Here is a 53,078-nt window from a genome sequence, read left to right on the forward strand (position 1 = left end):
CGAGCTGGTCGAGATCCACCGCCAGCACGAGTCCGACTTCAAATACATGCTCAACGCGGTGCGCCACGGGCAGGTCACCAAGGAGATCGCCGACCGCCTCAACGAGATGGGCGCGCGGCCCGCTCCGGATGACGGGACGATCACGCTCGCCACGCGCAACGACACCGTCAACCGCATCAACGCGCAGGCGCTCAGCCGTCTCCCGGGCCGTGCCCTCACCGCGAAGGCGGAGGTCAGCGGAGACTTCGGAGGCCGCGCCTACCCCGCCGACGAGACCCTCGAACTCAAGGTCGGAGCGCAGGTGATGTTCCTGCGCAACGACGTCGGCCAGGGCGGCGACGGCCCGCGCTGGGTCAACGGCACGATCGGCACAGTGACCCGTATCGACTCCAACGTCTACGTGGAGGTCGACGGCGAGATCCACGAAGTCGAGCCGGCCATCTGGGAGAAGTTCAAGTACTCCTACTCCCCCGCCACCAAGAAGCTCACCAAAGACGTCGTCGCCGAGTTCACGCAGTTTCCGCTGCGCCTGGCCTGGGCGGTCACCATCCACAAATCGCAGGGCAAGACGTACGACTCGGCGATCGTCGACCTCGGCTACCGCGCGTTCAGCCCGGGTCAGACCTATGTGGCGCTCAGCCGGCTGACCTCGCTCGACGGCCTGTACCTCTCGCGCCCGCTGCGCCCGAGCGACATCATGGTGGATGCGGACGTCGAGCGGTTCATGCGCACCCGGCCCCGCACACCCAGCCTGACCTGAGCCCTGCTCGCCTCGGCTGAACCCGGGACGACACGACCCACGACGCACGCGACGAAACCGAATGGAGAAGCAGATGGCGGTCACCTTCATCCTCGACTTCAGCGACGGCCAGCACTTCGAGACCTCCGGCAACGGCGTGATCGGGCGCAACCCGGTCGTGCACACGCCCGGGACCGAACTGGACGACCCCGCTCACGTGCAGCTCATCGAGATCGAGGACGACACCAAGTCGGTGTCGCGGGCTCACCTCGCCTTCGGTCAGTACGAGGGCGTGTTCTGGGTGCTCGACCTCGGTTCGGCGAACGGGACGACGATCGTCTACCCGGGTGACGGCACGTACGCCTGCGACCCGAACACCCGGCACGAGGTCGATCCGGGCTCCGTGGTGAAGTTCGGCACGGCGTCGTTCGCGCTGAGCCGGCGCTAGGCGGCACTGCGGGTGAATTCGCGCGTGATGTGCGCCCCGCCAGCGGCTCTGGGCTCCGTTTCAGCGACGAGGCTCAGGATCCCGAGCGCTCTCGATCCCGACTACGCGACCGCCTTGGCCGCGGCGAGAGCCTCGAACAGCTCCGTATTGAGGCGCGAGGCGAGGTTGACCTCGTCGATCACGCGCCCGCGCTCCGCGTCGTCCCAGTCCACGGCGTCGAGCTGCGCCCGGTAGACGTCCTTGAACTCCTTCGGCTTGGCGATCTCGGCGAAGAGGTAGAAGCCGACGCCGTTCGTCTCGAAGCCGAACTGGCGCTGCATCAGCATTCGGATGATCTGGCAGCCCGACAGGTCGCCGAGGTAGCGCGTGTAGTGGTGGGCGATGAAGCCGCCGGGCCAGGACGTGCCGACCGCCCGGATGCGCGCGACGTAGCGCTCCGTGGTGGGCAATGGCGTGATGAGGCCACGCCAGCCGGGTCCGAGCAGGAACTCGAGGTCGGACTCGATCGCCGGCAGGCGGGTGAGCTTGGGAGTGATGAAGGCCGCAGCCTGCGGCTCGCGGCGCATCACCGCCTCAGCCTGCTCCAGCGCCTCGTAGATGAAGTAGTGCTGGGCGAGGAGCGAGACGTAGTCGTCTCTCGTCCCCTTGCCGGTCATCAGGTCCTGCATGAAGACCGCCCCGGCGCTCGCCCCGTGGTCGGTGCGTGTGCGCTCGCGGAGTGCCTGCGAGAAGGGGATGAGGTCGGCCACGGTGCTCCAGAGGTCGAATACGTCGGACCCGATTGAGGGTTGCCTGAGTTTAGAGGAGCCACGCCGAAATGCGAACCTCAGTCAGAACCCTCAGTGCTGGTGACCGCCGTGCTGCAGGTGCACGTCGACCGCGGCGACCCCCGCATCCGTGACCGCCAGAGCCGGGACCGTCACGGCCGACACTGCGGCAGAACTCAGCAGGAGCGCGAGCACGAATCGCACGGCACCCGTGTCGTGAGCGGATGCCCGGCGGCGCAGCACGACGGCTATGACCACAGCGATCGTCAGGTCGAGGCCGGAAGCCACCGCGAGGGGGAGCGGAGGAAGAGCGATGACGGTGCCGGCCGCAGTGGTGGCGCCGACGGTGGCGACCGCAGCCCAGCATCCGATGGGCGCGAGAGCCAGGTAGAGCGACGCCCGTAGCAGTGGCGGGCGGTCGCGGATGAGGGTGGCTGCGGCCCACCCCAGCTCCGCGGCCCCGATCGCCGTCAGGACGATCAGGGCCGGGAGGGGTGCGCTCGCCGCGAGCGCTGCGTGAACCAGCCCCGCGCCGAGCGCAACCACGGCGAGCCAGGCCCGGGTCGCCGGGGCGACGGTCATCGTCGTCGGAAGCGACTTCGGCCGATCAGCCCCCGTTCCGTTGCCGGTCACTGTCTCGGACATCCCCACAGAAGTCCCCATCAGTGCGCTCGCCGTGGTCGTCGTCAGGCGACGGCCGAGTTGGCGCGCACGGTGCGCTCGGCGCCGAGGCCGACACCGAGGAGCACGATCGCGCTCACGAGGTGGAGGACGTGGTCGGGCGTGTTCAGCGCGAGGATGTTGGCTCCCGTGCCGACGAGGAAGAAGCCGACGATGCCGAGCAGCAGGTAGACGGCGCCGACGGTCGTGTTGACGGCCTTGGCCGCAGCGACCCGGGTGAGCCCGGCGATGAGCAGCGCGGCGCCGATCAGCAGGTGCGCGATGTTGTGGAGCGGGTTGACCTCGAAGATGCCGAGGATCAGACCGCCCTGGGTCGCGACGAAACCGACTCCGCCCGTGTATGCGAAGCCGAGCAGGCCGACGACGATGTAGACCGCGCCGAAGATCGTGGCGACCAGGCGATTCGGTGATGTGCGCATGTTCGTTCCCTCCTTGTGGAAGAGCACAGCGTCTGCCGTGTTCCTCCTGTGTTCGGAGGGCTGCGCGGAACGGATTGGTACTGCGGTTAGAATCCTTGGACAAGCACCACAACCATCGGGGGATGGCACATGCGTCGACGAGCGAACGGGGCTCGGCGGGTCACCGTCATCGGTTTGGCGAGCGCACTCGCACTCCTCCTCGTCGGATGCACAGCGAACGCGAGCGGGTCGGCCGGCGTGCCGGGGCAGGTCCCGGGAGGCTTCTCCTCCGAGGTGAGCGGCAAGCTCGACACGGCGGTGAAAGACGCCGTGAAGCAGTCCGGCGCATCCGGTGCCGTGGTCGGGGTCTGGGCGCCCTGGGCCGGCAGCTGGACGGCCGGAATCGGCACCACCGCGCTCAAGGGCACCAAGCCGGTCACCCCGAACATGGGCTTCCGCATCGCCGGCAACACGATGGCGATGACGTGCAGCGTGCTCCTCGGACTCGTCGACGACGGCAAGGTCCGGCTCGACGACCCCGTGACCAAGTACGTGCCCGGATTCGTGGGCGTCGACGGGGTCACGCTGCGGGAGCTGTGCCAGAACACGTCGGGCCTCGGCGACTACGTGCCGCAGCTCCGCTCGATCTTCGTCAACAATCCCACCCGGATGTGGCCGGCGCTCGAACTGGTGAGCGACGGGATCGCCACGCAGCGGTTCGGGAACCCGGGCGAGAAGTACGGGCAGTCGTGGGCCGGGTTCGTGCTGCTCGGCATGGCGCTGCAGAACGCGACCGGCAAGAGCTGGCAGGACCTGTACTCGCACTACGTCTTCAGTCGGCTGGACATGAAGTCGAGCTCGCTTCCGGGATCCGACCAGCTCACGATCCCGGGAGCGCATCCGGCCGGCTATGTCAGCACGATCAACGCGGCAGGACAATCGGTGTGCACGGCGGTCGCGGATGTGAGCAAACTGTCGCCCTCGATGGGCTGGACCGCCGGTGGTGTCGTCTCGAACGTGCCCGACCTCAAGAGCTATGTGCAGGCGCTCGCCTCCGGTTCGCTGGTGTCCGACAAGAGCGCGACGGAGCAGGCGAAGAGCGTCTCGATCGGCGCCGAGTGGCAGAAGTACGGTCTCGGGATGCTGACGCTCGGTCCGCTGCGGGGCAACGTCGGCGCGATGCCCGGCTATCTCTCGGCGATGTTCAGCGACCCGAGCTCGGGGCTGACCGTCGTGGTCGCGCTGAACAACTCGACTCCGGGACCCGCGTACATCCAGGCGCTCGCGCAGCGTCTCGCGTCGATCGTCGCCAAGGTTCCCGCGAAGCGGGCCGGCGCCAAGACGGTCGCGACGCTCCCGTGGTCGGAGCAGCAGCAGGTCGACCTGCTCGCGAAGAGCGCGCCCTGCGCCCCGAAGGCCGCCAAGAAGTAGGCCCGCGTCAGAGCGGGGACCTCCGGACGGCTAGGAGTGTGCGAGCGCGGCGAGCTCGGCGCGCACCGGGAAGGAGTCGTCCTCGAGCACGAGCTGCAGCGCCCGACCGGTCGCGCGGTTGACCAGCACGGGGGCGAGCAGGTTGACCGTGCTCCCCTCCGGCGACGGATTCACGACCACCAGGGCGAGCACCTCGTCGGCGTGCGAGACGCCGAGTTCGGCGGCGTGGTCATCCGGGAGCTCGGGGGAGTAGCCGGGGAGGTGCAGGCCGGCGTCGATCGCGAAGATCCGGATCTCCGGCCGCTCGACCGCTTGGATCGTGTAGAGACCGGCGGCGCCGTCGACCGCGGTGAGCTCGAACTCGCGCAGCGGCTCGAGGCCGGGAGGCGGGGCGATGAAGGTGAGTGCGGTCATCGGAGGAAGTCCATGAGGGTCGGCTGCAGCACACGGGCGGTGACAGCGATGGCCGACTGGTAGTTGACGTCCTGCGTCTTGAGGTCGAGCAGCACCTTGCTGAGGTCGACGTCTTCGAGGCTGGACCGCTGCGCCTCCAGCGAGTTGGCGCTGACGGCGAGGGTGTCCTTGGCCTTGTCCAGACGGGTCTGGCGGCCGCCGATCTCCGCGTGCTCTCCCACGATTGCCTTCATCCGATCGTCGATCTCTGTGAGCCTCGGCCCTACGTTCACTCCGGTGCGGAGGTCGTTGACGGTGTTGTCGATGAGGGCGAAGACCGAGGTCGCGCCGGTTCCGAAGACCGCCGCACCATCGGCATCCACCCTGACCGTGGTGTCGGACCCGACCTTGCGATCGACTGTACTCCCGGCGACGCCGGTGTAGCTGTAGTCGGGCTGGAAGGCGACGCCGGCGCTGGAATTGCCCGCGAAGACCGTGCGGCCCAGGTAGGTGGTGTTCGACAGCGACAGGAGGCTCTTCTTGAGGCCGTCGAGCTCGGTCGCGATCGCCTCCTTGGCCTGGGGCGAATTGGATCCGTCGTTCGCTCCCTGGACGGTGAGGTCGCGCACACGGGCCATGATGCTCTCGACCGAGCTGAGGGTGGAGTCGGCGGTGGTGAGCCAGGCGTCGCCGTTGTCGGCGTTGCGGGAGTACTGCGCCGTCGCGGCGGCATCCGCCCGGACGCCGAGGGCGCTCGCAGTGGCCGTCGGGTCGTCCGAGGGCTTCGTGATCTGCCGGCGGCTCGTGGCCTGGTCGTACAGCACGGCCTGCCGTTGCAGGTTCGCCTGCAGGTTGTGCTGCGCGTTGAGCGTCTGCGTAGCGTTGGTGATGCGGGTGAACACGGGCTACCTCCCGACCAATCCGGTGTGGTTGATGAGTGTGTCGAGGGCTTCGTCGACGGCGGTCATGACGCGGGCGGCGCCCTGGTAGGCGTGCTGGAAGGCCAGCATGTTCATGTTCTCCTCGTCGAGGTCGACCGAGGAGTTCGACAGCTGCGCGTTGACCGCGGAGTTGGAGGCCAGGTCGGCGAGGTCGGACTGCTGGTTCTCGGTCTTGCTCGCGACGCCGATGCGCACGACGAAGCCGGCCCACTGCTTGTCGACGGCGTTGGGGCCGGTTCCCAGCGCAGCGATCGCTGCCGCGATGCTGCCGTCGCTTCCGCCCGCGCCGGGGGTGCCGGTGGCGATCTGCGCAACAGAGGTCGGGACGACGGAGAGGCCGAGGGCGGCCGGCTGGGTGGGGTCGATGGCGAAGAAGTCGAGGCCGGTGACACCGGTCGGCGTCGAGCCGGTGCTGTGAACGGCGTTGACCGCCTGGGCGATCGTCACCGCGAAAGCGTTGTAGCTGGCGGCGGCCTCGGCGAGCACTCCGCCGGTTCCGGATGCGTCGGCCGGCGCGAGCGTGGACAGAGCGCCCGAGATGGCGCCGCCTTCCATCGCGATGGCCGCTCCGGGCCGGTGCGCCCATTCGAGCCGCGCCGGATCGGTGGTGGCGTCGGTGAGGCGCCGGGCTCCGGCCGCCTGCACGGCGTTCGCCGTGGTGCCGGAGACGAGGGCGTTGCCGCCGACCAGGACGTCGACGGTCCCGTCGTCGAGCGGCCGCACCACACCGCCGGCGAGGTTGGCGATCTGTGTGGTCAGAATGTCGCGCCGGTCCATCAGCTCGTTCGCGGAACCGCCGGCGGCGAGGGTCGAGCGGATACGGCCGTTCAGGTCGGCCACCTCGGTCGCGGCCGCGTTGAGATCGGTAACCATCCCGTCGACGTTCGTGCGAAGTGCGCTCCACTGGTCGTCGACGGCGCGGTAGCCCTGGGAGATCTGGCTGACGAGCGAGCCGGCCTGGCCGAGCAGCACCCCCGCCGGGGCCTGCTCACCCGCCTGGTTGGACACGTCGTGCCACGCCGACCAGAACTTCTGCAGCTGGGTCGAGAGCCCGTTGGTCCCCGGTTCGTTGAGGGACGCCTCGAGGGTGGACAGTGCGGAGGCCCGCGCGCCCGAGTACCCCGAGAGAGCCGTCGTCGACCGCACCCGGGCATCCAGGGTGGCGTCGTCGAGACGCTGGACGCCGTCGACGTTCACTCCCTGACCGGGACGTACGCCGCCGCTGAACAACCCCGCGTTGTGGAGCGGAGGGACACTCGAGGTGCTCACCCGCTGCCGGGTGTAGCCGGCGGTTCCGGCGTTGGCGATGTTCTGGCCGACGATGTCGAGGCCGGCTTTCGCCGCGACGAGGCCGGTGTAGGCGGTGTTCAGTCCGCTGAAGGTGCTCATTCGGGCATCCCTTACGCTTCCGTGTCGAAGAGCGAGGCTCCGGATGAACCGGGCCGGCTCTCCCCGCTCGCTCCGTAGACGCCGGGGTCGCCCGCGCCGCCGGCAAGGCCGCTCAGCGTCTCCTGGGTCGACCGCGCCGCTTCGCGCAGGAGCCGTTCGTTGGTGTCGCGCACGTCGGCGATCTGCGCGGTGAGCTCGGTCATGGCCACCAGGTGCGAGCTGAAGATGTCGGACCAGATCCCGTCGGGAGCGGAGGCGGCGAGTTCGCGGAGCGAGGAGTCGGGGCTGATCCCCCACTCCTCGGCGAGGGAGGCGACTTCGACGGTGCGGGCGAGGCCGACGGCGCGCATCCGCTCCATCACCTGCTCGACCTCGCGGGTGGCGTGCGAGATCCAGCGCGACTTGCCGGCGGTCAGCAGGAGCTGCTCCTCCTCGAGTTTGAACAGCAGCAACTCGAGCAGTTCGCGTTCTCTCCAGAGTTGCGCGGACAGATCGCTCGCGGCCATGTCGCTACCAACTTCCTCGTGAGTCGAAGTGCGCACCTGGTCCCCTCGGGTTCTCGGCGGCGATCCGCTCGCCGTCAGTGGAGACAATCGGCACGGTTGTGGTCGATGTTAGGGGCGGGCAGCCATGAAATCGCTGAACTCCCTATCGCTTTTCACAGCCTGAGCCGTAATCCCCGTACTGGGGGTAGGGGCAGCCCCGTAGTGGGGGCAACCAATGCAAGTAATCCAGAGCGGCTGATTGTTACCGTGAACAACGAGAAGGACCCCTAGCGCCTGTTCGGTACCCGACCCTGACCGAACATCCACACTGCATCACCTGAGCACAGCCGTACAAACCCCGGAAGACCCATCCGAGGGATTGCACGGCCGCTCGACTGACCAAGACAGGGGTCGAAACGCGTGAACCGGAACGAACGCAACACGCTCGTCGTGGAGAATCTGCCGCTCGTCGGCTATCTCGTCTCCGACTTGTGCGCCCGCGCGACACACCTCTCCCGCGACGATCTCGCCTCGGCAGGGGCGCTCGCCCTCGTGACGGCGGCGACGGCGTACGACCCCACTCTGGGCATCCCGTTCGGCGCCTACGCCCGCACGCGCATCGTCGGCGCCTTCGCCGACGAGATGCGCGCCAGCGACTGGGCGACGAGGTCGGCACGCAAGCGGATCAAAGAGACGATGGTGGTGCAGGAGACCCTCACCGCCGGCCTCGGCCGCACGCCGTCCGTCGACGAGATCGCGAACGCGCTCGGCGTCGACCGCGAGACGGCCACCGCGGCCCTCTCCGATGCCGCCCGCACGGTCACGACCCTCGACGAGACGACCGAGTCCTTCCTGGTGTCGGAGGCGGTCTCCCCGGAGGAGTCGCTGCTGGTCGGCGAGCAGACCGCCTACATCCGCGCCGCCGTCGAGGCACTGCCCGAGCGGATGCGCTACGTGGTGCAGGCGATCTATTTCGACGACCGCACGGTCACCGAGGTCGCCGAAGAGCTGGGGATCACCCACTCGGCCGTGTCGCAGCAGCGCTCGGAGGCGATCCGCCTGATGCGCGAAGGGATGGCCACGCACTATGCGGACGAGGGCGACCCCGAGGTCATCGAGGCGAAGACGTCGCAGGCGCGCCGCAGCGCCTACCTCGCCCGGCTCGCGCAGCACGCCGTCTCCAACGTCGCCCGCCTCTCGCCCCAGCCCACGTCGTCCGCCCGCAACGCATCCTGACGAGCGGCGCGCTCCCGGGCATCCGGGTCGCCTGGACGAACCGGGAGCGAATAGCTAACGGGATGCGCACAACAGCCGATAGATCCAGATGTCGCCCACGGATGGGCGGCTGAAGAGCCCAATCATGGAGGAAAAGCAATCATGGGTATGCAGATCAACACCAACGTCGCGGCCAACAACGCCTACCGCAACCTGAACAACACGCAGAACGACCTCTCGAAGTCGCTCGAAAAGCTGTCCAGCGGCCTCCGCATCAACCGTGCGGCGGACGACGCGGCCGGTCTGGCCATCTCGCAGGGCCTGAAGTCGCAGGTCGGTGGCCTCACCGTCGCCGCCCGCAACGCTCAGGACGGCATCAGCGTCGTGCAGACCGCTGAAGGTTCGCTCACCGAGGTCCACTCGATCCTCCAGCGCGTTCGCGACCTGGCGGTTCAGGCCGGCAACGACTCGAACAACGCAGCATCGCGCACCGACATCCAGACCGAGGTCACGCAGCTGACAGATGAGCTCACGCGCATCTCCGGCAGCGCGAACTTCAACGGCATCAACCTGCTCGACGGCTCGAACGCCACCCTGACGTTCCAGGTCGGCGCCGGTGGCGTCGCTGCGAACGACCAGATCGCGGTCAGCCTGGCCGGTGCCAACGTCTCCACGGTCGCCACCGCGGTCGGCGCTCTCACGTTCGACACCGCCGCCAACGCTCTGACCTCGATCAACGCGATCGACACGCAGATCCAGAACGTGTCGACCGCTCGTGCGAGCCTCGGTGCCGTTCAGAACCGCTTCGAGTCGGCTGTCCGCAGCCTGAACGTCTCGAAGGAGAACCTGTCGGCTGCGTCGTCGCGCATCACCGACACCGACATGGCGGAGGAGATGGTGAAGTTCACCCGCTCCAACATCCTGTCGCAGGCGGGCACCGCAATGCTCGCCCAGGCCAACCAGACCGGCCAGGGCGTCCTGCAGCTGCTCCGCTAGCAGGCAGGCGGCCGGGATGCGCGCCCCAAACGTGTCCCGGCCGCCCACCAACCACATGCACCACCGCAGCATCGAGGGAGGGACCTCCGCATGGGAATGGCCGTCGACGGGCTCATCAGCGGGCTCGACACAACGTCGCTGATCAACAGCCTGATGCAGGCGGAAGCGATTCCGCAGACACTGCTCAAGAGCAAGGTCACCGACTCCACCACCTACATCACGGCGATGCAGGCCCTCAACACCAAAGTGGCGGCGCTCGCCGACCTGGCGACGAAGACCTCGAAGCCGGCCGGAGTCGACCTCCACACCGCGACCAGCAGCTCGGCCGGTGTGACTGCCACCGCCGGTCCGGGCGCGACCGACGGAAACCTCGACTTCACGGTCGACCGCCTCGCTCAGGCGCAGGTCACCGTGACGGGTCCGCTCACCCAGTGGCCCGACCAGCCGCCGGTTCTGACCTTCGTGGCGGCCGACGGCACCATGAAGCAGATCACGGCCGCCAGCTCGTCGATCGCCGATGTCGCCGCCGCGATCAACACGGCCGGCGTCGGCGTCAGCGCCACCCGGGTCTCGGCCGGCCTCGACCCGTCGACCGGCCAGCCGCTCTACCGCCTGCAGCTCAGCTCGACGAAGACGGGCGCCGCCGGAGCGTTCACCATGTACCGCGGAACCCCTGCCGACGTCACCGCCGGCACGGCCGCCAACCTGCTCAGCGACCCGGGCGCCGCCCAGGTGCGAGCCGCTCAGGATGCCCAGGTCACGCTCTGGGCGGGAACGGGTGCCGCGCAGACGGTCACCTCGTCGACGAACACGTTCTCCGACGTGCTGCCGGGCGTCTCGATGACCGTGACCGCGGCATCCGCCACCCCCGTCACTCTGACAGTGGCCAGGAACGACAGCGCCATCTCGGATGTGGCGAACTCGCTCGTCAGCAGCCTGAACGACATCTTCACGTTCATCAACCAGAAGAACGCGGTCGCGACCGGAACCGACTCGGCCGGTGGCACGACGGTCACCGGCGGGGCCTTCACCGGCGACTCGACGGCGCGCGATGTGACCTCGAAGCTCGCGAGTGCCGTCTCGACGCCGATCAACGGGATCTCTCCGTCGACCTACGGCATCAGCATGACGAGCACGGGCGAGATCACCTTCGACAAGGACAAGTTCGCAGCGGCGATCGCGGCGGACCCCGATGCGGCCAAGGCGGCGCTCCAGACCGTCGCCGGACGCGTCGCCGACGCCTCGAACGTGCTGAGCGACAAGTTCAGCGGCATCATCACCTCGAAGATCAACGGCGAGCAGTCGATGGTCAAAGGCCTCAACGATCAGATCCTCGAATGGGACTCGCGCCTGGCCGACCGGCGCACCACCCTGGAGCACACCTACTCCAACCTCGAAGTGCAGCTGCAGCAATTGCAGTCGCAGTCCTCGTGGCTGACCGGTCAGCTCTCCGGCCTCTCCTCCGGTTCCGCATGAGCCTCATGAACGGCGCTGCCGCCAAGATCGACGCCTACAACCGCGACGCTGTGCTCTCGGCTTCGCCGGTCCGCCTGCTCACGATGCTCTACGACCGGCTCGTGCTCGACCTCACCCGCGGCGAGGCCGCACTCGACGCGCAGAACTGGCCCAGCGCGTGGGAGAACCTGCGTCACGCCGACCAGATCGTGGCGGAGCTCGCCTCGACGTTGAAGGTGGACGCGTGGGACGGCGCGGACGGCCTGCTCCAGCTCTACACGTACGTGACCGACCTCATCGTCACGTCCAACATCGACCGCGACGCCGCGGGGGTGCGTGAGGCGATCTCGCTCATCGAACCGTTGCGCGACACGTGGCACGAGGCGGCGGCGATGCTGCCGGCCGACGGCGCCGAGGCGACGCGACTCACCGCAGGATCCACGCCGCGTGCGTCGCGCTGGGACCCGTCGGCAGCCTCGATCGGAGAGGGCCGTGATCTTGGGGTCGCCTGAGGCTCACCTGGAGTTCTCCGGTGGGCCGGAACTCGTGCGCGACTGGCATCACGCTCTCACCCGCGTCGAGGAGGATCTGCAGCGCGCCGTCGCCCAGATCGATCCCGTGCCCTGGCGCCCGCCGATCGCGCTCGGCCCGATCCCGCCCGAACTGGTCGAGCGTGCGGCGCGCCTCCTGGAAGCCCAGCTGCACACCATCCGCTATCTCGAGGATGTCCGCCAGACGACGGCCAAGCACCTCGCGGCCGTGCGTTCCGTTCCGCCCGCGGAGCCGAGCGCGCATCCGGTGTACTTCGATCTGATCGGTTAGTCCGCAATCCGAGGGGCGAGGTCGCCCCGTTCGCGGTGCCCTGGAATCCTCCGTCGCGATGTCGGATCGCGCCCGTTTCTCACACGATGCGTACAGCCTGTGGATAACGTTGGGGAGAACTGGTGGATGACGCCCTCGGACGTGTGGAGGACACGCGCGGGATACAGGACTGCATCCGGGAGTGTCGCGATGGAAATATGGTGTGACCGGGGGTTTCCTTCGGAAGAATGGCTATTCGAAGCTTTGTTCGAAATTACCGCCGTGTAATTCCACCGGTGTGGAGTGCTGTGGATGACTCTGTGGGCAAACCGGGGTCACGGGCCCGGGGGAGGGCGCCTGGAGAGGCAGTTTTCGGCATCTCCCTAACGTCTGCTCGCCGGCTGCCGATAGCAGTCAATGAGCACGGATCGCTCAATGACCTGGCCATGGATCGGCCGACCACCACTGTCGAATCCCGATGAGGTGCCACCGTGCTCGAATCCGTGACAAGTGCCGCGCTGGCCAGCGCTCTCGACGGCCTCGCCGCGCGCCAGCGTGCGATCGCCAACAACATCGCCAACGTGAACACCCCCGGCTACACGGCCGAGCGGGTGTCGTTCGAGGATGCTCTCGCCCAGTCGGTCGCCAACGGCGACGGCCACGCGGCGGCCACCACCGGGCGGTCGCTCGAGCCCACGCGGCTCGACGGCAACAACGTGAACCTCGACACCGAGACCCTGTCCAATGTGGACACCGTGCTGCGCTTCCAGTTCGCCTCGCAGGCGGCCGGCAACCAGTTCACGGCGATCCGCGCGGCCCTGAGGACCAGCTGATGACATTCGACGCGATCGGGATCGCGGGCACGGGGCTCACCCTGCACCGCAAGTGGCTGGACGCCATCTCGGACAACCTCGCCAATATCAACACCGCCAAGCCGACCAGCGGCCCGGCGTTCCAGGCCCGGTACATCGAAGCCCAGGAAGGGCAGGGCGTCACCGGCGTCTACGTCGCGGGCGCCGCCTACGGAGACGCCGTTGGTCGACTGGTGTACGAACCGAGCAACCCCATCGCCGACGCGAAAGGGTACGTGCGGTACCCCGACATCGACCTGTCGTCGCAGATGGGTGCGCTCATCATGGCGCAGCGCGGCTACCAGGCCAACGCCGGCGTCGTCGACCGCGCCAAAGAGACCTACCAGGCAGCACTCGAGATCGGACGCAACTGATGACCATCCCCGCTATCGGAGCCGTCGGCGCGCTCGACCCGGCCAGCGCGCTCAACGCGACTGCCGCATCCGGAACCGCCGCGACCGGCGGCGCGTCGTTCGGCAACGCGCTCAGCGGCGCCGTCGACAACCTGCAGCAGCTGCAGTCCACCTCGGACACGCTCGCGGTCAAGGCCGTCACCGGCGACCTCACCGACATCCACGACGCCACGCTCGCCTCGACGCGCGCCCAGGTGACGCTCGAATTGGTGGCGGGTGTGCGTAACAAGGCCGTCGACGCGTTCAACGAGATCATGAGGATGCAGGCCTGATGCCTCAGCAGGTCACGAGCTTCTTCCGGCGGATCGGTGACACGATCCGTGGGTTCTCGTTCGCCCAGCGCACGATCGCGATCATCGGCGTGGCCGTGCTCGCCCTCGGCGTGACCGGGCTGGCGATGTGGGCGACCCAGCCCCAGTACACTCCGCTGTTCTCCGGGCTGGCCGCGTCGGACGCCTCCAGCATCGTCGACCAGCTGAAGACCGACGGCGTGCCCTATCAGCTCACCGACGGCGGTGGCACGGTCCTGGTGCCGCAGGACAAGGTGTACGACGAGCGGCTCAAGGCGGCATCCGCAGGCCTGCCGACGTCGAATGCAGGCGGATACTCGCTGCTCGACAAGATGGGCGTGACGTCGTCGGAGTTCCAGCAGTCGGTCACATACAAGCGCGCGATGGAAGGCGAGCTCGGCTCGACGATCAGCGCGATGAAAGGCGTCAAGACGGCATCCGTCCGCCTCGCGATCCCGGCGGACACCGTGTTCGTTTCGGAGAAGAAGGACCCGACGGCGTCCGTGTTCGTCGAGACGCAGAACGGCGTCACCCTCTCGAGCGACCAGGTGCAGGCGATCGTGCACCTGACCAGCGCAGCCATCACCGGGATGCAGCCGACCGATGTCGCGGTGATCGACGCATCCGGAACCGTGCTCAGCGCCGTCGGCACCGGCGCGACCGGTGGAGCGGACAAGCAGGCCAGCGACTACGAGACGCGGGTGCGCACCGCCGTGCAGGCGATGCTCGACAAGGTGGTCGGTCCGGGCAACGCGACCGTCGTGGTCGCCGCTGACGTCAGCAACCAGTCCGCGCAGCGCACCGAGGAGACGTTCACGACGCCGACGAACGCGCCGTCGCTCAGCGAGACCAACACCAAAGAGACCTTCACCGGCACCGGAGGCTCGGCAGCCGGAGTTCTCGGGCCCGACAACATCGCCGTACCGAACGGCACCGCGAACGGGAACGGTTCGTTCAACTCGGAGTCGTCGACCAAGGACAACGCGGTCGACAAGGTCACGGAGCAGCGCACGATCCCGGCCGGCGCCATCAACCGCCAGACGGTGTCGGTCGCCCTCAACAAGGATGCGGTCAGTGGCGTGAGCTCCACCGAGATCACCAACCTCGTCAATGCGGCCGCCGGCATCAACACGGCCCGCGGCGACTCGGTGAGTGTCGAGATGGTCGGCTTCAGCAAGGCCGGCGCGACAGAGGCCGCCAAAGCGTTGCAGGAGGCGAAGGACGCCGCGACAGCCGACCAGCTCAACGGCATCATCCGCACCTCGATCATCGCCGCTGCCGTCGTGGCCGCCGCGATCATCGCCTTCCTCCTCTTCCGCCGGGGCCGGCGCCGTGCCGCCGAGGATGCAGCGCTGCTCGGCGAGGCCGACTCGCTCGCCCTCGACGCCTCGCCGTTCCCGATCGCGATCGAGCAGTCGGCGCCGACCGTGCCGATGCTGCTCGACCCGGCGCCCGTCTCGCCCGAGCTCGAGCCCGACCGCCGTCGCGCCGACATCGAGGCCCTCGCCGAGCGCGACCCGCAGAAGACCGCGGAGTTCCTGCGCAGTCTGATGGATCGGCAGGGTGTATGAACGACCTCAAGGCGCCACTGACCGGTCCGCAGAAGGCGGCGGTCGTGCTGATGAACATGGATCAGCAGGCCGCGGCTCAGGTGATGAAGCAGTTCTCGGAAGAGGAAGCGGACGAGATCACCGCGGAGATCCTCCGGTTGCGGCGGGTCGACCCGACGGTCGCCGAGCGGGCGATCGACGAGTTCCATGAGCTCACCGTCCGCGGCGGGATGTCGACGCGCGGAGGCCGCGACATCGCGGTCGGCCTTCTCGAAGCCTCCTTCGGAGCCGAGAAGGCCACTGGCGTTCTCAACCGGGTGGCCTCGACGATGGCCGGGAAGCAGTTCGAGTTCCTCGACGTCGTCGAACCGGGGCAGATCCAGATGCTGCTCGCCGGCGAACTGCCGCAGACCATCGCGCTCGTGCTCGCGCACCTGCGCGCCGAGCACGCCTCGCGCGTGCTGGCCGGCCTCGACGAGGACACGCGCACCGAGGTGGCACACGCGATCGCCACCATGGGCAGCGCGAGCCCGGATGCGGTGCGCGTCGTCGCCGACACCCTCAAGCAGCGCGCGACTGCCGTCGTGGGCTCCCGCGAGGGGTCGGACGTCGTGGGCGGCGTGCAGCCGCTCGTCGAGATCATCAACCGGGCGGACGCGAGCACGGAGAAGGCCCTGCTCGAGGCTCTCGAACGCCGCAACCCCGAGCTCGCCGAAGAGGTGCGCTCGCGCATGCTGACCTTCGCCGACATCGTGAAGCTCGAGGCGCGCGACGTGCAGCTGGTGCTGCGCGGCGTCGATGCCGCCATTCTGGCCATCGCCATGAAGGGCTCGAGCGAACAGGTCATCGAGACCATCACGGGCAACCTGTCCGAGCGCAACCGCGAGATCCTCGAGGACGAGGTGCGGGTGCTGGGACCGGTGCGCGTCTCGCAGATCGAGGACGCGCGCGCCGAGATCGTCCGCTCCATCCGCGACCTCGAAGCCGAGGGCGCCATCACCGTGCAGCGCACCGAAGACGACGCGTATGTCGACTGAATCCGTCTTCGCGCCCTTCCCGATCCCGGTGCTCGCCGAGACGGCGGAATCGCATGCCGCGGCCACGGCCGCCCGGTCGCGCGGATATGCTTCCGGCTACGCCGACGGCCTGCGCGCCGCGGCCGTCGAGCAGGCGGCCTGGGTCGAGGCGGCGGATGCGGAACGCGCGGTCGAGATCGACATCGCGGCCCAGCGGGTGGCATTGCTCGTCAACGCGCTGCGATCGGCGGCCGTCGAACTTCGCGAGTGCACTGTGCCCGTGCTGGCCGAGGCGGAGACCGCGCTCGTCAACGCAGCGTTCGAGCTCGCGGAGTCCGTGGTCGGGAACGCGCTGGCCGATCGGTTGGCGGCGGCCCGGGGCGCGGTGGCGCGAGCGCTCGACGGCGACGTGAGAGGCGTCGTCGGCGTTGTTCGGCTGAACCCGGACGACCTGGACGAGCTCGGTGGCGCCGCCGGGGCCGCGGGCGTTGGCGCGACCGGAGCGGACGACAGCGCTGTCCGGTTCGTCGCCGACCCGTCCCTCGGGCGCGGAGACGCGATCGGCGAGCTCCCCGACGGCTGGCTGGATGCACGCATCGGAGCCGCCCTCGCCCGAGCCCGCGAGGCCCTCTCGTGAGAGGCGCCGAAGCCGTCGAAGGGTGGCGAACGCAGGGAGAATCGGGCATTTTCGATGCGTTCGACGCCCCTCAACGCCTGTCGGCGCTCGGCGAGCGGTGGGATGCGGCCGTGCGGGCCGCGCGGACCGAGCGCGTCGGGCGCGTCGCCAGCGTCGTCGGGCTCGGTGCGGAGGTCAGCGGGATCGACGCGGCCATCGGCGACCTCGTGATGATCGGCGAGAACCCGGGTGTGCACGCCGAAGTCGTCGCGACCGCGCAGGACCGCATCCGGTGCATGCCGTTCGGACGGCTCACAGGGGTGGCGGCCGGCGCTCCTGCGCGAGCATCCCGGACCCCCATGCTGGTACCCACCGGGCGCGGGATGCTCGGACGCGTCATCGACGCTCTCGGACGGCCGGTCGACGGCAAGGGCCCGATCGAGCCGGACGCCTACGTGTCCCTCGACCATCGTGCGCCGGAGGCCATGCGCCGGGCGCGCATCGACACCCCGCTCGGCCTGGGCGTGCGCGTTCTCGACACCCTCGTCACTGTGGGACGCGGCCAGCGGCTCGGCCTGTTCGCCGGCTCGGGCGTCGGCAAGTCCTCGCTGCTGTCGATGATCGCGCGCGGCACGGAGGCGGAGGTCTCGGTGATCGCGCTGGTGGGGGAGCGCGGCCGCGAGGTGCGCGAATTCCTCGAAGACGACCTGGGCGCAGAAGGTCTCGCGCGCTCGATCGTGGTCGTCGCCACGTCGGACGAGCCGGCGATCATGCGGCTGCGGGCCGCGTTCGTCGCCACGCGCATCGCCGAATCGTTCCGCGACGAGGGTGCGCACGTGATGCTCATGATGGACTCCCTGACGCGTGTGGCCATGGCGCAGCGCGAGATCGGCCTCTCGGTCGGAGAACCTCCGGCGACCCGCGGCTACCCGCCCTCGACGTTCTCGCTGCTCGCACAGCTGCTCGAACGGGCGGGCACCGGCGAGGTCGGCTCGATCACCGGCATGTACACGGTGCTCGTCGACGGGGACGACCACAACGAGCCGATCGCCGACGCCGCCCGCTCGATCCTCGACGGCCACGTCGTGATGGATCGGCGGCTCGCAGTGGTCGGCCACTTTCCGTCCGTCGACGTGCTCGGCTCGATCTCCCGCCTGGCGTCGCGCGTCACCACGCAGGGGCAGCGGGCGACGGCCGTGAGTCTGCGGAGCATCCTGGCCGCCAAGGTCGCCGCGCAGGACCTCCTCGACGTCGGCGCCTACAAACCGGGCAGCAACCCGAAGGTCGACGCGGCGGTCGTCAACGACGACGCGATCAACAGCTTTCTGCGGCAGAGCCTCGGTGAGCCGGCGACCGCCGCCGAAGCATGGGCGCAACTCGACGCGCTGGTAGCGCTGCTCTCCCGAACCGTCCCCAACCCCGGAGGTGCGTGATGGCCCGCACGTTCCCGCTGGCCGGCCTGCTCCGGCTGCGTCAGATCGAGAAGGAGCACGCAGCGAGCGACCTCGCGGCCGCCAACGCGCTGCGACGGGATGTCGGATCGCAGCAGGCGCGGGCGATCGCGGCACTGCACAACGTCACGGTGGAGACGACGGACGTCAGCTCGCTGTTCGCCGTCGCCGCGGCCCGGGCCTCCAGCCGGAGCATGCTGGCCGATCTCGCCGCACTGGCCGAACGGGTGGAGCACGACGCCGTGGAAGCACAGGCCGCTTTCAGCGCGGCGAAGGCCAAAGCGGTCGGGCTCGAGAAGCTCGAGACCCGGCATCGCGCCGAGCTCACGGCCCTCGATCTGACAGTTGAGCAGGCCGCGATCGACGAAGCCGCGACCGGCGCCTGGGTGCGCGAACGGAAAGGAAGCGAAGGATGACGATCACGGATGCGCTGAGCAGGATCGCGCAGATCCAGGCGACGCTGGTGCAATTGGACAACCTGACCGGCACCGGCTCGACCGCGGGAACCGGGTCGGCCTCGTCGGCCGGGTCGGCAGCCTCGGCCACCGACTTCGCCGCCGCGCTGTCGAGCGCCGTCGGAACGACCGGTGCGGGCGGAGTGGCGGCCGCGACCGGCGCCGCCGACGCGGGCTCCCTCCTCGGAGGTGGAACCGTCACCGGCGCGGATGTGGTCGCCGACGCGAAGAAGTACCTGGGCGTGCCGTACGTGTTCGGCGGCACCACGTCGAGCGGCCTCGACTGCTCCGGCCTCGTGCAGCGTGTCTACAAGGACCTCGGCATCGACGTCCCCCGACTCGTGTCCGGTCAGGCCAAACTCGGCACGGAGGTCCCCTCCCTCGCGCAGGCCAAGCCCGGCGACCTGATCGTCACCGGCGGCGGCGAGCACATCCTGATCTACGCCGGCGACCACAAAGTGATCCACGCCCCGCGCGAAGGCAAGAACGTGAGCCTGGTCGAGGCGTACATGGACGACTCCGAGATCGACACGATCCGCCGGGTGGTGCCGCAGACCGCGTCCACCGCGTCGACGGCGTCGGCGTACTCGGCGGCGTCGTTCCTCGCGTCTGCGAGCGGGGGAACGTCGAGCCTGCTCGGTTCGGGCGGCATCGCGTCGAGTCTGCTCGGTTCGGGAGGCATCGGGTCGAGCCTGCTCGGCTCGGGAGGCACGGGTGCGGGAGGCGTCTCCAGCGACCAGGCGGCCATGCTGCGCGCACTGTTCTCGTCGATGCTGTCGGGAGGCTCCGTATGAGCCCGGTCGTCACGGCGCCCGCGCCGGCGCCCGCCTCGCAGGCCGGCCCCTCGGCGGCCGCCTCGCGCACGACGTCGGGGCGCGCGGATGCGTTCGGTCAGTTCCTGAAGGGTGCGTCGGAAGCGCACGAGCCGGTCGGCGACAAGCGCAGACCCGCTGCGAAGGATGCTCACCGCGATCCGGCGCCGGATGCTGCAGCCGCGTCGGCCGCACCGGCCGCGAGTGCTCGCGCGCCCCACGATGCTGCCGCTCACAGCCCCGCTCCGACCACCGGTGCGACCTCGACGTCGGACCCTGCGGGTCAGAGTGCGTCCGCTGCGACCACGCCGGACGGAGCGTCAGCGTCAGCGCCCGCTGCCGGCTCGGGCGCATTGGCGGCGGGGGTCGCGGTGACCGTCGCGGCGGCCACCGCGGGCGCCACGTCGCCGGTGCTCCCCGCCTCGACGTCGGCCGCGAGCACCTCGGCGCCGGCGAACGGATCGTCGGCGGGGGTGGCGGGCGCAGCGCTCGTGGCAGCGACGACCGCGTCCCTCCCCGTGAACGCCGCCACGACGGCACCGGTGGTGACCGTTACGGCCGACGGCGCGGCCACTGCTCCCGCGCAAGCGGCTCCCGCGCAAGCGGCCGTGGCCGCTGCGGCCGGTGGCACGGCCTCGGCAGCCACAGCCGACGCGGTACTCGCCGCGGGGGTGAAGCCCGCCGCCGACAGCGACCTCAGCGCGCGCGGTGCGACGAAGACTTCCGGTCAGGCCGCGGCGACCAATGCCGCGGCAGGGTCTGCCGGGTCTGCCGAGACCGCCGGCTCTGCCGCCGACTCGGCAAGCGCCCCGCCCGCCGCCGCGCCGACTGCCGGAGCAGCGTCCGGCCCCTCTCCAGCAGGACTGCCCGCCACCCCCGGCGCGACCCAGCCGGCGAGCCGCAACGACACCGCGATGTCGGCCCCAGTGACCGGCGCTTCCGGAGTCGGAGGCCGGGCGTCCGACGCCGCTCCCACGGCGGCTACGTCCCGCGCCGATCAGCCGGCGCAAACAGCCCCCGCCGTCCCGACCGTCCAGCCATCCGGCATCGTGCCGACGCAGCAGGTCGTGCCAGCATCCGGACCCCAGACGCCCACCCCGCCGGCGGCACCCGCTGCCCCGACGCACGCCGCAGAACTGCCGGCCCAGCTGGCGCGGCCGATCTTCACCCTCGCGTCCGCCGGGAGCGGCGAGCACGTGATGACCGTGCACGTCACCCCCGACACGCTCGGGCCGGTCACGGTTCGCGCCCACGTGGGGCCCGAAGGCGTGCGGGTCGAGCTCTTCGCTCCGACCGAGACGGGGCGTGATGCCCTCCGATCGATCCTCACCGACCTGCGCCGCGACCTCTCCGGCGCCGGACTGAGCGGAACGCTCGACCTGTCGTCCCAGAACCAGCCGTCGCCGCAGAGCGACGAGCAGCGTGGCTGGAACGCGCCCGCCCCCGAACCGGAGGACCGGGCGACCGCGCCGCGCGCATCCGGAACGTCCGACCCCGGACAGACCCAGAACCCCCGCCCGGACGGTGCTGCCCACAGCATCGACCTCATCGCCTAGGCGAACCCGCCCTCACGACCCGCACCATCCGCACGAACAACCGAACAGAAGGGAGCCACCGTGGCCGTCGATCCCGTCACCGGAACCACCGACACCGCCTCCACCGGCGGCATCTACTCGACCCTGCCCACGCGGCAGCCCAAACAGACCCTCGACAGTGACGCGTTCATGCAGTTGCTCGTCACCCAGCTGCGCAACCAGGACCCGAGCTCGCCGATGGACACCAACCAGATGATCTCGCAGACGACGCAGCTGTCCATGATGGAGAAACTCACCAGCATGGACTCGACGAACACCGAGAACTTCGCCCTCCAGATGCGAATCGCCGCGGCGAACCTCGTCGGTCACACGGTGAGCTACCTCGACAAAGACGGCGTGAGCCAGACCGGTCTCGCCAGCTCGGTCTCGTATGCCGGGGCCGTGCCGGTGGTCACGATCGGCGACCAGAAGATCCCGCTCGACTCGATCTCCGGCGTGGTCAGCCCGACGACGACTCCGCCCGCCACGACTCCGCCAGCGACGACTCCGCCGGCCACCCCGCCGGCGACTCCCACAACTCCTCCGACGACCTGACCTCGCTTCACGCACGTCACAGCCAACAGACCTCTTCAGGCCTCTTCACGAAAGGCAGCATCATGCTCCGCTCGCTCTACTCCGGAATCTCCGGCCTCCGGTCGCACCAGACCATGCTCGACGTCACGGGCAACAACATCGCCAACGTCAACACGACCGCCTTCAAGTCGGGTGCCGTGCAGTTCGAGGACACGCTCTCGCAGCTGGTGCGCGGCGCCGGCGGCCCGGGCGCCCAGGCCGGCGGGACCAACCCGGCCCAGATCGGCCTCGGCGTGCTGGTCGCCGGCATCTCCACCAACTTCACGCAGGGCGCCACGCAGGCCACCGGCCGGTCGACCGACATCATGATCAACGGCGACGGCTTCTTCGCGGTCAACGTGGGCGGCCAGATCCAGTACACCCGCGCTGGCTCGTTCGATCCGGATGCCCAGGGCCGCCTCGTCGGACCGGGCGGCGCCATCCTCCAGGGCTGGAACGCGGTCAACGGCGTCGTCCAGCAGGGCGGCGCGCTCACGGACGTGACGATCCCGCTGAAGGCCGTGACGCCCGCAGCGGCCACCTCGGCCGCCAGCGTCTCCGGCAACCTGCCGTCGACCGCTGCCGTGGGCGACCAGCTCGTGCGCGACGTCAAGGTGTTCGACCCCAACGGCGCTTCGCGCGACCTGACGCTGACCTTCACCCGAACGGCCGGCGGCTGGGACGTCGCGGGCGTCGACGCTAACGGCGCCACCGCCAACAGCACCCTCACCTTCACCAACGGCGTGCTGACCGCTGGCGGCAGCCTGCCGATCGGCGGCATCACGGTCGACCTGTCGACCGTGACCGGGTATGCCGACCTCACCACGGTCGCCTTCAAGGACCAGAACGGCAAGCAGGCCGGAACGCTGCAGTCGTTCACCCTCTCGCAGGACGGCACCCTCATCGGGCTCTTCTCGAACGGCGACAAGCAGTCCGTCGGCCGCATCGCGCTGGCGACGTTCGTCAACCCGGGCGGACTCGAGAAGGCGGGCGGATCGAACTACCGCCAGTCGGTCAACTCGGGCAACGCTCAGCTCGGCGGACCCGGCGAGGGCGGCCTCGGCACCCTCCAGGGCGGCTCGCTCGAGATGTCGAACGTCGACCTCTCCCAGGAGTTCACGAACCTGATCGTGGCGCAGCGCGGCTTCCAGGCCAACGCCCGCATCATCACCACGTCCGACGAGGTGCTGCAGGAGCTCACGAACCTCAAGCGCTAGCTCCTTGCGGGCTCGGCGAGCCGACAGCAGGGTCTCAGGCGTGCCTGGGGCCCTGCTTCGTCATTCGGGCACGGTCCTTTGCCAGTAGATGCGGTCATCTCGGGCGTGTCGGAGACAGCTACTGGCAAACGACGGCCGCCGGCCGGCGGGCGACGACGTGAGGGCAGGGATCACGTGGTGGTCAGCAGCTGCGATACGCGGTCGAGCGCCCCCGGGACGAGCTTGTAGTACGCCCACGTTCCCCGCTTCGAACGGGTGAGATAGCCCGCATCCATCAGGATCTTCAGGTGATGCGACACGGTCGGCTGGCTGAGCCCGATCGGGTCGGTCAGGTCGCAGACGCAGGCCTCTTCGCCCTCGGATGCGGCGACGATCGAGATGAGCCGAAGCCGGGTCGGGTCGGAGAGCGCCTTGAAAGCGACCGCCATCGACTCGGCGTCCTCCGCACTCAGTGTCTCGCGGGTGAGGGGGGTGCAGCAGGAGCCCGCCACGGTCACCGGCAGCAGCTCGACATCGGTCATACGAATCACTCTAATCGAATATTGACAAACTTCGATAGATGGATCACGCTCTCCATATCGACAAACTTCGATGTACCGGAGGAAGCATGACTCTCATCGACCTGACCGCCCCCGTGGTGCGCAGCGCGCGCCTCGACGGCCTCCCCGTCGCGATCATCGGCGCCGGCCCGATCGGCCTGGCGGCGGCGGCGAACTTCGTGGAGCGCGGCATCGAATTCGTCGTCTACGAAGCCGGCGACGGCGTCGCCAGCAGCGTCGACCAGTGGGCGCACATCCGGTTCTTCTCCCCGTGGCGTCACTCGATCGACCCGGCGTCCCGCCGACTGCTGGAAGCGACAGGTTGGACCGCGCCCGACGAGAAGGCGCTCCCCACCGGGGCCGACTTGATCGAGAACTACCTCCGGCCGCTGTCCGAGCTGCCCGCGGTCGCCTCCCGCATCCGCACCGGCACGATGGTCACTGCTGTCAGCCGGGAGGGGATGGACCGCACGCGCACGGCGAACCGAGCCGAGACCCCGTTCCTGCTCCGGATCGTGGGTGCATCCGGTGTCGTCGAAGAGGTCACGGCCCGCGCGGTGATCGACGCATCCGGCACGTACCTGAGCCCGAACAGCCTCGCCTCGACCGGCCTCGAACCGCTCGGGCTCGCCGAGGTCGCCGACCGCGTCACCCACGCGCTCCCGGATGTGCTCGGCCGCGAACGCGCGCGCTTCGCGGGTAAGCACACCACTGTCGTCGGCGCCGGTCACTCCGCCGCCAACACCCTCCTCAATCTCGCCGCACTCGCACGCGAGGAACCCGGCACGCGGGTCACCTGGGTGATCCGGAACGCCGGCGCCGTGCGTGTATCCAGCTCGCCGGATGACGAACTCGCCGCCCGCGCCGCAATCGGCTCCCGCGTCGAGCGCCTCGTCGCCGCCGGCCTCGTCGAGCAGGTCGACCGGCTCGAGATCGTGCGCGTGACCGGCACCGCGGAGGGTGTGCGGCTGATCGGCCACCGCAGCGGAGAGCTCGTCGAGCTCGAGACCGATGTCGTCGTGAACGCGACGGGATTCCGTCCGAACCTCGACATGCTCCGCGAGGTCCGGCTCGAACTCGACGAGGTCGTGGAGGCGCCGAAGCGACTCGCGCCGTTGATCGACCCGAACATCCACAGCTGCGGCACCGTCGCACCGCACGGGTTCGCTGAGCTGCAGCAGCCGGAGCCGAACTTCTTCCTCGCCGGAATGAAGTCCTACGGACGTGCCCCGACCTTCCTGCTCGCGACCGGCTACGAGCAGGTGCGCTCGATCACGGCCTGGATCGCGGGCGACGTCGCGGCTGCAGCGAGTGTCGAACTGGTGCTGCCGGCGACGGGCGTCTGCTCGAGCAGTGCGTCGGCGTCGGGTGGTTCGTGCTGCTCCTGACGACGAGGGCACCCCGCCACATAGACTTGCATCTATGGGTGGGGTGCCACAGGGCAGCGAGACGCTGCGCAGCTTGAAGCGGATCAGCGATCCCACGCGGGCGCGCATCCTGTCCCTCCTTCTCGACAGCGCCGACGGTCGCGAATCCGTGACGCGGCTGGCAGACGCTCTCGGGCTCCGGCAGCCGACCGTGTCGCACCACCTGAAGGTGCTGCTCGACGATGGCCTGGTCCGCCGGCAGCCCGAGGGCCGTCAGGTGTTGTACTCGGTCGAACCCGATCAGATCGATCGCGTGTCCGAACTCATCGGAGAGCCCGTCCCTGCACAGGCCGGCGACGTACTCGACCGGATCAGCCGGGACCTCGGCGCCCGCTTCGCCGGCACCTTCGCGCCGGACACCGTCGACCGGTACGTGCGCGAGAGCAACCGGATGCTCGCAGGCGAGGCGCACATCACCCGGCACCTGCCGTCGCTGACCTCGCGGTTCGCCGCGGACCGGCTGGAAGCCCTTGCTCGTGAGCGCGGGGCATCGACCGGGACCCTGGAAGTGCTGTTCGTGTGCGTGGAGAACGCGGGGCGGTCGCAGATGGCGGCGGCCATCCTGAAGCACCTGGCCGGCGACCGGGTGCGCGTGCGGACGGCAGGCTCCGAGCCGGCCAGCGCGGTGCGCTCGACGGTCGTCGCCGCGCTCGACGAGATCGGCGTCTCACTGGCAGGCGAGTTCCCGAAACCCCTCACCGACGAGGTGGTGCGGGCGGCCGACGTCGTCGTGACGATGGGGTGCGGCGACGCCTGCCCGATCTACCCGGGTCGCCGCTACCTCGACTGGGAGCTCGACGACCCCGCGGGCCTCCCGCTCGCGCGTGTGCGCGAGATCCGCGACGACATCGAGGTGCGCATCCGGGACCTGCTCGTCACGCTCTGACGTGAACAGCCGTCGAATTCATCGGTTCCGATTCCATTAAGCATAGATAGGCGTCTATGCTTTGGGTGACACGATACGAAAGCGAGAACCGCATGTCCGCAAAGCCCACCGTCCTGTTCGTCTGCGTTCACAATGCGGGGCGTTCCCAGATGGCCGCCGGGTTCATGAAGGAACTGTCCGGGGGAGCGGTCGACGTGCTCTCGGCCGGCTCCGAGCCCAAAGATCAGATCAACCCGATTGCGATCGAAGTGATGGGCGAGGAGGGCATCGACATCGCCGACGAGGTTCCGAAGATCCTCACGACCGATGCGGTCAAGGAGTCGGATGTCGTGATCACCATGGGATGCGGTGACACCTGCCCGATCTTCCCGGGAAAGCGCTATGAGGACTGGGAACTGACCGACCCCGCGGGGCGCCCGATCGACGAGGTGCGCCCGATCCGCGACGAGATCAAGCAGCGCGTGCAGAACCTGCTCGCAGAGATCCTGCCCGCCACGGTCTGAGCGACGACGCGCGCCGCCCGGGTCAGGCGTCGCCGCGCGGGCGGCGTCCCGACAGCCCCTCGACGGCGTCCTCGACGGTGAGCGCCTCGGTCTCGACGTCCTCCATGTAGAGCGTTCCTGCGACGATCAGGTCGTCCTGGATGCGGAACAGCGCGACACCGCGCGCCTCGAACTGCCGGCCGTCGGTGCGCGTGCCGGACCACGTCCACTCGCACCACGTCGTGTCGCCGTAGTGCACCGAACGTTCGAGCTCGATCCGGAGGTCGGGGATCCCGGCGAACATCGCCTCCCAATTGGCCCCGACCTGCGCGCGCCCCACGAAGCCGCGCGCCGGATGCGCCGGCTGCCCACTGCGGTAGTCGGGGTGGAAGAGCGCGAGCATCGCCTCCAGATCATGGTCGTTCGCAGCCGTGACGAGTGCGTCGATGACGTTCATGTGCCCTCCCTGCGATGCCGGACGCCGGCCCGCCACCGCGGAGTGTACCCGCGGGGAGGCCCGGCGGGGCCGTCGAGGGGTGGCCAACGCAGCAAAATCGCGGCGATTCGGCTGCGTCAGGCGTCCTTCAACGTCGGACGGGGCTCCGGCGCGCCCGCGGGCGCGCCCTCCGGCAGCGAGATCGAGCCGAGCAGCGTGAGCAGCCGGGCCGACTTCGTGCCCGGCTCGGCATGGTAGATCACCAGGACGAGTGCATCGGATGCCGCGATCGCCAGCTTCTCGCGGTACAACTCCAGACGCCCCACCTGCGGATGGTTGAGGACCGCGCTCTTGCCCTCGATGCGCCGGATGTCGTGCTTCGCCCACAACTGCCGGAACCGTTCACTGCGCAGCGACAGCTCGCCGATGAGGGACGCGAGTCGTGGGTCGTCGAGGTCGCCGGCCGCGCGGGCGCGGAGTGCCGCGACGACCCCCTCGGTGCCGTGCTCCCAGTCGTCGAAGAGTTCCCGCTCCTCCGGGTCGAGGAAGGTCGAGCGCAGGCGGTTGGCTCCCACGACCAGGTTCGGCGAGACCGCGGAGGCCAGGCGGTTGGCCGCGAGCACGTCGGCGTACTTGCCCTGCACGAACGCCGGCAGGTCGATGGTCTCCAGCAGCACCAGGATGCCCTCGGGCACCCGCTCGGCGCGGCGACGGCGGGCGCGCGGCGGCTTGGGATGCGCGAGCTCGAACAGGTAGGCCGACGCCTCCGGGTTGAGCAGCAGGACGCGGGCCAGAGCCTCGAGCACCTGGGACGACGGATTGTGGTCCCGCCCCTGCTCGAGGCGCAGGTAGTAGTCGGAGCTGATCCCGGCGAGCATGGCCACCTCTTCACGCCGGAGCCCGGGAACGCGACGGTGGCCGGTGACGGTCAGCCCCACATCCGGAGGCCGTACCTGCTCGCGCCGAGCGCGCAGGTACTCGCCGAGAGCGTTGTTGGTGTCCACCTGAACATTCTGCGCCTGCGCGCGCCGGACTGCCTGTCCCTCCTGCTCCCAGGATCGCCAGGGCACTCCCGCCCGGGGCGCGCGCGGTGTGAGGATCGTCACGTCGAAAGGACCACATGATCACGACAGCACCCGGCGGCACCCTCACCCTCGCCGACGACCTCACCATCACCCGCATGGGCTACGGGGCCATGCAGCTCGCCGGCCCGGGAGTGTTCGGGCCTCCGCGTGACCGCGCTGCCGCGATCGCCGTGCTGCGCGAAGCCGTCGACCTCGGCATCACCCACATCGACACGGCCGACTTCTACGGCCCGGTCGTCACGAACGAGATCATCCGCGAGGCCCTGCAGCCGTACCCCGAGGGTCTGCACATCGTCACGAAGGTCGGCGCCCGCCGCGCCGCCGACGGCACCTGGCTGCACGTCCTCGACCCCGAGGACCTGAAGCTGCAGGTGCGCGAGAACCTCGAACACCTCGGGCTGGATGCTCTCGACGTGGTCAATCTGCGGCTCGGCTCGGCGATGGGGACCACCGACGACCCGGTCACCGACCAGTTCGGGGCCCTCGCCGAGTTGAAAGAGCAGGGGCTCATCCGGCACCTGGGTCTGAGCGGTGCGACCGATGCTCAGCTGACCGAGGCGCAGGCGATCGCTCCCGTCGTGACGGTGCAGAACTATTACAACGTCGTCGAGCGCGGCGACGAGGCGCTCGTCGACCGGTGCGAGCGCGAGGGGATCGCGTACGCGCCGTTCTTCCCGCTGGGCGGGTTCACGCCGCTGCAGTCGAGCATCCTGGACGAGGTCGCGGCGGCCGAAGGCGCGTCGGCGCAGCAGGTTGCGCTGGCATGGCTGCTGCAGCGGTCGCCGGCCATCGTGGTCATCCCGGGAACGTCGTCGATCGAGCACCTGCGCGAGAACGTCGCTGCAGCCGAGCTGACGCTGTCGGCCGATTCGCTCGCCCGCCTCGAAGCGATCTCGGCGCAGGTCGCGTAGCCCGCCGCCCGACGGGGTAGCCTCCGAGCATGGGTCGACGACTGCCTTTCCCGTAGCCCCGGCAGACGCGCCACGAATTCATCTCGGGTCTGCATGTGCTCCTGAAGCCGCGGACCTACCTCGAGATCGGCGTGGAGGACGGCTTCGGGCTGGCGTTGTCGAGCGCGACGACGATCGGGGTCGACCCTGAGTTCCACGTCACCCGGGAGGCGCGGGCTCCCCTGCAGCTGGTGCGGTCGACCAGCGACCAGTTCTTCGCTCGGCCCGACCCGACGGAGTTCTTCGGCGGGAATCCGGCCGCGGCTGCGCGGTTGAACGTGGACTTCTGAGCGGGAGCTGCTGAGCGGGACCTTCCGAACCCGCCGCGCCCCGCCGCCTCCCGCCATCTCGTAGGGTCGGAGCATGCCGATCCTGCTCGAGCTCGCGCCCACGATCCTCGGCGTGCTGCTGCTCGCCGCGCTCACCACGGCGGTGCTCGCCGCCTACCGGGTGCGCCGACGGTGGGCGCCGCTGCTGGCGATCCTGCGCGGGGCTCTCCAGCTGGCTGTGATCAGCCTGATCCTGACGGGCGTCATCACCAATCCGCTGTGGGTCGCGGCCGCTCTGCTCGTGATGTTCTCGGTCGCGTCCGCGACGGCGACCCGCCGCATCGGCTGGAGTCGCGACCACGCCCTGATGATGGGGTCTGCGATGGCGTTGGGCATCGCCGCGACGCTGACGATCGTGTTCACGACCGGCGCCATCGAGTTCTCCTCGCGCTACGTGCTCGCCATCGGCGGGATCGTGATCGGCAACTCGATGAGCATCGCGACCCTGGCCGGGCGCCGCTTCACCGAAGCCGTCGACGACCACTGGGACGAGGTCGAAGGCTGGCTGGCCCTGGGCGCCACCCCGCGGCAGTCGACGCTCGAGTTCGCGCGCGGCGCCGTCTACGGGGCGCTCATCCCGTCGGTCGACCAGACCAAGACGACCGGGCTGGTCACGCTGCCCGGTGCGTTCGTCGGGGCGATCTTCGGCGGCGTCTCTCCCCTGGAGGCCGGGCAGTTCCAGGTGGTCGTGCTCGCCGCGATCATGGCCGCGGGGTCGATCACCGCCGTGGTGGTCGCCGCGTGGCTCGCGCCGGTGCGCGTGCGCCCGGCCCGCCTCGCCTAGCCGGCGCCGACGACGGGAGCGTTCAGTGCCTGGGGGATGAGGGCGCGGACCCGGTCGGGCTGGTTCGACAGCACCACCACATCCACTCGCCGGTTCGCCGCGAGGTCGCTCTCGCTGCTGCCCGTGGCGTTCGACAGCGGCCGGGCCGAGCCGTAGCTGATGGCCGCGATGCGCACCTGCGGAAAATGGTTCACCTCGACGAGGTGGCGCAGCACGCTCGTCGCGCGCCCGGCGGAGAGCTCCCAGTTCGTCGGGTACGGCGCCCCCGGCTGGCGGAAGTCGGCGTGCCCTTCGATGGTGACCTGGTACGGAGCAGGGGCGAGCACCGGTCCGATGTCGTTGAGCACGCGTGTCGCCCGGTCGCTCAGCTCGGCGCGGTTCGAGGCGAAGAATGTCTCGTTGCCGACCAGCCCGATCGTGAGTCCGCGCTGGTCGATCTTCGTCGTCACGTCGTGGGTGAGGCCGTCGCGGGCGAGGGCGTTCAGGATGCGGTCGCGCAGCGCCTTGAGGTTCGCCGCCTCCTTGATGGCCAGCTCCAGGTCGGTGTTCTTGCCCGTGTCGTCGACATGCGCCGGGGGAACGATCACCCCGGTCGCCGTGTCGATCTTCTGCGACTTGACCTGCCCGAAGCCGGTGGCCAGGGAGTCCTTGAGCTCGGCGAACTTCTTCTGGTCCACCGTCGACATCGCGAAGAGGACGATGAACATGCACATGAGCACGGTGACCATGTCCATGTAGGAGGCCATCCAGCGCTCCTCGTTCTCGTGCTCCTCCTCCGGCTGATGCCGGCGGCGAGGGCGGGCGCTCATGGTTAGGCAGCTTCCTTCAGCTTCTCGCCCTTGGGCTTGTCCGCCTTCACCTTGACGGGAGCATCCGGGATCATCGCGCGCAGTCGCTCGCCGAGAAGGCGGGGCTGGCTGCCGGCCTGGACCGCGAGCACGCCCTCCATCAGCAGCGTCATCCGCTCCACCTCGAGCTCGGAGAGGCGGCGCATGCGCGCACCGATCGGCAACCACAGGAAGTTGGCCGAGACCAGGCCCCACAGGGTGGCCACGAAGGCGCTCGCGATCAGCGGTCCGAGCTCGGCCGGCTGCGACAGGTTCTCGAGCACGTGGGTGAGCGACACCACGGTGCCGATGATGCCGATGGTGGGGGCGTACCCGCCCATGCCGCTGAAGAACTTGGCCGCGACGCGGTCGCTCCTCGAGCGGGTCGCGATCTCGTCTTCGAGGAGGACGCGGAGCTCGTCTCCGTCGGTTCCGTCGGCGATGTTCTGCAGGGCGCGCTTCAGGAACGGGTCGTCGACGCCATCGGCTTCCTGCTCCATGGCGAGCAGCCCGCTGCTGCGCGCCTTCTCGGCGAGGCCGACCACCTGGTCGATGACCTTCTGCGGCGGGTCGATCTTGCCGCGGAAGGCGCGCGGGAGAGCCTTGACGGCCGTGAGGAAGTCCTTGAGCGTCCCGCTCGCGACGCCGACGGCGATCGTGGCGCCGAACACCAGCACCATGGGGGCGGGCAGCACGAGGGCGCTCAGATGCGCGCCCTCCATCGTCACCATCGCGACGATGGAGCCGAACGCCAGAACGATTCCGATTATGGTTGCGGGATCCATCACTTCTTCCTTGCGCGGAGGGGTACGGTGCGTCCGGGTTCGGTGAGGGGTCGGGTGACGGAGCTCAGGTCGTCGTCGGTCTCGTCGTCATCGCCGCCGTTGCCGGCGGAGGGGACGAGTCCGAGCTGCGGTGCGCCGACCGGGCGGGGCCCGGCTGCGGGGAGGTCGTGGGCGAGAGCGATCACTCGCGCTCGGTAGGCGGCGATCTTCTCGATCACCTCTCCCATGCTCTCGGTGACGATGAACTTGGCTCCGTCCACCATCACGAGGGTGGTGTCGGGGCTGGCATGGATGCGCTCGATGAGGTCGGGGTTGACCGCAAACTGGGTGTCGTTCAATCGGGTGACGACGATCATGGGCGGAATCCTGGGTCTCGGCTCCGGGTGAGCCGTCACAGCTGCACTATCGGCGGCCGCCCTCCACTCGTAAGGCGGAAAGACGGCTTCTGTCACGCAGGCAGAACTGAAGCCCATCCGCACCTAACGCACACCCCCGCCCTGCCGATAGTCGCGTTCGTGACCATCCTGCAAGCCGCCGCCGACGCCCCCGAGGCACAGGTGTACGACTTCCGCCGGCCGACCACGTTGGCCCGCGAGCATTCGCGTGTGCTGGAGCTGGCGTTCGAGACCTTCGCCCGGCAGTGGGCGACTCAGCTCACCGCGAAGGTGCGCGTGCTCAGCCAGGTGACCTGCGACTCCGTCTCCATGCAGACCTACGACGAGTACGCCGCGTCGCTTCCGGCCACGACCGCGATGGTGCTGTGCGAACTCGACGGCCTCGCGCCGAAGGGCGTCATCCAGTTTCCGACCTCGGCCGCGCTGGCCTGGGTCAACGCGATGCTCGGCGGGCAGGGGACGCCCACCGCCACGGAACGCACCTTCACCCAGATCGAGCACGCGCTCGTGCGGCGTCTGATGGACGACGCCCTCGAGGATCTGCGCTACTCGCTCAGCTCCCTGCTGATGGCGCCGATCGCGGTGGATGCCATCCAGTACAACTCGCAGTTCGCCCAGGCCGCCGCCACCTCCGAGCTGATGATCGTCGCCTCTTTCGACCTGCGCGTCGGCGAGAACCTGACCACCGCGACGCTGGCGCTCCCGGCTATCGCACTGCTCCCGCAGCTGGGCGAGACCAACCCGACCAGCAGCGCCGACAACGCGCGCGAGCTGATCGACGCGCAGCTGGCGCACATCCCGGTCGACGTGTCGCTGCGCCTGGCGCCGGCGAAAGTGAAGCCGAGCGTCGTGCTCCGGCTGGCCGTGGGCGACCTGCTGCCGCTTCCGCACCCGCAACACCGACCGTTCGATCTCGCCGTCGGGGACCAGCCGGTCGCCGCCGCCGCCCTCGGGGCCAACGGCTCGCGCCTGGCCTGCGTGATCGTGAAGACAGAGGACTGAGCATGAGCATGACCACAACCTCGACCGCACTGCCTCTCGCGGCGGCGCAGGCCCTCGCCGGCGTGCTGCCGACCGGCACTCCGCTCACCCCGCGACTGCACACGATGGGCGGCTTCGACGGTTCGACCGGCCGGGCCGTCGTCGCGACGTTCGTGGGCTCGGTCTCGGCCGACCTCGCCGTGGTGCTGATCGGTGCCCCCGACCTCGTCGACGACACTGCCGACGGAGCGCCCGTGGTGGCGCTTCAGGATGTGCTCCAGCCCGCGCTCGAGGCCGCCAGCGACGCGTTCGGCGCCGGTGTGCTCGACGACGCCCGCGTGGAGGACGCGTCGGACCTGTTCTCCGACCCGGCCACCGTCGTGTTCGAACTGGCCGCGCCGAACGGCGTCGGCGGATGGTTCGCCGTCCGCATCCGCGAGTCCATCGCCGAGAAGCCGCCGTTCATCGGATCCCTCAGCGGCAAGCTCGGCCGGATCAACAACGTGGAGATGGCCCTCACCGTCGAGATCGGCCGCACCCGGATGCCCGTGCGCGACGTGCTCGCGATGGAGCCCGGCGCCGTCATCGAACTCGACCGGTCGGCCGGCTCACCCGCCGACGTGCTGCTCAACGGACGTCTCATCGCGCACGGCGAGATCGTGGTCGTCGACCAGGACTACGCCGTGCGCATCACCAAGATCCTCGACGCCGCAGAAGACCTGGACTGATCGCTCCGTGGACACCGTGTTCGTCGCCCTCCGGGTACTGGTCGTACTCGGCGTGATCGTCGGCGTGCTCTGGTACGTGCAGCGCCGGATCACGAAGGGCAAGCGCGGCCGTGTGCGCCGCGGCAACGCGGTGACCGTGGTCGGCAGGCAAGGTGTCGGCGCCAAGGCGTCGGTCGTGGTGGTCGACGTCGACGGCACACGTTTCGTGCTCGGAGTGACCGAGCGTGCGGTGAACGTGCTGCATTCGGGCGATCGACCGGAGGAGCTCGATGCCGAGGTCACCAGGCTCACGCCGGTGCGCAAGACCTTCGCCAAGTCCATCCAGCGGGTCGAGGAGCCCGTCGTGGTGAGCAGTGACGCAGTGCCGGCCGCCGGGGCCGTGAAGACCGGAATGTCAGACAGGCAGGATGCCGATTACCTGAGTGCGCACGGACGCGCATCCGTTTTCGACGAGGCCCTCAAGGGCTCGATCCTGTCACCGTCCACGTGGAGGCAGGCGAGCTCGGCGGTGCGCCCCAAGCGGTGAGGGCGGTCACCGGGCGTCTCGCCCGCCTCCCGCGCCTCGCCCGCCTCCCGCGCCTCGCCGTCATGATCGTCCTCGGGGTGATCGCGGCCGTCGCCCTCGTGCTGATCACGGCGAACCTCGCGCACGCGGCTCCGCTGCCGATGGTCCCGACGCCCGTCCCCACCCCGAGCGGCCCGGCCGGCCCGGGCGGTGCAGGCGGGACCGGCGGCGTGACCATCGACATCAATGGACCCAACGGCACTCCGTCGGCGGCCATCCTCACCCTGCTCGGCATCACCCTGCTCTCGGTGGCGCCCGCGCTGCTGCTCATGATGTCGTCGTTCACGAAGATCTTCGTGGTGCTGGCGCTCACCCGCAACGCCCTCGCCCTGCCCTCGATCCCGCCCAACCAGGTGCTCGCCGGTCTGGCGCTGTTCCTGTCGCTGTTCATCATGAGCCCGGTGCTGATCGACATCAACTCGCACGCGGTGCAGCCCTACCTCAACGGGCACATCGACTTCACGGCAGCCGTCAAGCTGGCCGAGGCGCCTCTGCGCGGGTTCATGCTGGCGCACGTGCGCGAGGAGGACATCGCGCTGATGACGCGCGCTGCAGGCCGCCCGAACCCGGCTACCCCGGCGGCGGTGCCGATGCTCACGCTCATCCCGGCCTTCATGATCTCCGAGCTCCGAGCCGCCTTCATCATCGGCTTCGTGATCTTCGTGCCGTTCCTCGTGATCGACATGGTGGTCTCGGCGGCGCTCATGTCGATGGGCATGATGATGCTCCCGCCGGTGATGATCTCGCTGCCGTTCAAGATCCTGCTGTTCATCCTGGTCGACGGCTGGGGGCTGATCATCACCTCCCTGATCTCGAGCTATCGAGGGGGTGGCTGATGGACGCCAACGCTGTACTCGACATCGCCATGCAGGGCCTCATCGTCACCGCCAAGCTCGCTGCGCCGATCGTGATCACCGCGCTCGTAGTCGGCTTCGCCATCTCGCTGGTGCAGTCGATCACGCAGATCCAGGAGGTCACGCTCTCGTTCGTGCCGAAGGCCGCCGCCGTCGGAGTGGCACTGCTCATCTGCGGGCACTGGATGATCTCCGAGATGATCACGTTCACGAACGTGCTGTTCGAGAAGATCCCGTCGCTTCTGGGCGGCGGCTGATGTTCATCCCCATCGATCTGGCGACCATCGAGGCGATCGCGCTGGCCTCGCTGCGGATGGTCGCGTTCCTGGTGATCGCGCCGCCGTTCTCGTACAACGGCATCCCGGCCCAGATCAAGGGGATGCTCGCGATCGGGCTGGGCATCGCGGTGGCACCCCGGGTCTCGGCCGGCTACCACTCCGGCGACATCGGCGTCTTCCTCCTCGACCTGCTGCGCGAGCTGGCGGTGGGGGCGACCCTCGGCTTCCTCGTCTACCTCGTTTTCGCGGCCGTGCAGTCGGCCGGCAACCTGGTCGACCTGTTCGGCGGGTTCCAGCTGGCGCAGGCGTACGACCCGCAGGCGATGGTCAACGGCGCCCAGTTCACCCGCTTGTTCCAGATGGTGTCCCTCGCCCTGCTGTTCGCCTCGGGCGGGTACCAGCTCATCATCGGCGGACTGGTGCGCTCGTACGACGCCATCCCGCTCGCCGCCGGCATCGACCTCGCCGACCCGGTCAAAGAGATGGTGAACGGGGTGGGGCAGATGTTCCTCGCGTCGGTGCAGATCGCCGGCCCGCTCATCGTCGTCCTCTTCCTCGCGGATGTCGGACTCGGCCTCCTCACCCGCGTCGCCCCGGCGCTCAACGCGTTCTCGCTGGGCTTCCCGCTGAAGATCATGCTGACCGTGGTGCTCTCGGCCGTGCTGATCGTCGCGCTGCCGGGAGTCGTCGAGGGTCTCACCGGCACGGCCGTCAAGACGATGCTGGGGGTGGGCCCATGAGCGACGCACAGGAACGCACCGAACAGGCGACCGACAAGCGGATGAAGGAGGCCCGCTCCAAGGGCCGCCTCGGCAAGTCCACCGACCTCACCGCCTGGATCGGAGTCGGCGCGGCCGCGGTCATGCTGCCGTTCACCATCGAACTCGGCAGCAGAGCCGGCCTCGACCAGATGTTCACCGTCTCCTCGATCATCCGGAACCCCGACCCCGCGGCGGCGCTGCAGGCGTTCATCGACGGGTTCGGCAGCATCCTTACGACGATCGGCCCGATGCTCATCGTCACCGCGCTCGCCGTGGTGGCCGGCGCTGCGGTGCAGGGCGGCATCCACTTCAAGAAGTTCGAGGGCAAGTACGAGCAGTTCAACCTCGTCACCGGCATCGGCCGGATCTTCGGGATGCGCGCGCTCTGGGAGGGCGCCAAGACGCTGCTCAAGTCGTCGGTGGTCGGCCTCGGGCTGTTCCTCGTCGTGCAGGGTCTCATGCCCGTGCTCCTCACCGCCGGGAACCTCTCGCTGAACGCGTTGCTGTCCGCGGCATCCGGAGGCGCCGTCGGACTGATCCAGGCGGCCGTCGGCGCCGGACTCGTGCTCGCCGGCCTCGACGTGCTCGTGGTCATGCGCCGCAACCGCAAGCAGACCCGGATGACCAAACGCGAGGTCACCGATGAGAACAAGAACAGCGACGGCGATCCGCTGATCAAGTCGCAGCGGCGGTCGCGTCAGCTGGCGATGAGCCGCAACCGGATGATCTCGGCGATCGCCGGCTCGGATGTGGTGCTGGTCAACCCGACCCACATCGCGATCGCCATCAAGTACGAGCCGGGCAAGTCGGCGCCGCGCGTGGTCGCGAAGGGCGCCGGCGCGATCGCGCTGCGCATCCGCGAGAAGGCGGAGGAGGAGCGGGTGCCGATCGTGAAGGACATCCCGCTCGCCCGCGCGCTGCACGCAGGCTGCCAGCTCGGAGACGAGATCCCCGTCGACCTCTACAACGCCGTCGCGCGCGTTCTCGCCTTCGTGATGGCGCTGAAGTCGCGCGGCTCGGCCCAAGGATTCCACACGATGATGCCCGCCCTCGGAGGAGCGCAATGAAATCGAACACCGCGAAAGTGGCCGTGCCCATCGGGGTCGTCGGCATCATCATGCTGCTCGTCGTGCCGGTGCCCGCGTGGCTCCTCGACACGCTCATCATCGTCAACATCATGCTGGCGCTGGTCATCCTGCTCACGACGATGTTCATCAAGAAGCCGCTCGACTTCTCGGTGTTCCCCTCGCTGCTGCTCGTCGCCACACTGTTCCGGCTCGGCCTCAACGTGGCCTCGACTCGCCTCGTGCTCGGCGACGGCTACGCCGGCCAGGTCATCCAGGCGTTCGGTCACGTGGCCGTCGGCGGCTCGATCATCATCGGCGCCGTGGTGTTCCTGATCCTGATCGTCATCCAGTTCATCGTGGTCACCAAAGGTGCGGAGCGCGTCGCCGAGGTCGGTGCGCGCTTCACCCTCGATGCGATGCCGGGCAAGCAGATGGCCATCGACGCCGACCTGAACGCCGGACTCATCACCGAGGACCAGGCCCGCACCCGCCGGGCGGAGGTCTCGGCCGAGGCCGACTTCTACGGCGCGATGGACGGCGCGTCGAAGTTCGTGAAGGGCGACGCGATCGCGGGCATCCTGATCATCGTCATCAACGTGGTCGGCGGCATCGCGATCGGCATGATCCAGCGCGGTATGCAGATCGGCGACGCGGTCAACTCCTACACGCTGCTGACCATCGGCGACGGCCTCGTCACCCAGATCCCGGCCCTGCTGATGGCGGTCTCCACCGGCATGATCGTCACCCGGTCCAACGCCGAGAGCGACATCGGGACGACCGCGGGCGGTCAGCTCAGCCAGTCGCGCAACGCCCTCACGATCGCCGGATGCGCGGCGATCGTGATGGCGCTCATCCCGGGCATGCCGCCCATCCCGTTCGTGCTGGTCGGGGCCTTCCTCATCCTCGCCGCGCAGCGACTGAAGACGACGCAGGCGGCAGCCAAGAAGGCCGAAGCGGCGAAAGCGGCGGTGGCAAAGGCGGCGACCTCGGAGACCACCGACGACCTGCTCGACCAGATGCGGGTGCACGCGCTCGAGATCACCCTCGCGCCCGACCTCGTCGACATCGTCAGCGGGGCATCCGACGACCTGCTCGCCCGGGTGCGCGCGCTTCGCCGCAAGATCGCACTCGACCTCGGCATCATCGTGCCGCCCGTGCGCACGCGGGACAGCGCCGACCTGCCGCCCTCCACGTATGTGATCAAGATCGCCGGGATCGAGGCCGGTCGCGGTCAAGCGCCGTCGGGTCGCGTGCTGGCGCTCGGCGACAACCTGGATGCCCTGCCCGGCACTCCGACGGTCGAGCCGGTGTTCGGCCTGGGCGCCAAATGGATCCCGAGCGAGATGCGGCACAGCGCGGAACTCGGCGGAGCGACCGTGATCGACCGCGTCTCGGTGCTCATCACGCACCTCTCATCGATCATCACCTCGAACGCCGCGCGCCTGCTCACCCGGGAAGACGTGCGTCTGCTCACCGAAGGCGTGAAGCAGGTGAACCCGTCGGCGGTCGACGAGCTCGTCCCCAACCTGCTCACCCTCGCCGAGGTGCAGAGAGTGCTGCAGGGGATGCTCGTGGAGCAGGTCGCGATCAACGATCTGCCGCGCATCCTGGAAGCCCTGGCCCTGCGGGCGAAGGCTTCGAACGACCCGGAGGGCCTGGTCGAAGCAGCCCGGGCGTCGCTGGGCCCCGCGATCGTGGCCCCGCACCTGGACGGCGGCATGCTGCGCGTGATCATGATCGATCCGGGGCTGGAACAGGCGATGCTCGAAGGGCTGCGCCCCTCGGAGTTCGGCACGCAGATCGTGCTCGACCCGACGCGGCTCGAAGCGGTGCTCGGCTCACTGAGGCAGACGGCGACGACGCTCGACGACGCCGGCGTGAGCGCTGTGCTGGTGTGCGCGCCCGCGCTGCGCCCGGCGGTGCGGCGGCTCGTGGCCGGGCAGCTGAGCGGACTTCCGGTGCTGTCGTACCAGGAGGTCACGGCGGTGCAGGCGGCGATCGAGACGGTAGGGGTGGTGCGGGTTGCGGAGCCGATCGCGGCGTGAATGGGTGAAGGCGGCCGACGCGGCTGAGGCGGAGTTCGCCGCGGATGCTGTGCCGCCGATCGGGAGCCTTGCGTCGTTGGCCGCGGAACTGGTCGACGACGACCTCGTGCTTCCGGCCGTGTCGACGTCGGGGTCCGCGTTCCAGGCGATCCTCGACGACCTCGTGCGGACCGTCGGCGACGATGAGCTCGCCGCGTCGGTCGCATCCGCGGGTGCCAGGATCCAGGCGGAGACGAAGGGTCCTGACACGCCGTCTCGCTCTTCCGCCGACGGCAGGACGGGACCCCTCGTTGCGGCGGAGGGCGCCCGCGCGACCGGCGCGGCAGCGGCACGGCCGCCGGCTCTCCTGCGCGGCCGGGGCGACCTGACACTGGTGATCGGCCTGGGCGCCGATGCGCTTGGGGCGGCACGAGCGCTCGCCGAGGCGATCGGCGACGCCGAGGTCCGGCCTGGCGGATGCTCGCGCGCGCCCGCAGCGCGCGTGGACGACCGGCGTGGCGCGCTGCGGGCCCGGGCAGACGGGGTGCGACGGGAACGTGCGGTCGTGGCCGCCTTCGGGATGACGCGCGGCTCCGGCGAGGTGGCCGAACTGGCCGAGGCGCTCGCGGGGATCGCGCCGGATCAGGTGTGGGCAGCGGTCGACGCCTCGCGCAAGGCCGAGGACACCGCCGCCTGGGTGCGGGCGGTCGACGGAGTGCTGGCTGTGGACGCCCTCGTCGTCACCGGCTCGCAGCTGACCGCCACCCCCGGCTCGGTGCGTGAGCTCGGCATCCCGATCGGCTGGCTCGACGGTGCGATGCTCGGCGCCGGACCGGCTGGGACCGCGCCCGTCGGGATAGGCTGAGCAAATGCTGGTATTGACGCGGAAGCCCGGGGAGCGCGTGCTCATCGGCGACGACATCGTCGTGACGATCCTGGATTCGCGGGGAGACGGCATCCGGATCGGCATCGATGCTCCGCGCGGCGTGCGGATCCAGCGGGACGAGGTCATCCGTGCCATCACCGAGGCGAATCAGGAGGCCACCGAGGCGGCCGCGACCGCCGAGGACCCCGAGGCGCTGATCAAGAAGTCGCTCGGCCTCTGAGCCGCCGCGCCCACCCACCCGGCCGCGAAAACTCCTGAGTTCAGGAGGTAGTTTATGTATGTGAACGATTTTCGTCCCCTGAACCCCGCCACCACCGCGCTGCTCCTGATGGACCTGCAGCCGAGCATCGTCGCGATGCACCCCGACTCCGACGCCTTCCTCGCCGCACTCGCCCGCGTGCGCGAGGCCGCCCGAGCCGCCGGCCTCACCATCGGATACGTGCGCGTCGCGCTCACCGAGGAGGATGCCGCCCGCGTCTCGCCCAACAACCTCAGCTTCTTCTCCGCGGCAGAGACCGGCAGGTTGAGCGACGCCGACCCGGCGACCCAGGTCGACCCGCGCATCCGGCCCGCCGACGGAGAGATCGTCGTGCGCAAGTCCCGCGTCGGTGCGTTCAGCACCACCGACCTTCGCGAACAGCTCGCGGCCCGCGGCATCGACACGATCGTCCTGACCGGCATCGCGACCAGCGGCGTCGTGCTCTCGACGGTGCGCGACGCGGCCGACCGTGATTTCCGTGTGATCGTGCTGAGCGACGGCGTGTTCGACCGCGACCCGGAGGTGCACCGCGTGCTCACCGAGAAGCTGTTCCCGCGCCAGGCCGAGGTGGTCACGATGGACGAGTTCGTCACAGCCCTGGCCTAGTCGCCATCCCGCCACGCCCCGCCGCGGCGTGCCCCGCCGCCGTCGGCGCGGCACCCGACCGGCAGAATGACGGTATGCGGGCGATCACTACGGAGCGCGGCCTCGACCGGCTGGTGAACTTCTCCGACGCGGCGGTGGCGATCGCGATCACACTGCTGGTCCTTCCGCTCGTCGACATCGCCGGCGAGATCGACGACCTCAGTGTGGGGGAGCTCGTCGCGGCGCATTGGGGCGCCGTCCTCGGCTTCGCGCTCTCGTTCATCGTGATCGGCCGGTTCTGGACGATCCACCACCGCGTCTTCGAGTGGGTGGACAGCTACTCCCGTCCGCTGCTCTGGACGAATCTCGCCTGGCTCGCGTCGATCGCCTTCATCCCGTTCACGACGAACGTGCTCTCCAACGCGCCGAACGGCCGCGCGGACGTGTACGCGCTGTACGTCGGGACCATGGTGGTCACGACGGCCGCGATGCTGCTGATGGAGGTGATCCTCCAGCGGAACCCCCAGCTCGTCCGCGAGGATTCGCGCGACGAGATCGATCTGCTGCGGGCATCCACACCCTTGATCATCCTGGTGCTCTGTCTCGTCCTCGTGGTCGTGCTGCCGAGCATCGGGATGTGGTGGTTGCTGCTGCTGCTGCTCAGCGGCCCGCTCCACTCGGCGCTCGCGCGGGTCGTCCGTAGGCGTCCCGGAGCGCGCGGCAGGGGTTAACAGACAGCGCCCGGAGGGCTACCGTCCGAGGCTCAGGCAGTCAGGAGAACAGATGAATCCCAAATTCCTCGTCATCCTCGTGGTCGCGGCCATCGCGTATGTGCTCGGCGCGCGCGCGGGTCGCGAGCGCTACGACCAGATCTCGAAGGCCGTGACCTCGTTCTGGAACGACCCCACCGTCAAGAGGGCGCGGTCGGAGGCGAAGAAGGAAGCAGACAAAGCTCGCAAGGCAATGGACAAGAAGGCCAAGCTGCTTCGCTGAGCAGGCTGCCGCCGGGCCGTCGTCGACCTCGAGAAGCCCACGGCGCCCTGGCGACCCGCGACCGGCCTCAGGGGCGGCGGGGTTCCGTCTCGGTGTAGTCGCCCGGCTCCTCTTCGGTCGAGACCTCCTGCACTTCGTCGGAGTCGACGTAACTTCCTTCGGTGTCCGGCTCCGGACCGGCGAATTCGGCCGATTCGGTGTACTGACCGTGAACGGTCCGCACTTCGGGACCCTCGTCGTTCGACTCGGTGTACGTGCCCTCGAGGTCCTCCCGATCGTCGCCGGTCCGCTCATCGAATGCGCTCATTGTGGCTCCTTCCGCCGACGCGTCCGCAGACCGCGTTCGTCATCGGCACGCTCTCGTGAGGCCGACTCTACGCCCGCGACAGCACTGCGGCTAGACGGGGTCGCGCACGTTCGTGCAGATGCCCGGCGTGCAGATCGAGCATCCCGGGGTAGACCGGACTGTGGACGCGGAAACCTCCACGGGAGTAGTGTTCGCGCGTCGGCCAACGATCGGGTGGGCACCATGGACGCAGAGCAGCAGACGGGCACGCACCACATCCTCGAGCTGAGGATCCACGGCATCAAGAACACCCCGCCGTCCGAGATGCTCGGCGTCGACAAGGCGGACCTGCGGCAGTACCAGGGCGACGCCGACGGCGGCTTCTGGATCGCGACGCGTGTCCCCGAGCCCGACCCCGACGATCCGGCGCCCGACCCGGTCATCCCGCCCCCGGATGTTCGCCGGGAGGCGTACTCGTGGGGTGCCCTGGCTCGCTACGGCGGGGGCGCCCTCGTGATCATCGGCCAGTTCTTCGTGCAACTCGCCTGGCTCCTCCTCCTCCCGTTCGGGCTGGCCAACTCGGCGTACTGGACGCGGCACATCCCGAACCAGCGCAGCGGCGGAGAGTGGGAGGGCGGTGTGGGCGCCTCCTCGTCGCGGGTGTTCGCACTCGGTCTGACCCTGCTCTACGTGTGCGCTCTCGGTTCGGTGAGCCTCGACCTGATCGGCACGCAATGTCTCGGCGGCGGAGCGTGTCCGGCCCTGCCGTCGGGCATCGCCGACTTCTTCGGCACCGAGTTCATGGCGCAGCGCGGTCGCCGGCTGGCGCTCCTGTCGCTCGTGCCGCTCGCCGGTGTGGTCGTGCTCTACCTCGTCTCGCACAACGCCCGGATGCGCTACGAGGCCGGCATCTTCGACACCGTCCGCAAGATGCGCAAGGCCGACAGGGGAGGCGCTGAGAAGAAGCGCCGGCCTCTCAGCGTCGAAGGGTTCTGGCAGCAGACCAGGGTCGGCTCGCCGACGGAGTGGCTGCACCTCGCAGCGGCCTTCTTCCTGGTCGTCCTCCTCCTCGCCTGGGACCGCGTGTTCGCCGGCTTTCACGGGTGCGGCCAGCTGCAGAGCTTCTGGGCGAGTGGATGCGCGGGGCGGTTGATCGACCCCCGGCAGGGAACCTGGTACTTCGGCCTGGCGGGTGTGATCGCGGTCGCCGGGCTCGTGTGGGTGGTCGCCTGGATCGTGCTCGTCTCGGACACGGTCAACCGCAGCGGGAAGGACACCGTCGACTTCCTGCGCAACGCCCAGCACCGCCGCGAGCTGATCGCCGGGGTGACGTTCGCCGTGGCCGTGCTGCTCTTCGTGCTCATCGGGGTCGCCCTCTTCACGAACGGCGACTACGCCCCTTCGGTCGACTCCCCGTTCCTCGGCCTGGTCACCGCGCCGTCGATCATCCTGGGCGCCCTCGTGGCCATCTGCCTGTCGGCGTTCGGGTGGCGGCGAGGGGTGCCGCACCTCGTCTCGATCTCGCTGATGGCCGTCGCGGGGATCACCTTCCTGATCGGCGTCTCCATGAACGCGTCGAGCTCCGAGGGTCATGCGAGCCCGTGGCAGTGGCTCTTCTACGGGATCGCCGCCGCGTGCGTGCTCGCGCAGTTCGTGTTCGTCGCTGTCACGCCGCGCATCCAGGGTCGTCGCACGCATTTCCGCACCGAGGGTTGGGCGGGGACCGGCCCGGGGGTGTGGATGCTCCTCGCACTCGGCGGCGCCATGATCCTCTCCACGCTGCTGGTGCTGGGAGTGCAGAGCTGGCTGGGCAGCGGGACCCCGGCGTGCGGATGCGCGGCGCCGGCCGGCAACCCCCTGGTCGCCCCGATCGCCTACCGCAACTTCGGCGACGTCCTGCCGCTGATCGCCCTGGTGCTCATCCTGATCGTCGCAGTGGCGGTGGTGCTCCGGATGTTCTGGGTTCCGAAGCTGACCACACCGGTCACGACGGGCGGCGCGCGCCCGCTGCTCGAGCCGGTCTCGAATTACGTCGACGGCCGGATCGAGCGGGGCGTCACCGCCGACCGGCTCGCTCAGAAGATCTTGCGGGCGCGACGGTTCGCGGCTCTGTTCCACCGGGGCGAGCCCGTTCTCGGAATCCTCGCTGTGCTGCTCGCCATCGGGTTCGTGGTGGTGCTCGCCGTGTCGGGCACGACGTTCTTCGCGTGGATCGACGGCTTCGCAGGGCCGGTGCTCGGCCTGGTCGCGGTGGGTGCTGTGGTGGCGATCGCCGAGAACGCTGCGACCTCGAAGGAGCGCCCGATCGGTGTGATGTGGGACCTGATGTGCTTCCTTCCGCGAGCCGGGCATCCGTTCGGCCCGCCCTGCTACGCCGAGCGCGTAGTGCCGGAGCTGCGCGACCGGGTCGTCGACTGGCTGACGCATGACGAGGTGCCGCCCTCGGTGCTGACGCCGGCCCACCAGCTGGAGTGGAAGGAGGACGCCGAACTGCGCGCCCTGGGCGAGGAGCGCCCTTTCACGGTGATCCTCAGCGCGCACAGCCTCGGGGCGGTGCTGGCGGTCGCCTGCCTGTTCACGTTGCGTCCGGACACCGACCGGGGGCTCCGCAACGTCGGACTGCTGACCTACGGCACGCAATTGCGTGTCTACTTCGGGCGCTTCTTCCCCGAGCTGTTCGGTCCGGGCCCGCTGGGCACGCCGACCCAGTTCACTCCGTCGCTGCGGCGCGCCGATCCCTGGTACACCCAGGTCATCGCCGACCACGGGGACCTCGACGAGCCCGGCCCGGACGACGAGGACACCGACGATCCCACTCTCATCCAGCTGCTCACCCAGCCCGACGGCGAGGTCGCCTGGTTCAACCTGTGGCGGCGCACCGACTACCTGGGCTTCCCGGTCTTCAGCCACAAACCCAACCCGATCGACAGGGGCGCCGACGAGTTCGGACCGCCGCGCTATCTCGTCAAAGTCGCGACGCATCCGAACTACCAGGCGACGCCGCAGTATGTCGCGAACCTGGAGCGGATGATCGACCTGCTGAAGGGCTGAGTGCGCGGGGCAACTCAAAACCGAGTGTTGTATGGTATTCACACATTTGTGGACCGTATCGAAGGAGAATCATGGTCGACCGTCTGCCGCGCGCCGCCGCGCTGAGCACCGAAGAGAAGGCCGCGCTCACCAGCGGCAAAAGTTTCTGGGAATCGGAGGGCGTCGACCGGGTGGGCATCCCGTCGATCTACCTCACCGACGGCCCGCACGGCGTGCGCAAGCAGCGCGAAGGCGGCGACCACCTCGGCATCGGAGACAGCGTTCCCGCAACGTGCTTCCCGCCGGCTGTCGCCCTCGGATCGTCGTGGGATGCCGAACTGCTCGAACGCGTCGGGCGGGCGCTCGGCGAGGAGGCCAAGACGGAGGACGTCGGCGTGCTCCTCGGGCCGGGCATCAACATCAAGCGCTCGCCCCTCTGCGGCCGCAACTTCGAGTACCTGTCCGAGGACCCCATCCTGAGCGGTCGGCTCGGCGCGGCCCTCGTGAACGGCCTGCAGTCGCAGGGCGTCGGCGCCTCGCTCAAGCATTTCGCCGCCAACAACCAGGAGACCGACCGGATGCGCGTCAGCGCGGACATCGACGAGCGCCCGCTCCGCGAGCTCTACCTGCGCGGCTTCCAGCACGTCGTCGAGCACGCGCAGCCGTGGACCGTCATGTGCTCGTACAACCGCATCAACGGCGTCTACGCCAGCGAGAACCCGTGGCTGCTCACGAGCGTGCTCCGAGACGAGTGGGGCTTCGACGGCGTCGTCGTCTCCGACTGGGGCGCGGTGAACAAGCGCGTCGCGGCGCTCGTCGCCGGACTCGACCTCGAGATGCCGTCGAGCAACGGCGTCACGGATGCACAGCTGGTCGCCGCGGTCGCCGACGGGACCCTCTCCGAGTCCGTGCTCGACACGGCCGCCGACCGCATCATCGATCTCGTCCAGAAGGTCGTCGACCAGCAGGACGCGAGCGCCGACTACGACCGCGACGCCCACCACGCGCTCGCCCGTGAGGTGGCCGGACGCAGCGTCGTGCTGCTCAAGAACGACGGCGTGCTCCCGCTGCGGCCCGCCGCCGGCCGGACCATCGCGGTGATCGGCGAGTTCGCCCGCACGCCGCGCTACCAGGGAGCCGGTAGCTCCGAGATCGTGCCGACGAAGCTCGACAACGCGCTCGACGAGATCCGCGCGCTGGCGGGGGACGCGACGGTGACCTTCACGGCCGGCTACCCGTCGGGCGAGGCGTCCGACGACGCCGCGGCGCTCACGGCAGAAGCCGCCGCTGCAGCGCGAACGGCCGACGACGTGCTGGTCTTCCTCGGCCTCCCCGCCGAAGACGAGTCGGAAGGCTTCGACCGCGAGCACCTCGAATTGCCGACCGCCCAGACCGAGCTGCTGGAGGCAGTGCTCGCCGAGAGCGATCGCGTCACCGTCGTCCTCTCCAACGGCGGCGTCGTGCGCGTCTCCGGCTGGGCCGACCGCGCCGAGGCGATCGTCGAAGGCTGGCTGCTCGGCCAGGCCGGCGGCGGTGCCGTCGCAGACGTGCTGTTCGGAGTGGTCAACCCGTCCGGACGCCTCGCGGAGAGCATCCCGTTGCGTCTCGAGGACACCCCCGCGTTCCTCAACTTCCCTGGCGAAGCCGGTCACGTGCGATACGGCGAGGGGCTGTTCGTCGGCTACCGGGACTACGACGCGCGCGACGCCGCGGTCAGCTTCCCGTTCGGCCACTGCCTGTCGTACACGACGTTCGACTTCTCCGGCCTGTCGGTCTCGGGCTCGGATGCGGGCATCGACGTTAGCCTGACCGTCGCCAACACCGGCGACCGCGACGGGCGCGAGGTCGTGCAGGTCTATCTGTCGGTTCCGGGTTCGTCGGTCTCCCGTCCGGTGCGCGAGCTCAAGGGCTTCGCGAACGTGGCCGTCGCGGCAGGCGCCTCCGAGACGGTGACGATCCGCATCCCGAACGAGGACCTCGCCTACTACGACATCGCCCAGTCGAAGTGGATCGTCGAGGGCGGCGAATACGAAGTGACTGTCGGCGCCTCCTCCCGCGACCTCCGCGGAAACGCGACCGTGTCGCTCGCCGGCGATGCGGGCATCCCGTTGCTCTCCGCAGAGTCGACGATCGGCGAATGGCTGAAGCACCCGATCGGCGGTCAGATCCTGGCCGGTGCGCTCGCCCAGGCGGGTGACGCGGGCATCGCCGGGATGCTCGCCGACCCGGCGCTCATGCGTATGGCCGAATCCATGCCGCTCAACCGGGTGGCTGCCTTCCCGGGCAGCCCGGTGACGAGCGACCAGATCGACCAGCTCGTGGCCGCGGCCAACGGAGCGGCCGTTCCGGCCTAGCGGCGCGCTGCGGTGCTGCGGCGCTGAGCGCGTACGCCGCTGCTCGACGAACGTGAACCCCCTTGTGAAAGCGAGGGGGTTCGCGTTGGTTGGGCGTATGAGCGATCCAACGACACCGGATGAACCGGCTAACGACTTCGACGAGACCAACGGCCTTGTCGAAGGCCTCGACGGAGATGACGGCGGAGCCGTCGACCCCGACGCCGACAAGGGCGTCTTCGGCAAGATCTTCGGCGACCTTGTCGACCCCGATCAGGGCTCGAACGACGACGACGGAGAGACCTCGTACAGCGAAGAGGGTCGGCCCTAGCGGGCGGCCACGGAAGAGGAGCGCCGATGTCAGACGTCAACGGACTGCCGAGCGCCGACAGTGAGGGGGTTCCAGCCGAGGACCGGCCCGAACGCTTCGAGCAGAATGCGCAGGCACAGGATGCTCAAGCGTCCGAGCCCGCCGAGACCGAGCCCGGCCAGGGCTCAACCACCCCCGAGGGCGCCGAGGACGTGACAGACGCGTCCACGACCGGCAGCGAATCGGCCGAACCGCCGCCCGCCGACTTCGACCCGGCGCAACAGCCCTCCAACCCCGACCTCGTCAAGAACACCGAGCCGCCGGATTGATCCCCTCTCCGGCGCGACCCCACCCTGCCATCCCGGGGTGGGGTCGTTCTTCGTCTGGGCACGCACAGCGCGCGACGTCACGGATGCGGGGCGCGTGAGGCGAGCATCCAGCCCGCGTCGGTCGCGAGCCCGGCAGCGCAGAGCGCGACGCCGGTGACGAGGACCGCGTTTCCGCTCCCGGTGTGCGGAAGCACCAGACCGGCGATGAAGGTGAGCGCGCCGACGTTCAGGAGTAGTGCGGATGCCCACCCCAGTGCCGTCCTCAGCGTCGGTCTCACGCTCCGTATCGTAGCTGCCGCCTACTCCTTGTCGATGAGCTCGAGCAGATTCTTCGCCGCCGTGGCGATGTCGTCGTGGTTGTTCTGCGCCGCCCGGCTCTCCGCTGCGATCACGCCGCTGCGGTGCACCTTCGTGAAATCGCCGTAGGGGAACGAGTAGCGGCCTTTCGTGTCCTCGTTCATGTCGTCGTCGACGCCGAGGAACCACTCACCGTAGGCACCGTAGCCGTGCTCGTCGATGAAGGCGTTCTCGTCGTCGGTGCTGGGCGCGTGCTCGCTCCAGTCGTCGTTCCCGGCGCGCACGACCTTCCCCTGCTCGGCGAGTCTCCGGGCGTGGCTGAGACCCTTGCGATTGAGCTTGACCGTCACGACTCGCCCTGGTTGCCGGTCGTCGCGGGCGACGGTTCGAGCGCCTCGTTGATCAGGGAGGCGACGAGCATCTTCCAGTCGGAGCCCTCATGGAGCGTCTCAGTGAAGCCGGGCGGAATCGCGCCGAAGACGGGTTCGTGCTCCTCGCCCTCCGGGGACACGCGCACCAGTTTTCCGAGCTCGGCATGGGAGTCGTCGAGCACCGCCCACAGGCCGGGCCCCTGTTTCTCCACGTGGAAGATGCGCTCCCGATACGGGAAACGCACGCTGGACATTTCGAGTTCGCTGGCGGACATTGCTGACCCCTCTCGTCGGATGCCTCAGGGAGCATCCAACGCCCCCTGGGCGCTCGGCGCAAGGGTTTCAGGCGTCGAGGCCGCTCGCGAGCAGGTCGCGAGGCGCTTCGCGAGGCGCTTCGTGAGGCGCTTCGTGAGGCGTTCCATCTATCCACAGGCCGGGCGGCTCCGCGGGGCGTGACTTGTGGCAAATTGTCGTTCTGGGGCCATTTAAGCGCCTCATAACGACAATTTGCCACAACTCACGGGCCCAGGAGGGCGAGAGGGCGGGCGAGGGGCGCCGCGTCAGAGCACGTCGTCGAGGTGCGCGAGCAGGTCGGCGGGGTCGTCGAACAGGATCGATGCGCCGGCGTCGAGCAGCTCGGCCGGGCCGACGCCGCCGGAGAGCACGCCGATCGAGCGGATGTGCGCCCGCGCCGCCGCCGTGAGATCCCACACCGAGTCCCCGACCATCACCGCGTCCGACGGTCCGACCCCCGCCCGGTCGAGTGCGACCTCCAGGATGCCCGGGTCGGGCTTGGCCTGCTCGACGTCGTCGGCGTTGGTCGTGGCCGTGAGTGCATCCGGAGCCCCGATGGCGTCGAGGAGCAGTTCGAGCTCGTCCCCGGGAGCCGACGTGGCCAGCACCACCCGGATGCCGCGGCCGTCGATCGCGCGCAGCAGCACGGCCGCGCGATCGAACGCGCGCAGTCGCGGCGCGAGCTCGCGGTAGTAGCGCGAGTGGAGGTCTGCGGCCCGAGCGACCCAGTCGTCGTCGTGCTCTCCGGCGACGGAGCGGATGAGCCGCTCCGAGTCCTGGCCGATCGCTCGGTGGATGCGCCAGGCGTCGGCGGGCGAGCCGAGTTCGGCGAAGGCGCGCTGCCACGCGTCGACGTGCAGATAGTTGGAGTCGACCAGGGTCCCGTCGACATCGAACAGAACGGCGGAAACGGTCATCCCCCATCTGTACCCGCGCCCCGCGCAGACTCAACCCCTAGCCGCGCCGGGTAGGACTCCCACGCCGGGATCCGCCGCGCCCAGATCCCCCCAGCTCCCGGTGCACCCAGCGATCGAGTCCGGGAAGAATCCGGGCCGGGAACGGACCTGGGTCGAGCAACGGACGGCCAGGCGGCGAGGGCGACCCGGGTCGGGGGAGCCTGCGCGGTATGGTCACGAGCATGAGCAAGAACGAGGTCGGCGACGACAAGCGCGCGAGGAATGTCGCCCCGGAGCACCGGTGGCCGGCCGTCATCGCGACCCTGATCGCCCTCGCCGCCTACGCCGTGCTGCCGAGTGCCGTTCCGCTCGTCGAGCGCTACGTCGTCGTCGGCGTCTGCCTGCTCATGCTCATCGTGCTGATCATCTACAACCCGCACCACCTGACCAGGGAGTCTCGGTGGTCGCGGCGGGCTGAGATCGCGCTCTCCGTCCTGATCCTGGCTGCGAACCAGGTCGCGTTCGTCGAGACGATCGTGCGCCTGCTCAACAAGCACGGCAACGGATCCGAGCTGCTGCTCGCCTCGCTTCAGGTGTGGGCGACCAATGTCATCGCCTTCGCGCTCGTCTTCTGGGTGCTCGACCGGGGCGGACCGGTCTCGCGGGTGAAGGTCGCCCGCCACGAGCTCCCGCTGGCCGATTTCCGCTTTCCGCAGGACGAAGACCACGACGCGATCGACGAAGTGGCCCGCGGCTCGAGTCGCCAGCTGGACTGGGTCCCCAACTACATCGACTACTTCTACTTCTCGCTGGCCAACTCGATGGCGTTCAGCGCGACCGACACGATGCCTCTGACCCATCGGGCGAAGCTGCTGATGGCGCTCGAGTCGTTCTCCGGCTTCGTGCTGCTCGCCCTCGTGATCGCGCGCGCCGTCTCCCTCATCGGCTGAAGGCCTCGCCGCGACCGGGAGCGCACTACCCGCGCCGCCGCCAGTTCGTGAGCGGACGCCCGTCGACGTGCGTTCCCGCGTCGACGCGTTCGAACCCTGCGCGCCGGGCGACGTTCTCGCTCGCTGCATTGCCGTCGAGTGTGCTGAGCCAGATGTCCCGCTCGCCGTTGGCGTTCAGCCACGAGACCAGCGCGCCGACAGCGCCCGTGACCAGTCCCCGCCCGCGCGCCTCCGGTTTCAGTGCGTAGAAGACCTCGAAACCGTGCCTGCCCCGACCGATGCCCGCCGTGCCGAGCGCCGTCCCACGCTCGTCGATGACATACCGGATGCCCATCCCGGTCGCCGCGAGTTGCAGGTTGAGGTCGGCGCGCATCTTGGCCCGCTCCTCGTCGAGGTCCGCCGGATACATCGTCCACAACGGCACGTCGGGGACCCTCGAGAGGTCGTACTCGACGATCCAGTCGCCGAGCTCCAGGGTGCGGAGGACGACTCCCGGATGCTCGCCCAGCTCGATGCGCCACGGGAACGGCTCCATCCCACGAGCGTATCGGCGCCGGCGCCCGCCCGTCTGCTCGTTACTCCGGAGAAGCCGACCGCCAGGCGTCGCCTTCTTCGGAGTTACTGCACCAAGTGCGGCCTGGCGCTCAAATTCTCCGGAGTTACTGCGTCGAGCGCGGTGTGGCGCCCGAGTTCTCCGGAGTTACTGCACCGGCCCGCGAGGCGGGCGGCTCTCGAGCCAGCGCTGATGGCCGCGAAGGGCGTGCAGCACTGCCAACCGGATGACCAGGTACAGGATGCCCGCGCAGATCGCCAGGATCAACAGATAGACGAAGACGATGAGGAAAGGGTAGAACGACGGGATCAGCGGGTTCGAGACCATGCCGTGAGCCTACTGAGCGCCGGGCCGCGCTGACCAGCGGTCCGGCGCGGACCGGCGTCCCGCCGCACACCGGCGTCCCGCCGCACACCGGCGTCCCGCCGCACACCGGCGTCCCACTGCACACCGCCGTCCCACCGCACACCGTCGTCCCACCGCACACCGTCGTCCCACCGCACGCCGCCGCACACCGCCGCCGCACCCCGCCGCCGCACGGCGACGACGGCGGGCGACCGCTAACGACGCCCGCGGGCGGCCAGCGCGAAGGATCCGCGCAGGCGAGCCACGCGAACGATCCGCGGCAACGACTCGGACAGACGACCCCGCAGAATTCGCACGCACAACAAGCGCCCCCCTCCGGTTGCTCTACCGCACGCGGTCGAGCGCCGGCACCTCCGCGATCGCTCGTGTGCGCACCGACTCGTAGGCGCCCAGGATGATGCCGAGCACCTCGATGCCCTCCTCCTGCGTGTGCAGCGGGCGGGTGCCGTCCTGGATCGACCGGGCGAAGTGCGCGATCTCCTCGCCGAACTGGTCGACCTCGTCGAGTTCGAGGACCACCGGCTCCTGGCCGCGCACGTGGTAGCTCAGCGTGGTTCCGTCGCTGGTGAGCGAGCCGAGTTCGCCGACCGCCGAGAAGCGCTCGGTGCTGTCGGCGGCCTCGTAGGCCCAACTGGTGACGATCGTGCCGATCACGCCGTTGTCGAAGCGCACGAGCACGGTCGCCGAGTCTTCGCCCTCCATGAAGGTGAGGCGGTGGGTGGCGAGCATGGCCGTGACCTCCACCGGCGAGCCGCCCGCGAGGTGCAGCAGCAGGTAGGTGGGGTGGTAGCCGGTGTCGATCAGCTCGCCGCCGCCGCTCGTCTTCGCGTGGGCGCGCCACCCCATGTTCTCGGGGTCGAAGTCGTTGAAGAAGCTGTCGGTGGTACGCACCTCGTAGACCCGGCCGAGCGTTCCGGCGTCGATCAGCTCCTTCGCCTTGGCGACGGCGGGGAGGAACAGCTGGTTGTGCGCGCACATGAGCGTCACGCCGGCCGACTCCACGGCCGCCGAGACCTCGCGGGCTTCGTCGAGGGTGAGACACAGCGGCTTCTCGCACAGGATGTGCTTGCCCGCGCGGGCGGCAGCGACGATCGCATCCTTGTGCAGGTGGTGCGGCAGGCAGATGTCGACGGCGTCGATGTCGGCTTCGGCGAGCATCCGGTTGTAGTCGGCGAAGAGGGCGGCTCCGGTGTCGGCGGC

Annotated in this window: 65 protein-coding genes (2 of these 65 running past the window's edge); 44 read left to right on the forward strand and 21 right to left on the reverse strand. The window is 69.4% G+C overall.

Going from position 1 to position 53,078, the window contains the following annotated elements:
- A protein-coding gene (locus ACFVV5_RS00560; RefSeq protein WP_387237317.1) for an ATP-dependent RecD-like DNA helicase crosses the window boundary here: on the forward strand, nucleotides 1-760 show its 3' portion. The gene continues 539 nt to the left of window position 1, outside the view; the window shows 760 of its 1,299 coding nt (coding positions 540-1,299); its start codon lies off the left edge, out of view; its stop codon occupies nucleotides 758-760.
- Between the two features lie 73 nt (nucleotides 761-833).
- Nucleotides 834-1,187 (forward strand): FHA domain-containing protein, encoded by a 354-nt coding sequence (locus ACFVV5_RS00565; protein ID WP_387237320.1) that lies wholly within the window; start codon nucleotides 834-836, stop codon nucleotides 1,185-1,187.
- A 101-nt stretch (nucleotides 1,188-1,288) separates the two neighbouring features.
- Here the strand turns inward: ACFVV5_RS00565 and ACFVV5_RS00570 are convergent, their stop codons facing one another.
- The 3 genes from ACFVV5_RS00570 to ACFVV5_RS00580 all read right to left on the reverse strand — a co-directional run bounded on the left by ACFVV5_RS00570 (nucleotide 1,289) and on the right by ACFVV5_RS00580 (nucleotide 3,054).
- Nucleotides 1,289-1,936 carry a heme oxygenase (biliverdin-producing) gene (locus tag ACFVV5_RS00570; RefSeq protein ID WP_387237323.1) on the reverse strand — a complete coding sequence of 216 codons (648 nt, stop codon included), beginning with the start codon at nucleotides 1,934-1,936 and terminating at the stop codon, nucleotides 1,289-1,291.
- Nucleotides 1,937-2,026: 90 nt separating this feature from the next.
- Nucleotides 2,027-2,599, reverse strand: a complete 573-nt coding sequence (locus ACFVV5_RS00575; RefSeq protein ID WP_387237326.1) for a hypothetical protein — start codon at nucleotides 2,597-2,599, stop codon at nucleotides 2,027-2,029.
- Nucleotides 2,600-2,640: 41 nt separating this feature from the next.
- A complete protein-coding gene (locus ACFVV5_RS00580) occupies nucleotides 2,641-3,054 on the reverse strand; it encodes a DUF4383 domain-containing protein (protein ID WP_387237328.1) in 414 nt (137 codons plus the stop codon).
- A 129-nt stretch (nucleotides 3,055-3,183) separates the two neighbouring features.
- On the opposite strand from ACFVV5_RS00580, the gene ACFVV5_RS00585 reads away from it, so the two are divergent.
- The gene (locus ACFVV5_RS00585) at nucleotides 3,184-4,464 is read left to right on the forward strand and encodes a serine hydrolase domain-containing protein (protein ID WP_387237331.1); all 1,281 of its coding nucleotides are present in this window, start codon (nucleotides 3,184-3,186) and stop codon (nucleotides 4,462-4,464) included.
- A gap of 30 nt (nucleotides 4,465-4,494) precedes the next feature.
- Here the strand turns inward: ACFVV5_RS00585 and fliW are convergent, their stop codons facing one another.
- Genes fliW through flgN form a run of 4 tightly spaced genes read right to left on the reverse strand, consistent with a single transcriptional unit; the run spans nucleotide 4,495 to nucleotide 7,693 of the window.
- Nucleotides 4,495-4,878: a flagellar assembly protein FliW gene (fliW, locus tag ACFVV5_RS00590; protein ID WP_387237334.1), complete on the reverse strand. Its 384-nt coding sequence runs from the start codon at nucleotides 4,876-4,878 to the stop codon at nucleotides 4,495-4,497.
- Nucleotides 4,875-5,759: a flagellar hook-associated protein FlgL gene (gene flgL, locus ACFVV5_RS00595; RefSeq protein WP_387237337.1), complete on the reverse strand. Its 885-nt coding sequence runs from the start codon at nucleotides 5,757-5,759 to the stop codon at nucleotides 4,875-4,877. Before flgL ends, fliW begins: the two co-directional genes overlap by 4 nt.
- A gap of 3 nt (nucleotides 5,760-5,762) precedes the next feature.
- On the reverse strand, nucleotides 5,763-7,187 hold the full coding sequence (gene flgK / locus ACFVV5_RS00600) for a flagellar hook-associated protein FlgK (RefSeq protein WP_387237340.1): 1,425 nt from the start codon (nucleotides 7,185-7,187) through the stop codon (nucleotides 5,763-5,765).
- 11 nt (nucleotides 7,188-7,198) lie between these two features.
- Nucleotides 7,199-7,693 carry a flagellar export chaperone FlgN gene (gene flgN, locus ACFVV5_RS00605; protein ID WP_387237343.1) on the reverse strand — a complete coding sequence of 165 codons (495 nt, stop codon included), beginning with the start codon at nucleotides 7,691-7,693 and terminating at the stop codon, nucleotides 7,199-7,201.
- Between the two features lie 399 nt (nucleotides 7,694-8,092).
- Here flgN and ACFVV5_RS00610 point away from each other — a divergent pair, with 399 nt between their 5' ends.
- The 17 genes from ACFVV5_RS00610 (at nucleotide 8,093) to ACFVV5_RS00690 (ending at nucleotide 22,957) form a co-directional block, all read left to right on the forward strand.
- Complete coding sequence (locus tag ACFVV5_RS00610; RefSeq protein WP_387237346.1) at nucleotides 8,093-8,908, forward strand: sigma-70 family RNA polymerase sigma factor; 816 nt, start codon at nucleotides 8,093-8,095, stop codon at nucleotides 8,906-8,908.
- A 141-nt stretch (nucleotides 8,909-9,049) separates the two neighbouring features.
- Nucleotides 9,050-9,883: a flagellin gene (locus tag ACFVV5_RS00615; RefSeq protein ID WP_387237349.1), complete on the forward strand. Its 834-nt coding sequence runs from the start codon at nucleotides 9,050-9,052 to the stop codon at nucleotides 9,881-9,883.
- Nucleotides 9,884-9,973: 90 nt separating this feature from the next.
- Complete coding sequence (gene fliD, locus ACFVV5_RS00620; RefSeq protein ID WP_387237352.1) at nucleotides 9,974-11,359, forward strand: flagellar filament capping protein FliD; 1,386 nt, start codon at nucleotides 9,974-9,976, stop codon at nucleotides 11,357-11,359.
- Nucleotides 11,356-11,850, forward strand: a complete 495-nt coding sequence (fliS, locus tag ACFVV5_RS00625; protein WP_387237355.1) for a flagellar export chaperone FliS — start codon at nucleotides 11,356-11,358, stop codon at nucleotides 11,848-11,850. The genes fliD and fliS overlap by 4 nt, the downstream gene beginning before the upstream one ends.
- Complete coding sequence (locus ACFVV5_RS00630; RefSeq protein WP_387237358.1) at nucleotides 11,831-12,160, forward strand: hypothetical protein; 330 nt, start codon at nucleotides 11,831-11,833, stop codon at nucleotides 12,158-12,160. The genes fliS and ACFVV5_RS00630 overlap by 20 nt, the downstream gene beginning before the upstream one ends.
- A 470-nt stretch (nucleotides 12,161-12,630) precedes the next feature.
- Nucleotides 12,631-12,972, forward strand: coding sequence for a flagellar basal body rod protein FlgB (locus tag ACFVV5_RS00635; protein WP_387237361.1), 342 nt, complete (start codon nucleotides 12,631-12,633; stop codon nucleotides 12,970-12,972).
- Nucleotides 12,972-13,364 (forward strand): flagellar basal body rod protein FlgC, encoded by a 393-nt coding sequence (locus ACFVV5_RS00640; protein ID WP_387237364.1) that lies wholly within the window; start codon nucleotides 12,972-12,974, stop codon nucleotides 13,362-13,364. Before ACFVV5_RS00635 ends, ACFVV5_RS00640 begins: the two co-directional genes overlap by 1 nt.
- Nucleotides 13,364-13,675 carry a flagellar hook-basal body complex protein FliE gene (fliE, locus tag ACFVV5_RS00645; RefSeq protein WP_387237367.1) on the forward strand — a complete coding sequence of 104 codons (312 nt, stop codon included), beginning with the start codon at nucleotides 13,364-13,366 and terminating at the stop codon, nucleotides 13,673-13,675. The genes ACFVV5_RS00640 and fliE overlap by 1 nt, the downstream gene beginning before the upstream one ends.
- Nucleotides 13,675-15,264: a flagellar basal-body MS-ring/collar protein FliF gene (gene fliF / locus ACFVV5_RS00650; protein ID WP_387237369.1), complete on the forward strand. Its 1,590-nt coding sequence runs from the start codon at nucleotides 13,675-13,677 to the stop codon at nucleotides 15,262-15,264. Before fliE ends, fliF begins: the two co-directional genes overlap by 1 nt.
- Nucleotides 15,261-16,280 carry a flagellar motor switch protein FliG gene (gene fliG / locus ACFVV5_RS00655; RefSeq protein ID WP_387237372.1) on the forward strand — a complete coding sequence of 340 codons (1,020 nt, stop codon included), beginning with the start codon at nucleotides 15,261-15,263 and terminating at the stop codon, nucleotides 16,278-16,280. Before fliF ends, fliG begins: the two co-directional genes overlap by 4 nt.
- On the forward strand, nucleotides 16,270-16,896 hold the full coding sequence (locus tag ACFVV5_RS00660; protein ID WP_387237375.1) for a FliH/SctL family protein: 627 nt from the start codon (nucleotides 16,270-16,272) through the stop codon (nucleotides 16,894-16,896). The genes fliG and ACFVV5_RS00660 overlap by 11 nt, the downstream gene beginning before the upstream one ends.
- Before the next feature lie 77 nt (nucleotides 16,897-16,973).
- Nucleotides 16,974-18,308 (forward strand): FliI/YscN family ATPase, encoded by a 1,335-nt coding sequence (locus tag ACFVV5_RS00665; protein WP_387238781.1) that lies wholly within the window; start codon nucleotides 16,974-16,976, stop codon nucleotides 18,306-18,308.
- Nucleotides 18,308-18,742: a hypothetical protein gene (locus ACFVV5_RS00670; RefSeq protein WP_387237378.1), complete on the forward strand. Its 435-nt coding sequence runs from the start codon at nucleotides 18,308-18,310 to the stop codon at nucleotides 18,740-18,742. The genes ACFVV5_RS00665 and ACFVV5_RS00670 overlap by 1 nt, the downstream gene beginning before the upstream one ends.
- The gene (locus ACFVV5_RS00675) at nucleotides 18,739-19,575 is read left to right on the forward strand and encodes a C40 family peptidase (RefSeq protein ID WP_387237380.1); all 837 of its coding nucleotides are present in this window, start codon (nucleotides 18,739-18,741) and stop codon (nucleotides 19,573-19,575) included. Before ACFVV5_RS00670 ends, ACFVV5_RS00675 begins: the two co-directional genes overlap by 4 nt.
- On the forward strand, nucleotides 19,572-21,149 hold the full coding sequence (locus tag ACFVV5_RS00680) for a flagellar hook-length control protein FliK (RefSeq protein WP_387237383.1): 1,578 nt from the start codon (nucleotides 19,572-19,574) through the stop codon (nucleotides 21,147-21,149). The genes ACFVV5_RS00675 and ACFVV5_RS00680 overlap by 4 nt, the downstream gene beginning before the upstream one ends.
- Nucleotides 21,150-21,209: 60 nt before the next feature.
- The gene (locus ACFVV5_RS00685; protein ID WP_387237387.1) at nucleotides 21,210-21,722 is read left to right on the forward strand and encodes a flagellar hook assembly protein FlgD; all 513 of its coding nucleotides are present in this window, start codon (nucleotides 21,210-21,212) and stop codon (nucleotides 21,720-21,722) included.
- 62 nt (nucleotides 21,723-21,784) lie between these two features.
- Nucleotides 21,785-22,957, forward strand: coding sequence for a flagellar hook protein FlgE (locus ACFVV5_RS00690; protein ID WP_387237390.1), 1,173 nt, complete (start codon nucleotides 21,785-21,787; stop codon nucleotides 22,955-22,957).
- Nucleotides 22,958-23,127: 170 nt separating this feature from the next.
- On the opposite strand, the gene ACFVV5_RS00695 is transcribed toward ACFVV5_RS00690, so the two are convergent.
- Nucleotides 23,128-23,478 (reverse strand): ArsR/SmtB family transcription factor, encoded by a 351-nt coding sequence (locus ACFVV5_RS00695; RefSeq protein ID WP_387237393.1) that lies wholly within the window; start codon nucleotides 23,476-23,478, stop codon nucleotides 23,128-23,130.
- An 86-nt stretch (nucleotides 23,479-23,564) separates the two neighbouring features.
- Between ACFVV5_RS00695 and ACFVV5_RS00700 the strand changes: the two genes are divergently transcribed.
- From ACFVV5_RS00700 to ACFVV5_RS00710, 3 genes are all read left to right on the forward strand, one after another.
- Complete coding sequence (locus ACFVV5_RS00700) at nucleotides 23,565-24,884, forward strand: NAD(P)-binding domain-containing protein (RefSeq protein WP_387237396.1); 1,320 nt, start codon at nucleotides 23,565-23,567, stop codon at nucleotides 24,882-24,884.
- Between the two features lie 34 nt (nucleotides 24,885-24,918).
- A complete protein-coding gene (locus ACFVV5_RS00705) occupies nucleotides 24,919-25,809 on the forward strand; it encodes a metalloregulator ArsR/SmtB family transcription factor (protein ID WP_387237399.1) in 891 nt (296 codons plus the stop codon).
- A gap of 92 nt (nucleotides 25,810-25,901) precedes the next feature.
- Nucleotides 25,902-26,312 carry an arsenate reductase ArsC gene (locus tag ACFVV5_RS00710; protein ID WP_387237402.1) on the forward strand — a complete coding sequence of 137 codons (411 nt, stop codon included), beginning with the start codon at nucleotides 25,902-25,904 and terminating at the stop codon, nucleotides 26,310-26,312.
- 22 nt (nucleotides 26,313-26,334) lie between these two features.
- Here ACFVV5_RS00710 and ACFVV5_RS00715 read toward each other — a convergent pair whose 3' ends face one another.
- Complete coding sequence (locus ACFVV5_RS00715; protein ID WP_387237405.1) at nucleotides 26,335-26,748, reverse strand: nuclear transport factor 2 family protein; 414 nt, start codon at nucleotides 26,746-26,748, stop codon at nucleotides 26,335-26,337.
- 116 nt (nucleotides 26,749-26,864) lie between these two features.
- Entirely contained in the window at nucleotides 26,865-27,731 is an 867-nt protein-coding gene (locus ACFVV5_RS00720; RefSeq protein WP_387237409.1) for a helix-turn-helix transcriptional regulator, read from the reverse strand.
- Between the two features lie 116 nt (nucleotides 27,732-27,847).
- Between ACFVV5_RS00720 and ACFVV5_RS00725 the strand changes: the two genes are divergently transcribed.
- From ACFVV5_RS00725 to ACFVV5_RS00735, 3 genes are all read left to right on the forward strand, one after another.
- Nucleotides 27,848-28,723: an oxidoreductase gene (locus ACFVV5_RS00725; RefSeq protein WP_387237412.1), complete on the forward strand. Its 876-nt coding sequence runs from the start codon at nucleotides 27,848-27,850 to the stop codon at nucleotides 28,721-28,723.
- A 95-nt stretch (nucleotides 28,724-28,818) separates the two neighbouring features.
- On the forward strand, nucleotides 28,819-29,052 hold the full coding sequence (locus ACFVV5_RS00730; protein ID WP_387237415.1) for a hypothetical protein: 234 nt from the start codon (nucleotides 28,819-28,821) through the stop codon (nucleotides 29,050-29,052).
- Between the two features lie 73 nt (nucleotides 29,053-29,125).
- On the forward strand, nucleotides 29,126-29,875 hold the full coding sequence (locus tag ACFVV5_RS00735; protein ID WP_387237418.1) for an ABC transporter permease: 750 nt from the start codon (nucleotides 29,126-29,128) through the stop codon (nucleotides 29,873-29,875).
- On the opposite strand, the gene ACFVV5_RS00740 is transcribed toward ACFVV5_RS00735, so the two are convergent.
- Genes ACFVV5_RS00740 through ACFVV5_RS00750 form a run of 3 tightly spaced genes read right to left on the reverse strand, consistent with a single transcriptional unit; the run spans nucleotide 29,872 to nucleotide 31,843 of the window.
- The gene (locus tag ACFVV5_RS00740) at nucleotides 29,872-30,684 is read right to left on the reverse strand and encodes a flagellar motor protein MotB (protein ID WP_387237421.1); all 813 of its coding nucleotides are present in this window, start codon (nucleotides 30,682-30,684) and stop codon (nucleotides 29,872-29,874) included. The genes ACFVV5_RS00735 and ACFVV5_RS00740 overlap by 4 nt on opposite strands.
- A gap of 2 nt (nucleotides 30,685-30,686) precedes the next feature.
- Nucleotides 30,687-31,487: a motility protein A gene (locus ACFVV5_RS00745; RefSeq protein ID WP_387237424.1), complete on the reverse strand. Its 801-nt coding sequence runs from the start codon at nucleotides 31,485-31,487 to the stop codon at nucleotides 30,687-30,689.
- Nucleotides 31,487-31,843, reverse strand: coding sequence for a flagellar FlbD family protein (locus ACFVV5_RS00750; protein ID WP_387237427.1), 357 nt, complete (start codon nucleotides 31,841-31,843; stop codon nucleotides 31,487-31,489). Before ACFVV5_RS00750 ends, ACFVV5_RS00745 begins: the two co-directional genes overlap by 1 nt.
- A gap of 159 nt (nucleotides 31,844-32,002) precedes the next feature.
- Between ACFVV5_RS00750 and ACFVV5_RS00755 the strand changes: the two genes are divergently transcribed.
- The 13 genes from ACFVV5_RS00755 to ACFVV5_RS00815 all read left to right on the forward strand — a co-directional run bounded on the left by ACFVV5_RS00755 (nucleotide 32,003) and on the right by ACFVV5_RS00815 (nucleotide 41,863).
- Nucleotides 32,003-32,884 carry a flagellar motor switch protein FliM gene (locus ACFVV5_RS00755; protein WP_387237430.1) on the forward strand — a complete coding sequence of 294 codons (882 nt, stop codon included), beginning with the start codon at nucleotides 32,003-32,005 and terminating at the stop codon, nucleotides 32,882-32,884.
- A 2-nt stretch (nucleotides 32,885-32,886) separates the two neighbouring features.
- The gene (fliN, locus tag ACFVV5_RS00760; protein ID WP_387237433.1) at nucleotides 32,887-33,591 is read left to right on the forward strand and encodes a flagellar motor switch protein FliN; all 705 of its coding nucleotides are present in this window, start codon (nucleotides 32,887-32,889) and stop codon (nucleotides 33,589-33,591) included.
- Between the two features lie 7 nt (nucleotides 33,592-33,598).
- Nucleotides 33,599-34,117, forward strand: coding sequence for a flagellar biosynthetic protein FliO (locus tag ACFVV5_RS00765; protein WP_387237436.1), 519 nt, complete (start codon nucleotides 33,599-33,601; stop codon nucleotides 34,115-34,117).
- A 62-nt stretch (nucleotides 34,118-34,179) separates the two neighbouring features.
- Nucleotides 34,180-34,992, forward strand: coding sequence for a flagellar type III secretion system pore protein FliP (fliP, locus tag ACFVV5_RS00770; protein WP_387238784.1), 813 nt, complete (start codon nucleotides 34,180-34,182; stop codon nucleotides 34,990-34,992).
- Nucleotides 34,992-35,267, forward strand: a complete 276-nt coding sequence (gene fliQ, locus ACFVV5_RS00775) for a flagellar biosynthesis protein FliQ (protein WP_387237439.1) — start codon at nucleotides 34,992-34,994, stop codon at nucleotides 35,265-35,267. The genes fliP and fliQ overlap by 1 nt, the downstream gene beginning before the upstream one ends.
- Complete coding sequence (locus ACFVV5_RS00780) at nucleotides 35,267-36,028, forward strand: flagellar biosynthetic protein FliR (protein ID WP_387237442.1); 762 nt, start codon at nucleotides 35,267-35,269, stop codon at nucleotides 36,026-36,028. Before fliQ ends, ACFVV5_RS00780 begins: the two co-directional genes overlap by 1 nt.
- Nucleotides 36,025-37,116: a flagellar biosynthesis protein FlhB gene (locus ACFVV5_RS00785; protein WP_387237445.1), complete on the forward strand. Its 1,092-nt coding sequence runs from the start codon at nucleotides 36,025-36,027 to the stop codon at nucleotides 37,114-37,116. The genes ACFVV5_RS00780 and ACFVV5_RS00785 overlap by 4 nt, the downstream gene beginning before the upstream one ends.
- A complete protein-coding gene (locus ACFVV5_RS00790; protein ID WP_387237449.1) occupies nucleotides 37,113-39,161 on the forward strand; it encodes a flagellar biosynthesis protein FlhA in 2,049 nt (682 codons plus the stop codon). Before ACFVV5_RS00785 ends, ACFVV5_RS00790 begins: the two co-directional genes overlap by 4 nt.
- A 4-nt stretch (nucleotides 39,162-39,165) precedes the next feature.
- Entirely contained in the window at nucleotides 39,166-40,005 is an 840-nt protein-coding gene (locus tag ACFVV5_RS00795) for a hypothetical protein (protein ID WP_387237452.1), read from the forward strand.
- A 4-nt stretch (nucleotides 40,006-40,009) separates the two neighbouring features.
- Nucleotides 40,010-40,246, forward strand: a complete 237-nt coding sequence (locus ACFVV5_RS00800) for a carbon storage regulator (protein ID WP_387237454.1) — start codon at nucleotides 40,010-40,012, stop codon at nucleotides 40,244-40,246.
- 60 nt (nucleotides 40,247-40,306) lie between these two features.
- Nucleotides 40,307-40,891, forward strand: a complete 585-nt coding sequence (locus tag ACFVV5_RS00805) for a cysteine hydrolase family protein (protein ID WP_387237457.1) — start codon at nucleotides 40,307-40,309, stop codon at nucleotides 40,889-40,891.
- 74 nt (nucleotides 40,892-40,965) lie between these two features.
- On the forward strand, nucleotides 40,966-41,601 hold the full coding sequence (locus ACFVV5_RS00810) for a TMEM175 family protein (RefSeq protein WP_387237460.1): 636 nt from the start codon (nucleotides 40,966-40,968) through the stop codon (nucleotides 41,599-41,601).
- Between the two features lie 52 nt (nucleotides 41,602-41,653).
- Entirely contained in the window at nucleotides 41,654-41,863 is a 210-nt protein-coding gene (locus tag ACFVV5_RS00815) for a hypothetical protein (RefSeq protein WP_387237463.1), read from the forward strand.
- A gap of 67 nt (nucleotides 41,864-41,930) precedes the next feature.
- Here the strand turns inward: ACFVV5_RS00815 and ACFVV5_RS00820 are convergent, their stop codons facing one another.
- Nucleotides 41,931-42,170, reverse strand: coding sequence for a hypothetical protein (locus ACFVV5_RS00820; RefSeq protein ID WP_387237466.1), 240 nt, complete (start codon nucleotides 42,168-42,170; stop codon nucleotides 41,931-41,933).
- A 222-nt stretch (nucleotides 42,171-42,392) separates the two neighbouring features.
- Between ACFVV5_RS00820 and ACFVV5_RS00825 the strand changes: the two genes are divergently transcribed.
- From ACFVV5_RS00825 to ACFVV5_RS00840, 4 genes are all read left to right on the forward strand, one after another.
- Nucleotides 42,393-45,200 (forward strand): hypothetical protein, encoded by a 2,808-nt coding sequence (locus tag ACFVV5_RS00825; RefSeq protein WP_387237469.1) that lies wholly within the window; start codon nucleotides 42,393-42,395, stop codon nucleotides 45,198-45,200.
- Between the two features lie 71 nt (nucleotides 45,201-45,271).
- Nucleotides 45,272-47,533 carry a glycoside hydrolase family 3 C-terminal domain-containing protein gene (locus ACFVV5_RS00830; RefSeq protein WP_387237472.1) on the forward strand — a complete coding sequence of 754 codons (2,262 nt, stop codon included), beginning with the start codon at nucleotides 45,272-45,274 and terminating at the stop codon, nucleotides 47,531-47,533.
- A 97-nt stretch (nucleotides 47,534-47,630) separates the two neighbouring features.
- Nucleotides 47,631-47,843 (forward strand): hypothetical protein, encoded by a 213-nt coding sequence (locus tag ACFVV5_RS00835; RefSeq protein WP_387237475.1) that lies wholly within the window; start codon nucleotides 47,631-47,633, stop codon nucleotides 47,841-47,843.
- Between the two features lie 26 nt (nucleotides 47,844-47,869).
- Nucleotides 47,870-48,151 (forward strand): hypothetical protein, encoded by a 282-nt coding sequence (locus ACFVV5_RS00840; protein WP_387237478.1) that lies wholly within the window; start codon nucleotides 47,870-47,872, stop codon nucleotides 48,149-48,151.
- A gap of 77 nt (nucleotides 48,152-48,228) precedes the next feature.
- Here ACFVV5_RS00840 and ACFVV5_RS00845 read toward each other — a convergent pair whose 3' ends face one another.
- The 4 genes from ACFVV5_RS00845 to ACFVV5_RS00860 form a co-directional block, all read right to left on the reverse strand.
- Nucleotides 48,229-48,429, reverse strand: a complete 201-nt coding sequence (locus tag ACFVV5_RS00845) for a hypothetical protein (protein WP_387237481.1) — start codon at nucleotides 48,427-48,429, stop codon at nucleotides 48,229-48,231.
- Between the two features lie 21 nt (nucleotides 48,430-48,450).
- Nucleotides 48,451-48,798, reverse strand: coding sequence for a hypothetical protein (locus ACFVV5_RS00850; protein ID WP_387237484.1), 348 nt, complete (start codon nucleotides 48,796-48,798; stop codon nucleotides 48,451-48,453).
- On the reverse strand, nucleotides 48,795-49,094 hold the full coding sequence (locus tag ACFVV5_RS00855; RefSeq protein WP_387237487.1) for a hypothetical protein: 300 nt from the start codon (nucleotides 49,092-49,094) through the stop codon (nucleotides 48,795-48,797). The genes ACFVV5_RS00850 and ACFVV5_RS00855 overlap by 4 nt, the downstream gene beginning before the upstream one ends.
- Nucleotides 49,095-49,379: 285 nt before the next feature.
- Nucleotides 49,380-50,030, reverse strand: a complete 651-nt coding sequence (locus ACFVV5_RS00860; protein WP_387237490.1) for an HAD family hydrolase — start codon at nucleotides 50,028-50,030, stop codon at nucleotides 49,380-49,382.
- Between the two features lie 221 nt (nucleotides 50,031-50,251).
- Between ACFVV5_RS00860 and ACFVV5_RS00865 the strand changes: the two genes are divergently transcribed.
- On the forward strand, nucleotides 50,252-50,959 hold the full coding sequence (locus ACFVV5_RS00865; protein WP_387237493.1) for a hypothetical protein: 708 nt from the start codon (nucleotides 50,252-50,254) through the stop codon (nucleotides 50,957-50,959).
- Nucleotides 50,960-50,984: 25 nt separating this feature from the next.
- Here the strand turns inward: ACFVV5_RS00865 and ACFVV5_RS00870 are convergent, their stop codons facing one another.
- The 3 genes from ACFVV5_RS00870 to ACFVV5_RS00880 all read right to left on the reverse strand — a co-directional run.
- Nucleotides 50,985-51,494 carry a GNAT family N-acetyltransferase gene (locus ACFVV5_RS00870; RefSeq protein WP_387237496.1) on the reverse strand — a complete coding sequence of 170 codons (510 nt, stop codon included), beginning with the start codon at nucleotides 51,492-51,494 and terminating at the stop codon, nucleotides 50,985-50,987.
- 165 nt (nucleotides 51,495-51,659) lie between these two features.
- Complete coding sequence (locus tag ACFVV5_RS00875) at nucleotides 51,660-51,839, reverse strand: hypothetical protein (protein ID WP_387237499.1); 180 nt, start codon at nucleotides 51,837-51,839, stop codon at nucleotides 51,660-51,662.
- 363 nt (nucleotides 51,840-52,202) lie between these two features.
- A protein-coding gene (locus ACFVV5_RS00880; protein WP_387237502.1) for a Gfo/Idh/MocA family protein crosses the window boundary here: on the reverse strand, nucleotides 52,203-53,078 show its 3' portion. Its footprint extends 138 nt past the window's final position; only the last 876 of its 1,014 coding nucleotides appear in the window; its start codon lies beyond the right edge, outside the window; its stop codon occupies nucleotides 52,203-52,205.

The sequence above is a fragment of the Leifsonia sp. NPDC058248 genome (genome assembly GCF_042881905.1).
In the GTDB taxonomy this organism is placed as follows: Bacteria; Actinomycetota; Actinomycetes; order Actinomycetales; family Microbacteriaceae; genus Leifsonia.

Coding starts and splice junctions, on each gene's coding strand:
- ACFVV5_RS00710 (WP_387237402.1), top strand. CDS start 25,902: ATGTCCGCAAAGCCCACCGTCCTGTTCGTCTGCGTTCACAATGCGGGG.
- fliW (WP_387237334.1), bottom strand. CDS start 4,878: ATGACCGCACTCACCTTCATCGCCCCGCCTCCCGGCCTCGAGCCGCTG.
- ACFVV5_RS00715 (WP_387237405.1), bottom strand. CDS start 26,748: ATGAACGTCATCGACGCACTCGTCACGGCTGCGAACGACCATGATCTG.
- fliG (WP_387237372.1), top strand. CDS start 15,261: ATGAACGACCTCAAGGCGCCACTGACCGGTCCGCAGAAGGCGGCGGTC.
- fliP (WP_387238784.1), top strand. CDS start 34,180: ATGATCGTCCTCGGGGTGATCGCGGCCGTCGCCCTCGTGCTGATCACG.
- ACFVV5_RS00615 (WP_387237349.1), top strand. CDS start 9,050: ATGGGTATGCAGATCAACACCAACGTCGCGGCCAACAACGCCTACCGC.
- ACFVV5_RS00810 (WP_387237460.1), top strand. CDS start 40,966: ATGCGGGCGATCACTACGGAGCGCGGCCTCGACCGGCTGGTGAACTTC.
- ACFVV5_RS00660 (WP_387237375.1), top strand. CDS start 16,270: ATGTCGACTGAATCCGTCTTCGCGCCCTTCCCGATCCCGGTGCTCGCC.
- ACFVV5_RS00855 (WP_387237487.1), bottom strand. CDS start 49,094: ATGTCCGCCAGCGAACTCGAAATGTCCAGCGTGCGTTTCCCGTATCGG.
- ACFVV5_RS00670 (WP_387237378.1), top strand. CDS start 18,308: ATGGCCCGCACGTTCCCGCTGGCCGGCCTGCTCCGGCTGCGTCAGATC.
- fliS (WP_387237355.1), top strand. CDS start 11,356: ATGAGCCTCATGAACGGCGCTGCCGCCAAGATCGACGCCTACAACCGC.
- ACFVV5_RS00820 (WP_387237466.1), bottom strand. CDS start 42,170: ATGAGCGCATTCGATGAGCGGACCGGCGACGATCGGGAGGACCTCGAG.
- fliF (WP_387237369.1), top strand. CDS start 13,675: ATGCCTCAGCAGGTCACGAGCTTCTTCCGGCGGATCGGTGACACGATC.
- ACFVV5_RS00860 (WP_387237490.1), bottom strand. CDS start 50,030: ATGACCGTTTCCGCCGTTCTGTTCGATGTCGACGGGACCCTGGTCGAC.
- ACFVV5_RS00580 (WP_387237328.1), bottom strand. CDS start 3,054: ATGCGCACATCACCGAATCGCCTGGTCGCCACGATCTTCGGCGCGGTC.
- ACFVV5_RS00640 (WP_387237364.1), top strand. CDS start 12,972: ATGACATTCGACGCGATCGGGATCGCGGGCACGGGGCTCACCCTGCAC.
- ACFVV5_RS00735 (WP_387237418.1), top strand. CDS start 29,126: ATGCCGATCCTGCTCGAGCTCGCGCCCACGATCCTCGGCGTGCTGCTG.
- ACFVV5_RS00835 (WP_387237475.1), top strand. CDS start 47,631: ATGAGCGATCCAACGACACCGGATGAACCGGCTAACGACTTCGACGAG.
- ACFVV5_RS00575 (WP_387237326.1), bottom strand. CDS start 2,599: ATGTCCGAGACAGTGACCGGCAACGGAACGGGGGCTGATCGGCCGAAG.
- ACFVV5_RS00675 (WP_387237380.1), top strand. CDS start 18,739: ATGACGATCACGGATGCGCTGAGCAGGATCGCGCAGATCCAGGCGACG.
- ACFVV5_RS00565 (WP_387237320.1), top strand. CDS start 834: ATGGCGGTCACCTTCATCCTCGACTTCAGCGACGGCCAGCACTTCGAG.
- ACFVV5_RS00700 (WP_387237396.1), top strand. CDS start 23,565: ATGACTCTCATCGACCTGACCGCCCCCGTGGTGCGCAGCGCGCGCCTC.
- ACFVV5_RS00690 (WP_387237390.1), top strand. CDS start 21,785: ATGCTCCGCTCGCTCTACTCCGGAATCTCCGGCCTCCGGTCGCACCAG.
- ACFVV5_RS00750 (WP_387237427.1), bottom strand. CDS start 31,843: ATGATCGTCGTCACCCGATTGAACGACACCCAGTTTGCGGTCAACCCC.
- ACFVV5_RS00865 (WP_387237493.1), top strand. CDS start 50,252: ATGAGCAAGAACGAGGTCGGCGACGACAAGCGCGCGAGGAATGTCGCC.
- ACFVV5_RS00680 (WP_387237383.1), top strand. CDS start 19,572: ATGAGCCCGGTCGTCACGGCGCCCGCGCCGGCGCCCGCCTCGCAGGCC.
- fliN (WP_387237433.1), top strand. CDS start 32,887: ATGAGCATGACCACAACCTCGACCGCACTGCCTCTCGCGGCGGCGCAG.
- ACFVV5_RS00800 (WP_387237454.1), top strand. CDS start 40,010: ATGCTGGTATTGACGCGGAAGCCCGGGGAGCGCGTGCTCATCGGCGAC.
- ACFVV5_RS00705 (WP_387237399.1), top strand. CDS start 24,919: ATGGGTGGGGTGCCACAGGGCAGCGAGACGCTGCGCAGCTTGAAGCGG.
- ACFVV5_RS00785 (WP_387237445.1), top strand. CDS start 36,025: ATGAGCGACGCACAGGAACGCACCGAACAGGCGACCGACAAGCGGATG.
- ACFVV5_RS00695 (WP_387237393.1), bottom strand. CDS start 23,478: ATGACCGATGTCGAGCTGCTGCCGGTGACCGTGGCGGGCTCCTGCTGC.
- ACFVV5_RS00740 (WP_387237421.1), bottom strand. CDS start 30,684: ATGAGCGCCCGCCCTCGCCGCCGGCATCAGCCGGAGGAGGAGCACGAG.
- ACFVV5_RS00790 (WP_387237449.1), top strand. CDS start 37,113: ATGAAATCGAACACCGCGAAAGTGGCCGTGCCCATCGGGGTCGTCGGC.
- ACFVV5_RS00870 (WP_387237496.1), bottom strand. CDS start 51,494: ATGGAGCCGTTCCCGTGGCGCATCGAGCTGGGCGAGCATCCGGGAGTC.
- ACFVV5_RS00585 (WP_387237331.1), top strand. CDS start 3,184: ATGCGTCGACGAGCGAACGGGGCTCGGCGGGTCACCGTCATCGGTTTG.
- ACFVV5_RS00840 (WP_387237478.1), top strand. CDS start 47,870: ATGTCAGACGTCAACGGACTGCCGAGCGCCGACAGTGAGGGGGTTCCA.
- fliQ (WP_387237439.1), top strand. CDS start 34,992: ATGGACGCCAACGCTGTACTCGACATCGCCATGCAGGGCCTCATCGTC.
- ACFVV5_RS00875 (WP_387237499.1), bottom strand. CDS start 51,839: ATGGTCTCGAACCCGCTGATCCCGTCGTTCTACCCTTTCCTCATCGTC.
- fliD (WP_387237352.1), top strand. CDS start 9,974: ATGGGAATGGCCGTCGACGGGCTCATCAGCGGGCTCGACACAACGTCG.
- flgN (WP_387237343.1), bottom strand. CDS start 7,693: ATGGCCGCGAGCGATCTGTCCGCGCAACTCTGGAGAGAACGCGAACTG.
- fliE (WP_387237367.1), top strand. CDS start 13,364: ATGACCATCCCCGCTATCGGAGCCGTCGGCGCGCTCGACCCGGCCAGC.
- flgK (WP_387237340.1), bottom strand. CDS start 7,187: ATGAGCACCTTCAGCGGACTGAACACCGCCTACACCGGCCTCGTCGCG.
- ACFVV5_RS00830 (WP_387237472.1), top strand. CDS start 45,272: ATGGTCGACCGTCTGCCGCGCGCCGCCGCGCTGAGCACCGAAGAGAAG.
- ACFVV5_RS00725 (WP_387237412.1), top strand. CDS start 27,848: ATGATCACGACAGCACCCGGCGGCACCCTCACCCTCGCCGACGACCTC.
- ACFVV5_RS00745 (WP_387237424.1), bottom strand. CDS start 31,487: ATGGATCCCGCAACCATAATCGGAATCGTTCTGGCGTTCGGCTCCATC.
- ACFVV5_RS00780 (WP_387237442.1), top strand. CDS start 35,267: ATGTTCATCCCCATCGATCTGGCGACCATCGAGGCGATCGCGCTGGCC.
- ACFVV5_RS00815 (WP_387237463.1), top strand. CDS start 41,654: ATGAATCCCAAATTCCTCGTCATCCTCGTGGTCGCGGCCATCGCGTAT.
- ACFVV5_RS00825 (WP_387237469.1), top strand. CDS start 42,393: ATGGACGCAGAGCAGCAGACGGGCACGCACCACATCCTCGAGCTGAGG.